The 57,671-nt window shown below is 34.8% G+C and carries 55 protein-coding genes, 1 pseudogene and 1 riboswitch (1 of these 57 only partly in view); of the genes and pseudogenes, 39 read left to right on the top strand and 17 right to left on the bottom strand.

Going from position 1 to position 57,671, the window contains the following annotated elements:
* The first annotated feature begins 246 nt into the window (after window positions 1-246).
* Window positions 247-387, top strand: a complete 141-nt coding sequence (locus MKX66_RS11700; protein WP_001228051.1) for an FbpB family small basic protein — start codon at window positions 247-249, stop codon at window positions 385-387.
* A gap of 67 nt (window positions 388-454) precedes the next feature.
* On the opposite strand, the gene MKX66_RS11695 is transcribed toward MKX66_RS11700, so the two are convergent.
* Window positions 455-15,487 (bottom strand): DUF11 domain-containing protein, encoded by a 15,033-nt coding sequence (locus MKX66_RS11695; protein WP_341086232.1) that lies wholly within the window; start codon window positions 15,485-15,487, stop codon window positions 455-457.
* A gap of 122 nt (window positions 15,488-15,609) precedes the next feature.
* On the opposite strand from MKX66_RS11695, the gene MKX66_RS11690 reads away from it, so the two are divergent.
* Window positions 15,610-16,470 carry a GNAT family N-acetyltransferase gene (locus MKX66_RS11690; RefSeq protein WP_002126512.1) on the top strand — a complete coding sequence of 287 codons (861 nt, stop codon included), beginning with the start codon at window positions 15,610-15,612 and terminating at the stop codon, window positions 16,468-16,470.
* 34 nt (window positions 16,471-16,504) lie between these two features.
* Here MKX66_RS11690 and MKX66_RS11685 read toward each other — a convergent pair whose 3' ends face one another.
* A complete protein-coding gene (locus tag MKX66_RS11685; RefSeq protein WP_137076495.1) occupies window positions 16,505-17,065 on the bottom strand; it encodes a cysteine hydrolase family protein in 561 nt (186 codons plus the stop codon).
* Between the two features lie 182 nt (window positions 17,066-17,247).
* Here MKX66_RS11685 and MKX66_RS11680 point away from each other — a divergent pair, with 182 nt between their 5' ends.
* Window positions 17,248-17,508 carry a DUF6123 family protein gene (locus tag MKX66_RS11680; protein WP_001195213.1) on the top strand — a complete coding sequence of 87 codons (261 nt, stop codon included), beginning with the start codon at window positions 17,248-17,250 and terminating at the stop codon, window positions 17,506-17,508.
* A 2-nt stretch (window positions 17,509-17,510) separates the two neighbouring features.
* Here the strand turns inward: MKX66_RS11680 and MKX66_RS11675 are convergent, their stop codons facing one another.
* The 3 genes from MKX66_RS11675 to MKX66_RS11665 all read right to left on the bottom strand — a co-directional run bounded on the left by MKX66_RS11675 (window position 17,511) and on the right by MKX66_RS11665 (window position 19,759).
* A complete protein-coding gene (locus MKX66_RS11675) occupies window positions 17,511-18,416 on the bottom strand; it encodes a DMT family transporter (protein WP_326996392.1) in 906 nt (301 codons plus the stop codon).
* Between the two features lie 13 nt (window positions 18,417-18,429).
* Entirely contained in the window at window positions 18,430-18,816 is a 387-nt protein-coding gene (locus MKX66_RS11670) for a reverse transcriptase-like protein (protein WP_000573873.1), read from the bottom strand.
* Window positions 18,817-18,886: 70 nt separating this feature from the next.
* Complete coding sequence (locus MKX66_RS11665) at window positions 18,887-19,759, bottom strand: aldose 1-epimerase family protein (protein WP_326996393.1); 873 nt, start codon at window positions 19,757-19,759, stop codon at window positions 18,887-18,889.
* Between the two features lie 132 nt (window positions 19,760-19,891).
* Window positions 19,892-19,936, top strand: a riboswitch (PreQ1 riboswitch).
* A 6-nt stretch (window positions 19,937-19,942) separates the two neighbouring features.
* Between MKX66_RS11665 and MKX66_RS11660 the strand changes: the two genes are divergently transcribed.
* The 3 genes from MKX66_RS11660 to MKX66_RS11650 all read left to right on the top strand — a co-directional run bounded on the left by MKX66_RS11660 (window position 19,943) and on the right by MKX66_RS11650 (window position 21,548).
* Complete coding sequence (locus MKX66_RS11660; RefSeq protein ID WP_002011909.1) at window positions 19,943-20,431, top strand: QueT transporter family protein; 489 nt, start codon at window positions 19,943-19,945, stop codon at window positions 20,429-20,431.
* A 268-nt stretch (window positions 20,432-20,699) separates the two neighbouring features.
* Window positions 20,700-21,359, top strand: coding sequence for a ribonuclease H family protein (locus MKX66_RS11655; RefSeq protein ID WP_326996394.1), 660 nt, complete (start codon window positions 20,700-20,702; stop codon window positions 21,357-21,359).
* 12 nt (window positions 21,360-21,371) lie between these two features.
* On the top strand, window positions 21,372-21,548 hold the full coding sequence (locus MKX66_RS11650) for a zinc-finger domain-containing protein (protein WP_002011906.1): 177 nt from the start codon (window positions 21,372-21,374) through the stop codon (window positions 21,546-21,548).
* Between the two features lie 33 nt (window positions 21,549-21,581).
* On the opposite strand, the gene MKX66_RS11645 is transcribed toward MKX66_RS11650, so the two are convergent.
* Both MKX66_RS11645 and cspB read right to left on the bottom strand, forming a co-directional pair.
* Window positions 21,582-21,830, bottom strand: a complete 249-nt coding sequence (locus tag MKX66_RS11645; RefSeq protein WP_002011905.1) for a DUF2564 family protein — start codon at window positions 21,828-21,830, stop codon at window positions 21,582-21,584.
* A gap of 119 nt (window positions 21,831-21,949) precedes the next feature.
* Entirely contained in the window at window positions 21,950-22,147 is a 198-nt protein-coding gene (gene cspB, locus MKX66_RS11640; RefSeq protein WP_002011904.1) for a cold shock-like protein CspB, read from the bottom strand.
* 259 nt (window positions 22,148-22,406) lie between these two features.
* Between cspB and MKX66_RS11635 the strand changes: the two genes are divergently transcribed.
* The 8 genes from MKX66_RS11635 (at window position 22,407) to MKX66_RS11600 (ending at window position 28,948) form a co-directional block, all read left to right on the top strand.
* Window positions 22,407-23,135, top strand: coding sequence for a YqcI/YcgG family protein (locus MKX66_RS11635; RefSeq protein WP_002030884.1), 729 nt, complete (start codon window positions 22,407-22,409; stop codon window positions 23,133-23,135).
* 139 nt (window positions 23,136-23,274) lie between these two features.
* Complete coding sequence (locus MKX66_RS11630) at window positions 23,275-23,907, top strand: LysE family transporter (protein ID WP_002030886.1); 633 nt, start codon at window positions 23,275-23,277, stop codon at window positions 23,905-23,907.
* A gap of 19 nt (window positions 23,908-23,926) precedes the next feature.
* Window positions 23,927-24,220, top strand: coding sequence for a hypothetical protein (locus MKX66_RS11625; protein ID WP_002011898.1), 294 nt, complete (start codon window positions 23,927-23,929; stop codon window positions 24,218-24,220).
* A gap of 82 nt (window positions 24,221-24,302) precedes the next feature.
* A complete protein-coding gene (locus tag MKX66_RS11620) occupies window positions 24,303-24,932 on the top strand; it encodes a sterol desaturase family protein (protein ID WP_002126527.1) in 630 nt (209 codons plus the stop codon).
* Window positions 24,933-25,169: 237 nt separating this feature from the next.
* Window positions 25,170-25,511, top strand: coding sequence for a DUF485 domain-containing protein (locus MKX66_RS11615; RefSeq protein WP_002141080.1), 342 nt, complete (start codon window positions 25,170-25,172; stop codon window positions 25,509-25,511).
* Between the two features lie 2 nt (window positions 25,512-25,513).
* The gene (locus MKX66_RS11610) at window positions 25,514-27,064 is read left to right on the top strand and encodes a solute symporter family protein (protein WP_002011892.1); all 1,551 of its coding nucleotides are present in this window, start codon (window positions 25,514-25,516) and stop codon (window positions 27,062-27,064) included.
* A 190-nt stretch (window positions 27,065-27,254) separates the two neighbouring features.
* Window positions 27,255-28,604, top strand: coding sequence for an aspartate aminotransferase family protein (locus MKX66_RS11605; protein ID WP_326996395.1), 1,350 nt, complete (start codon window positions 27,255-27,257; stop codon window positions 28,602-28,604).
* A 65-nt stretch (window positions 28,605-28,669) separates the two neighbouring features.
* Complete coding sequence (locus tag MKX66_RS11600) at window positions 28,670-28,948, top strand: DUF3986 family protein (RefSeq protein WP_326996396.1); 279 nt, start codon at window positions 28,670-28,672, stop codon at window positions 28,946-28,948.
* A 63-nt stretch (window positions 28,949-29,011) separates the two neighbouring features.
* Here the strand turns inward: MKX66_RS11600 and MKX66_RS11595 are convergent, their stop codons facing one another.
* Window positions 29,012-30,175, bottom strand: coding sequence for a cation:proton antiporter (locus MKX66_RS11595; RefSeq protein WP_002030896.1), 1,164 nt, complete (start codon window positions 30,173-30,175; stop codon window positions 29,012-29,014).
* Window positions 30,176-30,443: 268 nt separating this feature from the next.
* On the opposite strand from MKX66_RS11595, the gene MKX66_RS11590 reads away from it, so the two are divergent.
* Window positions 30,444-31,274: a MerR family transcriptional regulator gene (locus MKX66_RS11590; protein ID WP_326996397.1), complete on the top strand. Its 831-nt coding sequence runs from the start codon at window positions 30,444-30,446 to the stop codon at window positions 31,272-31,274.
* Between the two features lie 89 nt (window positions 31,275-31,363).
* Window positions 31,364-32,719 (top strand): MATE family efflux transporter, encoded by a 1,356-nt coding sequence (locus tag MKX66_RS11585; protein ID WP_326996545.1) that lies wholly within the window; start codon window positions 31,364-31,366, stop codon window positions 32,717-32,719.
* Between the two features lie 38 nt (window positions 32,720-32,757).
* On the opposite strand, the gene MKX66_RS11580 is transcribed toward MKX66_RS11585, so the two are convergent.
* On the bottom strand, window positions 32,758-33,423 hold the full coding sequence (locus MKX66_RS11580) for a DUF421 domain-containing protein (protein ID WP_002126540.1): 666 nt from the start codon (window positions 33,421-33,423) through the stop codon (window positions 32,758-32,760).
* 202 nt (window positions 33,424-33,625) lie between these two features.
* Here MKX66_RS11580 and MKX66_RS11575 point away from each other — a divergent pair, with 202 nt between their 5' ends.
* The 5 genes from MKX66_RS11575 to MKX66_RS11555 all read left to right on the top strand — a co-directional run bounded on the left by MKX66_RS11575 (window position 33,626) and on the right by MKX66_RS11555 (window position 36,859).
* On the top strand, window positions 33,626-34,162 hold the full coding sequence (locus tag MKX66_RS11575) for a YdcF family protein (RefSeq protein WP_306475273.1): 537 nt from the start codon (window positions 33,626-33,628) through the stop codon (window positions 34,160-34,162).
* A 146-nt stretch (window positions 34,163-34,308) separates the two neighbouring features.
* On the top strand, window positions 34,309-34,626 hold the full coding sequence (locus MKX66_RS11570) for a DUF4870 domain-containing protein (protein ID WP_002011879.1): 318 nt from the start codon (window positions 34,309-34,311) through the stop codon (window positions 34,624-34,626).
* A gap of 165 nt (window positions 34,627-34,791) precedes the next feature.
* Window positions 34,792-35,526 (top strand): oxygen-insensitive NADPH nitroreductase, encoded by a 735-nt coding sequence (gene nfsA / locus MKX66_RS11565; RefSeq protein ID WP_002141086.1) that lies wholly within the window; start codon window positions 34,792-34,794, stop codon window positions 35,524-35,526.
* A 174-nt stretch (window positions 35,527-35,700) separates the two neighbouring features.
* Complete coding sequence (locus tag MKX66_RS11560; RefSeq protein WP_141535250.1) at window positions 35,701-36,246, top strand: sigma-70 family RNA polymerase sigma factor; 546 nt, start codon at window positions 35,701-35,703, stop codon at window positions 36,244-36,246.
* 1 nt (window position 36,247) lies between these two features.
* Window positions 36,248-36,859: a PH domain-containing protein gene (locus MKX66_RS11555; protein WP_215591067.1), complete on the top strand. Its 612-nt coding sequence runs from the start codon at window positions 36,248-36,250 to the stop codon at window positions 36,857-36,859.
* A gap of 201 nt (window positions 36,860-37,060) precedes the next feature.
* On the opposite strand, the gene MKX66_RS11550 is transcribed toward MKX66_RS11555, so the two are convergent.
* The 5 genes and pseudogenes from MKX66_RS11550 to MKX66_RS11530 all read right to left on the bottom strand — a co-directional run bounded on the left by MKX66_RS11550 (window position 37,061) and on the right by MKX66_RS11530 (window position 40,139).
* Window positions 37,061-37,786: a sulfite exporter TauE/SafE family protein gene (locus tag MKX66_RS11550; RefSeq protein WP_215591068.1), complete on the bottom strand. Its 726-nt coding sequence runs from the start codon at window positions 37,784-37,786 to the stop codon at window positions 37,061-37,063.
* A gap of 149 nt (window positions 37,787-37,935) precedes the next feature.
* Window positions 37,936-39,156, bottom strand: a complete 1,221-nt coding sequence (locus tag MKX66_RS11545; protein ID WP_215591069.1) for an MFS transporter — start codon at window positions 39,154-39,156, stop codon at window positions 37,936-37,938.
* A 19-nt stretch (window positions 39,157-39,175) separates the two neighbouring features.
* Window positions 39,176-39,625 carry an ArsR/SmtB family transcription factor gene (locus MKX66_RS11540; RefSeq protein WP_000461279.1) on the bottom strand — a complete coding sequence of 150 codons (450 nt, stop codon included), beginning with the start codon at window positions 39,623-39,625 and terminating at the stop codon, window positions 39,176-39,178.
* A gap of 128 nt (window positions 39,626-39,753) precedes the next feature.
* Window positions 39,754-39,937, bottom strand: a pseudogene (locus tag MKX66_RS11535) (MFS transporter); the annotation flags it as partial.
* A gap of 85 nt (window positions 39,938-40,022) precedes the next feature.
* Window positions 40,023-40,139 carry a YjcZ family sporulation protein gene (locus tag MKX66_RS11530; RefSeq protein WP_000007805.1) on the bottom strand — a complete coding sequence of 39 codons (117 nt, stop codon included), beginning with the start codon at window positions 40,137-40,139 and terminating at the stop codon, window positions 40,023-40,025.
* A gap of 304 nt (window positions 40,140-40,443) precedes the next feature.
* Between MKX66_RS11530 and MKX66_RS11525 the strand changes: the two genes are divergently transcribed.
* Window positions 40,444-40,662 carry an aspartyl-phosphate phosphatase Spo0E family protein gene (locus MKX66_RS11525; protein ID WP_002086516.1) on the top strand — a complete coding sequence of 73 codons (219 nt, stop codon included), beginning with the start codon at window positions 40,444-40,446 and terminating at the stop codon, window positions 40,660-40,662.
* A gap of 54 nt (window positions 40,663-40,716) precedes the next feature.
* Complete coding sequence (gene hfq, locus MKX66_RS11520) at window positions 40,717-40,905, top strand: RNA chaperone Hfq (protein ID WP_002186245.1); 189 nt, start codon at window positions 40,717-40,719, stop codon at window positions 40,903-40,905.
* Window positions 40,906-40,943: 38 nt separating this feature from the next.
* Here hfq and MKX66_RS11515 read toward each other — a convergent pair whose 3' ends face one another.
* A complete protein-coding gene (locus MKX66_RS11515; RefSeq protein WP_326996398.1) occupies window positions 40,944-41,546 on the bottom strand; it encodes an HD domain-containing protein in 603 nt (200 codons plus the stop codon).
* 172 nt (window positions 41,547-41,718) lie between these two features.
* Here MKX66_RS11515 and MKX66_RS11510 point away from each other — a divergent pair, with 172 nt between their 5' ends.
* The 7 genes from MKX66_RS11510 to MKX66_RS11480 all read left to right on the top strand — a co-directional run bounded on the left by MKX66_RS11510 (window position 41,719) and on the right by MKX66_RS11480 (window position 49,864).
* Window positions 41,719-42,552, top strand: coding sequence for a flagellar motor protein MotP (locus tag MKX66_RS11510; protein WP_215591071.1), 834 nt, complete (start codon window positions 41,719-41,721; stop codon window positions 42,550-42,552).
* Window positions 42,553-42,574: 22 nt separating this feature from the next.
* Window positions 42,575-43,252, top strand: a complete 678-nt coding sequence (locus MKX66_RS11505; RefSeq protein ID WP_215591072.1) for an OmpA family protein — start codon at window positions 42,575-42,577, stop codon at window positions 43,250-43,252.
* A gap of 150 nt (window positions 43,253-43,402) precedes the next feature.
* Complete coding sequence (locus MKX66_RS11500; protein ID WP_000940577.1) at window positions 43,403-43,771, top strand: response regulator; 369 nt, start codon at window positions 43,403-43,405, stop codon at window positions 43,769-43,771.
* A gap of 129 nt (window positions 43,772-43,900) precedes the next feature.
* Window positions 43,901-45,871: a chemotaxis protein CheA gene (locus tag MKX66_RS11495; protein ID WP_215591073.1), complete on the top strand. Its 1,971-nt coding sequence runs from the start codon at window positions 43,901-43,903 to the stop codon at window positions 45,869-45,871.
* 208 nt (window positions 45,872-46,079) lie between these two features.
* Window positions 46,080-47,726, top strand: coding sequence for a flagellar motor switch protein (locus MKX66_RS11490; protein WP_341086211.1), 1,647 nt, complete (start codon window positions 46,080-46,082; stop codon window positions 47,724-47,726).
* A 29-nt stretch (window positions 47,727-47,755) separates the two neighbouring features.
* Window positions 47,756-49,120, top strand: coding sequence for a transglycosylase (locus MKX66_RS11485; RefSeq protein WP_215591075.1), 1,365 nt, complete (start codon window positions 47,756-47,758; stop codon window positions 49,118-49,120).
* Window positions 49,121-49,147: 27 nt separating this feature from the next.
* Entirely contained in the window at window positions 49,148-49,864 is a 717-nt protein-coding gene (locus MKX66_RS11480) for a hypothetical protein (RefSeq protein ID WP_002086506.1), read from the top strand.
* Window positions 49,865-49,902: 38 nt separating this feature from the next.
* On the opposite strand, the gene MKX66_RS11475 is transcribed toward MKX66_RS11480, so the two are convergent.
* Window positions 49,903-50,685 (bottom strand): CheR family methyltransferase, encoded by a 783-nt coding sequence (locus MKX66_RS11475; RefSeq protein ID WP_002086504.1) that lies wholly within the window; start codon window positions 50,683-50,685, stop codon window positions 49,903-49,905.
* Window positions 50,686-50,724: 39 nt separating this feature from the next.
* On the bottom strand, window positions 50,725-51,222 hold the full coding sequence (locus MKX66_RS11470) for a flagellar motor switch protein FliG (protein ID WP_002086503.1): 498 nt from the start codon (window positions 51,220-51,222) through the stop codon (window positions 50,725-50,727).
* Window positions 51,223-51,365: 143 nt separating this feature from the next.
* Between MKX66_RS11470 and MKX66_RS11465 the strand changes: the two genes are divergently transcribed.
* From MKX66_RS11465 to flgC, 9 genes are all read left to right on the top strand, one after another.
* On the top strand, window positions 51,366-51,830 hold the full coding sequence (locus MKX66_RS11465; RefSeq protein ID WP_002086502.1) for a YaaR family protein: 465 nt from the start codon (window positions 51,366-51,368) through the stop codon (window positions 51,828-51,830).
* A 15-nt stretch (window positions 51,831-51,845) separates the two neighbouring features.
* On the top strand, window positions 51,846-52,298 hold the full coding sequence (locus MKX66_RS11460; RefSeq protein WP_002064619.1) for a flagellar export chaperone FlgN: 453 nt from the start codon (window positions 51,846-51,848) through the stop codon (window positions 52,296-52,298).
* A gap of 17 nt (window positions 52,299-52,315) precedes the next feature.
* Window positions 52,316-53,614 (top strand): flagellar hook-associated protein FlgK, encoded by a 1,299-nt coding sequence (gene flgK, locus MKX66_RS11455; RefSeq protein ID WP_326996399.1) that lies wholly within the window; start codon window positions 52,316-52,318, stop codon window positions 53,612-53,614.
* Window positions 53,615-53,897: 283 nt separating this feature from the next.
* Entirely contained in the window at window positions 53,898-54,761 is an 864-nt protein-coding gene (locus MKX66_RS11450) for a flagellar hook-associated protein 3 (RefSeq protein WP_002030927.1), read from the top strand.
* A gap of 20 nt (window positions 54,762-54,781) precedes the next feature.
* A complete protein-coding gene (locus tag MKX66_RS11445; protein WP_002012051.1) occupies window positions 54,782-56,161 on the top strand; it encodes a flagellar hook-associated protein 2 in 1,380 nt (459 codons plus the stop codon).
* A gap of 22 nt (window positions 56,162-56,183) precedes the next feature.
* Window positions 56,184-56,552 (top strand): flagellar export chaperone FliS, encoded by a 369-nt coding sequence (locus MKX66_RS11440; protein ID WP_326996400.1) that lies wholly within the window; start codon window positions 56,184-56,186, stop codon window positions 56,550-56,552.
* Entirely contained in the window at window positions 56,542-56,814 is a 273-nt protein-coding gene (locus tag MKX66_RS11435) for a hypothetical protein (protein ID WP_002141115.1), read from the top strand. The genes MKX66_RS11440 and MKX66_RS11435 overlap by 11 nt, the downstream gene beginning before the upstream one ends.
* Window positions 56,815-57,158: 344 nt before the next feature.
* Window positions 57,159-57,644, top strand: a complete 486-nt coding sequence (gene flgB / locus MKX66_RS11430) for a flagellar basal body rod protein FlgB (RefSeq protein ID WP_002064629.1) — start codon at window positions 57,159-57,161, stop codon at window positions 57,642-57,644.
* A 21-nt stretch (window positions 57,645-57,665) separates the two neighbouring features.
* Window positions 57,666-57,671: the beginning of a flagellar basal body rod protein FlgC gene (flgC, locus tag MKX66_RS11425; RefSeq protein ID WP_002030933.1), read on the top strand. Its footprint extends 408 nt past the window's final position; 6 of the gene's 414 nt are visible here — the first part of the coding sequence; the start codon lies at window positions 57,666-57,668; its stop codon lies off the right edge, out of view.

The following is a 57,671-nucleotide window of genomic DNA, read 5'->3' as shown; positions in this document are numbered from 1 at the left end:
GAAGTTCAAATGGAATTCACAACAATCAATTATTATAAGGACACACAGATAAATCCTTATCCCACATTAACGGGAGATAGGACTTCTATCTCAGTATTATAGCTGAATAAAGAGTGATGATGGAAGAGTAACTCCCTGTAAAAGCCCGATTGATGTAGGCTAATAATTAGTGAGGGTAAATCCTCTCATTGATTAAAGTTTCAAGTTATCTTTTATATAAACCATCCCCCAAGGAGGAAAATAAACATGCGAAAAAAAGTGAGAAAATCCTTTAAACAATTATTAATAGAAAATAAACAATCCCTACTAACTAATAAAGAGAATATGAAAGAAATTGAAGAACGGATTGAGAAACGACATGTAGCATATAGTGCTGCTAGCAATTGATAATTTTGTTTATGAAAAAAGCTTGTAGTTTGGATATTATCCGAACTACAAGCTTTTTCTTTTTTGATTAACGCCACCAAATCCAAGTCCAAAAGTAATTTCGTATATTTCGAGGAGTAATGCGTATGAAACGTTCACCGTCAAAGAAACAATTTAAATTTGGAAGTGTTTCATCTGGATTTTCTGGAATGAAGGTGACGATGTTTTCGTTACTTGTAATGGTTACTGTGATTGGTGGATCGGTAGGAGAGACTTGAAGTTGTAAAGAAACGTTTGCCTTGTTTTTAAATTCATTATTAATAGGTGGACTTATCACTTGTACTGTGAATAACACGATAATTGTTTCGTTCGGTTCCAAATTAGTAGCGACTAGGAAACCGATATTCGGACTCGCTAGTGGAGAGCGTTCCCCATTAATGAAGACCGTACCGTTCATAAATTGTAAACCTGCTGGAATGGTGTCTTGTAATGAAATATTTGAAAGTGAAATCTCGGAAGTATTCGTAATACGCACTGTATAATCAAAATATTGGTTTAAATAAGCAGAGCTGACGGAAGCATTTTTTATCACTGCTGCCGTTATAAATTGAACTGGTATACGAACAATATTCGAATTGACAATGAAAATAATAATTGGATCCTGTGGTGTCAATTGGAAAGCAGCTGTAACTGTTGCGGAATTGATAATTGTACTGTTTGAAGGGATAGAAGTTACGAGAACTTTAAATGTTATAGTTGCTACTCCATCTGCCGATAAGGAACCAATGTTAATACCAGTGTCTGGTCGAATATTTGGAACCGGAGTACCGTTAATTGTTACACTGTTTTCTATAAATGTTGTACCAGCTGGAATCATATCTAAAACGGAAGTACTTACTGTAGGAATTGGGGAATGATTAAATACCTCTAATGTGAATGTAATAATATCTCCTATAACGACAGAAGATTTGTCAGCGTTTTTCTCAATGCGCACCATTGGATCAACGATCGTTGTTGTAACGGTATTTGTTTGCTTTGTAATTGTAATAGGTGGTTCATTCGGATCAATGGTAACAGTATAGGAAACAGAAGCGTCGTTATTGATAGCAGTTTGAAGAGTCGAAGAAGATATTGTTACTTGGAACGTAATGACAACAGATTCATTAGGAGCAAGGTTTCCTAATGGAATACCATTTTCAGGATTCGCATTAGGCTGATTGATCCCGTTAATCGTAACACTGCCAGTAATGAAAATTGTATCTACTGGTACGGTGTCTATGGCAAGAAGGTCTTCAATCGTTACATTACCGCTATTAGTAATTGTAATTGTATACGTTAAAGTTTGACTAGGTAATGCATTCGTGGCATTAACAGATTTTATGGCAACGACATTATCATTTTGGACAGTTGTTGTGACAGTATTTGTTGTAGTCGTATTTGTAACAGGTAAGTTATTTGGATTGACTATATAGTTAAAAGTAGTAATTGCTTTGTTGTTGAGTTCATTTGGTGTTGGAATAGAAGTTACAGTTACTTGGAATGAAGCGATGGCATCTCCACCTACAATTATAGTACCAATTGGTATGCCGCTTACTGGATTAACTCCCGGAACAGTTTCTCCGTTTACAATGACACTATTTTCTATAAACGTAGTACCTTGAGGAATAATATCTTGAATGACTACATCATCTGCTGAAACATTACCAGTTTGATTTAGTGTAATCGTATACGTTAACGTATCACCGACCGTTGCAAATGCAAGGTCAACAGTTTTATTGCTATTTAAATTCGCGTGATGAATTTCTGTTACGGCAGCTGATGAAATAATAGTTTCGGTAATAGGTGGCCTATCTGGTACCGTGTATTCATATTCAATTGTACTCGTGTTAGAGATTGGATTTGTTTGCGGAATGGAAATAACCCGGACTTGGAATAGAATAGTTGCTGTCGTATTAGGCGGAATGTTATCAATTTGTATACCGCTAAGTGGATTGTCATTTGGACGAGCGGTGCCATTCACAATAACACTGTTCTCTATAAAGCTCGTATTTGCTGGGATGATATCAGTAACGATAATGTTTTCTACTTGTATATTCCCATTGTTTGTGATGGAAATTGTGTAAGGGATGATAGTTTGTAGGTCAGCATATTGGATAGGCGTTGTTTTTGTTGCAATTACATTAGCAGAAATAACTTCAGTGAAGGTAATATTACTAGTCGATATTTGTTCTTCACCATTAATTGTATAACGAGAAGTGGATTGATTTTGAATACGACCGCTAGCTGGAAGAGCTAACACAGTAACGGAAAACGTGACTGGGATAGAAATGTTAGGAGCAATCGTTCCTACAAGTATACCAGTACTTGGATTCGCGTTAAGCTGAGGAATATTATTTACTAAAACGCTACCGTCTATAAAGGTTGTTCCATCAGGTATGTTGTCTGTAAATACAACAGCAGTAGCATCTGTATTTCCTATATTCGTTAAAGTTGTTGTATAAGTTAAAATGTCGCCAATCGTTACAGAAGTCGAATTAACAGTTTTCAGTGAAACGATATTGGCATCATTAATTTGGACGAAAGTAGTATTGGAAGTAGTAGATTTTTGAATTGGTGCAAAGTCAGGATTGAAAATAAAGTCGTAGACGATGTTTGCAGTATTAGGCGTTGGATTTAAAGCTGGTAAATTCGTAACGGAAACTTGGAACGTTATTGTAGTCGCTTGCCCTGACGCAATATTAGGAATGAAAAAGCCGATATTCGGATCTGCTGCAGGAAGTACAGTGTTGTTAACTGTTACACTTCCCGGAATAAATACTGTTCCATCTTCTATAGTATCTGTAAAAAAGATGGAGTTAGTTGTAGTAGATCCGTTATTTTGAATGAATACTGTATATTCAATGGTGTCATCAATATTAGCTAATACTTTATTAGCGGATTTTGTAGCGATAAGAATAGCATCAATAAATTGTATATTTGTAGTATTGGAAGAGGTCGTTTCTGAAATTGGTGGTGCGCTTGGTTCCGGTTGATATTCATAGTGTATAACAGCGATATTATTAATAGTATTTTGTGCAGGTATAGAGATTACATTTACTTGGAACGTAACAATAATCGTATTATTTGGAAGGATAATACCAAGATTGATACCGGTAATTGGATTTTCGTTAGGTCTTGGTATGCCATCTACAAGGATGCTATTTGGAACGAATGTGGTGCCAGCAGCAATTGCGTCAATTAGGAGAGTATTTGTAATAGGTACTGTACCAGCGTTTGTAACGGCGACTGTATATGTGATGATTTGACCGATGCGTGTAATGGATCTATTGGCGGATTTAATTGCACTAACATTTGCCGTCCGCACTTCCGTGTTTACTGCATTTGATAACGATCTACGCTGAATAATCGGAGAGCTAGGGTCAATTTGGTATTCGTACGAAGTGTCTGAAATATTAATGACTGTATTGCCGGACGGTATATTTGTAAGTTGTACTTGGAATGAAATAGTGACTGTTTCATTTGGTTGTATCGTGCTGAGAGTTACTCCGTTTTCAGGATTCGCGCCAGGCTGAATCACATTATTTATTGATAAGCTATCTTCAATGAATATAGTACCTTCTGGAATGTTATCAATAAACACGGTATTGTTAGCTGGAATGGTTCCTATATTTTGTAGTGTATTTGTGTAGGTAATAATTTGCCCAATTGATACGAAAGTTACATCCGCGCTTTTAACAGAAATAATATTTGCATTTTGAAGTGATGTTGTAACAATGTTAGAATTTGCAGAGCGATTCACCGGTGGAGCTGTAGGAATACTTATATATTGGTAATTTGCAGAAGATTGATTTACAATTTCGGTTTCAGTAGGTGGATTGTTTGTTTGCACTTGAAATAGTATCGTTTTGGAACTGTTTGCTGGAATTGTTCCAAGTGGTATTCCGTTTTCTGGATTTACACCTGGCTGCAGGACACCGTTAATTGTGACACTATCGGAAACGAATGTAGTCCCAGTTGGAATAGAATCTGTAAAAATAATATTTATTGCGTCAACATTGCCGATATTTTTCACTTCAGAAATATAAAGTATAGTTCCACCAATATCTACAGTTATTGGATTGGACGTTTTTGTAATTGTCAATTGTGCTTGCACGAAATTTGTAATGACAATATTACTTGTAGATGTTTCAGTAATAGGCGGCTGGCTTGGATCTGGTTGAATTGAATATGTTGTATTGGATTGATTTGTAATCGATTCTTGCGAGAATGAATCGTTAATAAGAATTTGGAACGAAATAAGGTGAGTAGCGTTTGCTACTAGGTTAGGCAAAGCAACCCCTACATTTGGATTTGCACCAAGTATAGCTGTTCCATTAAGTGTAAAACTATTTTCTACGAATGTAGTCCCTTCTGGAATAGTATCTGAAAATATGAGATTAGTAGCTGGAATATTTCCGGTATTTTCTAGCGTTATCGTATAAGTCAAAATATCACCTGTTGTTGCTTGTTGTGCATTGACAGCTTTTAAAGAAAGAACATTCGCATCCGAAATTTGTGTGAAAGCTGGATTAGACGTAATTGTTCGAGAGATGATAGGAGAGGTTGGATCGGCGATAAAAGTATAGTCAATACGGGCTATATTAGAAATTGGATTCACGCTTGGAATGGATTGAACGATAACTTGGAATGTGACGGTGACAATTTCTGACGGCGCAACGGAGTTTAATGGTATTCCTACGTTTGGATCGGCACCTGGAACTGAAACGCCATTAATGGTCACGCTATTCGGAATAAATGCAGTTCCTTCTGGGACCAAATCTGTTAAAGTAACTGTATTTGCAGTTGTATTTCCGTTATTTTGAACGACTACCGTGTAAGTGATTGTACCGTTAGTAGATTGTACGAGAGAATCTGTATTTTTAATTACGGATAACGATGCATCAACGACAGCTGTATTAACCGTATTAGATGAGGATGTTGCTGTAACTGGAGGTTGACTTGGATCGACAATATACGTGTAACTTGTAATGGCTTGATTTATAATCGCCCCTTGCGGTGGAATAGAACTTGCAAGAAATTGGAACGTAATAGTAGCAGAATCACCTGGTGCGATAATACCAACTGGAATACCGAGAGTTGGACTTGCATCTGGAAGTGAAATCCCGTTAAGCGTGACACTATTTGGAACAAATAATGCCCCTTCAGGAACTCCGTTAATGAGTAATACAGAATTTGCAGGGAAGTTTCCAGTATTCGTTAATGTTGCTGTATACGTAATTATATCTCCGATAGATACGATTGTACGATTTGCTTCTAAAACAGTTGTAACAGTCGCGTTATTAATTTGTGTGGAAGCACTATTAGAAGTTATTGTGCCTGTAACAGGAGGAGAGGCCGGATCAACAATGAATGCGTATTGAATAGACGCAACGTTTGTAATTGGGTTTGAAGGTGGAGTAGATGTAACTATGACTTGGAAAGTAATGGTTAAGGAACTGTTCGTACTAACGGTTCCGATATTAACTCCGTTATTTGGATTTGCACCTGGAATGGTACTTCCATTTACAGCGAAACTATTTTCAACAAAGGTCGTTCCAGCTGGAATAAGATCTGAGAAATTTAAATTCGTAGCGGTTGTATTGCCGCTGTTTTGAATCAAAACTGTATAAGTGATTGTGTCTCCGATATTCGCAAAGGCTGTATTAGCAGTTTTTACAGCTGAAAGTATTGCTGAATTAATAGAAGTAACGAAGACGTTCGTCTCCACATTGCCAGGCTGAGCCTGTAATGAATTGCCTACGTTATATTGGAAGTTAACAAATCCTAAGTTTTGGAGTTCAGGTGTGAAGGTTGTTGGATTGCTTATTATTTGGACTTGGAACATAATTGTTACGATTTGATTTGGAGTTATCGTATTTATGCCAACACCGTCAATGATAGAAGCGGATGGTAATGAAGTGCCATCAACAATGACTGATCCTGCAACAAATTGTGTCCATGTCGGTATAGGGTCTGAGAAAACAACGTTGTTAGCAGAGATATTTCCTGTATTCGTAATAGTGGTTGTATACGTAATCGTATCACCGATCGTTGCAAAAGCTTTATCTCCTATTTTAATAGTGTTTAAAATAGCACTTTCAATTTTTGTTGTAACGCTATTAGAAGTAATATTTTTTGAAACAGGTGGATTAGCCGGATTAACGATATGCTGGAAGCTAACGCTAGCTTGATTGGTAATTGGATTTATAGGTGGAATTTCATTGGCATTAATATGAAATGCTACGATGACAGATTCGTTTGGCGCGATATCACCAATTGGAACGCCTGTAATGATATCTGCATTTGGGATGCTAATTCCGTTAAGTGTAAAACTATTCGGTTCAAAGGAAGTTCCGGCTGGAATAAGGTCGGTAAAAATAACATTCGTCGCACTAACATTTCCGCTATTTGTAATCGTAACTGAGTAGACAATATCTTGCCCAATATCTACTGTTTCCACATTTGAATTTTTTTGTGCAGTAAGGATAGCGCTATTAACTTGTGTTGTCGTTGTATTAGATTGATTAGAGGTTGAAATGAACGGCTGATCTGGATCAACAATATAACGGTAAGTGGTAAGAGCCGAATTAGAAATAGGATTGTTGATTGGGAGGGTTGAAACGATGGCTTGGAATGTGACGATTGATGTGTTTCCACCATTAATTGAACCGATATTTACACCAGTAGATAAATCAGCGTTTGGAATGGTTTGCCCATTAACTGTGAAACTGTTTGGAACGAAACTTAAATTGCTATCAAGTATATCGATAACGGTAACATCAGTAGCAGCCACATTCCCGGTATTAGGAAGGTTAAGTGTAAATGTTATTGTATTACCAACATCCGCAAAAGTAAGATTTGCTGTTTTTGTGCTAATAATATTTGCGTTGTTTATTTGAAGAAGTGTAGTGTTGGAGCTAGCTGTATTCGATACCGGCGGATTACTTGGATCAACAGTAAACTCATATGTCGTTGATGCTGTATTCGGTGCTGGATTAATAGGTGGAATGCTGTTCACTGTAACTTGAAAGACGATACTATATATTTCATTTGGTGGAAGTGCTGCAAGTAATACACCTGTATTTGGATCCGCATTAGGTTGTAAAATGCCATCGACAGTTAATGTGTTAGGAACAAATGTGAGTCCACTTGGTAATACATCTGTGAATACAATATTAGTTGCATCCGTATTGCCTACATTGGCAATAGAAGTAGTGTAAAAAGCAGTTTGCCCGACATCTGCAAAGGATAGACTTTCATTTTTCGTCATAGATAATATAGCTTCTCTAATTTGTGTTGAAACAGGATTACTAATTGAAGTTTCTGCATCAGGCGGTGAGACTAATTGATACGATGTTGATGAGAAATTTACAATTGGGTTTTCGGTTGGTAATGACGCCATGTTTACTTGGAATGAAACAGTTACTGTAGACCCAGCTGTTATAGGCCCAATATTTACACCGTTCGATGGGTCCGCACCACTTTGAGAAACCCCGTTAATAGAAAATGAGTTTGCAATAAATGTAGTTCCGCTCGGCATTGTATCTGAGAAAATAACATTTTGTGCGGATGAGTTTCCATTGTTTGTTAAAGTAACAGTATAGGTGAGTGTGTCTCCAACACGACTAAAGGATTTATCGACTTGTTTTAATGAAAGAATGGTAGCTGTGTTAATTGTAGTGAACACTGTGTTTGAAGTAACATTCCTTGAAACAATAGGGGCATTAGGGTCAGCGATAAATGTGTAAGAAGCACTAGCCGAATTGGCAATAGGATTTTGAACGGGAGTAGAAGTAGCGGTAACTTGAAATGCTATTGATATTGAGTTGTTAGGAGCTATTGCTCCAATCGTTATACCTGTATTAGGATTAAGACCAATTTGCGTGATGCCATCTATTGTAACGCTATCAGTAATAAACGTTGTACCATCTGGTATAAGGTCAGTGAAAGTAATATTAGTTGCGTTTGTATTACCACTATTCGTTAAAATTGTCGTATAGGTAATGGTATCACCTAGCGTTACAAGTGTTTGATCGACTGATTTAATCATCGTAATCATAGCATCTAATACAGGGTTTGTAACGATATTCGTTGAAATAGAAGTTGTAACAGGAGCTCCGCTTGGATCAACAGTATAAGAATATAAAATTGTGTCATTATCCATAATCGAGCTTGAAGGGGGAATAGAAATAACATTTACTTGGAAAGTAACGGTTACTGTCGCGCCAGGAGCGATATTTGGTAAATTTACTCCAAGTGCTGGTTGCGCACCAGGTTGCTGAACTCCATTTACTGTAACTGAATTTGGTATGAATGTAGTGCTAGCTGGAATAGCGCTTGTGAATGTTATATTCGTTGCTGCTGTATTCCCTGTATTTGTAATAGTAGTGGTATACGTAATCGTATCTCCAACTGAAACTATAGATTTATCAGCACTTTTTTGGGTTGTTAAAATTGCACTATTAATAGTTGTCGAAACCGCATTAGATACATTCGTTTGTGATACGGCAGGTTGGCTAGGATCGACCACATGTGCAAATTGTACAGAACTAAAATTAGAAATTGGATTTATACTTGGAATGTTTGTAACAAGTACGTTGAGAGTAATAATGGCCGTTCCACCTGGATTTATATTTTCAATCTGTATCCCGCTAGCTGGATTTCCAATTTGCTGTGTACCAGAATCGCTTGTAAGAGTCCCGGAAATAAATGTCGTTCCGTCAGGTAAAATATCTGTGAAAATTATATTTTGTGAAGTGACATTTCCAGGGTTATTTAATGTAATTGTATAAGAAATTGTATCGCCGATCGTTGCGAAATTTTTATCCGCGGATTTAACCGCTACAATTTCCCCGGAATTTATTTGTGTCGAAACAGAATTGGATGTTGTACTTCGTGAAACGAGTGGTAAATTAGGTCCTGTCATAAATTGATAATTAATAGAAGCACCGTTTACAACCGGTGAGTTTGGTCCCCCAGGCCCAATTGTGAAAATTGGATTTGGAATACTAACTACTTGCACGCGGAAGGTGACGTTTATAAAATCTCCTGTAATAATATCTCCAATTGGTATCCCATTCGCTGGATTTACTCCAGGTAATAAAACCCCACCTACTCGAACGCTATCTTCTATAAATACTGTATTATTTGGAATCGGATCTGTAAAAATGATATTAGTAGCAGTCGTGTTCCCTATATTTTCTAATAAAACAGTATACGTTAAAAATGAATTTCCAGGTGCTACGTCAGAAAAGATACGATTCACACTTTTCGTTGCTTGAATGATTGCTTCATTTATTTGAACTAAGACCGGATTACTAGTAGCCGTTTCTGTAACAGGCGGCTCGGTAGGATCAATAATAATAGAGTATGTTGTGCTAGATTGGTTCATCGTAGGGTTTGAAGCTGGTATTGAACCGACAATGGCTTGGAAACTAATGGTTGTCGTTCCTCCAACTGGAATTGGGTCTAAAGGAACCCCGTTATCTGGCCTAAATCCAAGTTGTGGGATGGTATTAATTTGTACGCTATCAGGCACGAATGAAAGTTCAGGTGGTAATATATCTATAAAAACAGGTGTGTTTGCAGTTGTATTTCCACTATTGGTAAGGGTTGTTGTATACGTAATTGTATCTCCAACAGCAGCAAATGCACTACTCGCAGTTTTTGTTGCGATAACGGAAGCAGTATTTACTTGTGTAAAAGTTTTATTGGATTTAACTGTTCGTGAAACAGGTGGTTCATTAATATCTACAATAAAACTATATTGAACCGATGATTTATTAGGGATTGGATTAGGATTGGGAATCGTTGCAATGTTTACTTGAAAGCTGAGTATAACTGATGCATTTGAATTTATGTTACCGATATTGATACCATTTTGTGGATTTGCATTAGGAATGGTTGTTCCATTTACTGTAAAACTATTTGGAATAAACGTTGTACCATCTGGAATTAAATCTGTAAAAATAACATTGTTTGCGGTAGTGTTACCGGAATTAGTAATGGTGGAAGTGAAAGTAAGTGTATCTCCAATAGTAGCGAATGTTGAATTGACAGTTTTATTTATAGATAGAGTAGCATCAATAATTGGAGTAACCGTTGTGTTTGTAATTGTACTACCAACAGCAGGTGATTGGTTTGGATTCACTGTATATTCATAATTTACAAGGGCGTTATTTGTTAATGTGCCACTAGGCGGTATCGCTAAAATTTGTGCTTGAAAAGAAATAAATACAGTATTACCTGGTGGAATATCTGCTAAGTGAATACCAAGTGATGGATCTAATCCTGGTTGTGGAACATTATTGATAGTTACGGAGTTTTGGATAAATGAAGCTCCTGCGCCAAGTCCATCCGTTAAAACATTTGCACTAGCAGGGATATTTCCAGTGTTTGTAACTGCAATCGTATAGGTAACGATATCTCCAATTGCAGCTGTCGGTGTATTCACTGATTTAGTAGCGACGATCGTAGCGTTATTAATTTGAGTTGTTATTACGTTACTTAACGCATTGGCGGATGCTGGAGGTAAGTTAGGATTTACGAAATATTGGTACGTTGTATTACTTTGGTTCGGGATTGGATTTGGATTAGGGATGGAATTTACTATTACTTGAAATGAGATTGTTGTATTTGTATTGGGGTTTATTGGATCAATTGCTACGCCATTTACTGGATTTATATTAGGGAGTGTAGTACCATTTACTGTTACACTATTTGGAATAAATGAAGTCCCACTTGGAATGGCATCTGTAAATACTATATTTGATGCAAGTGTATTCCCGCTATTTGTTAAAGTAGTCGTGTACGTAATAATATCATTTACGTTAGCGAACTGTTTATCTGCAGATTTTGTAGCGGCAATTGAGGCGTTATTAATAGTTGTCTGTACCGTGTTAGAAGCCACCATCTGCATTACAGCTGGTTTGGATGGATCGTACGTATATTGGAATGTTGTGCCTGATTGATTCGTAATCGGATTTACAGCAGGGATAGTTGGTACAAGAACCTGGAATGCAACGGTTCGTGATGAATTCGCTCCTATCGTACCGATAAAAATACCGTTAGCAGGATTTGCATTTGCTATAGGGACATTGTTAATCGTTACAGTATTAGGAATGAACAGGGTACCCGCTGGAATGATATCTGTAAACGTTACATTAGAAGCAGGGATATTCCCGTTATTTGTTAAAATAGTCGCATATAATATGACATCACCAACATCAGCGAAATTTGTGCTCGTTAGTTTTGTAGCAACAATATTAGCAGTATTAATTTGTGTAGTTACTATATTACTAGTAGCGTTTTTCACAACAACAGGTAAATTTGGATCAGCGATAAAGTTATATTGAAGTGAAGCGCTATTTTGAATTGGATTTGGTGAAGGTAGCCCATTTGCACTTATTTGAAAAACAATCGTTGTAAAACCACCTGCAGGAATGGAGCCGACTTGAAGGCCGGTACTTGGGTCTGCACCTAGCTGTAAAGCGCCACCTATAAAAATACTATTTGGTACGATAGTGGTGCCGGGAGGGATTATATCGGTAACAACAACATTGTTTGCTGTAGTATTCCCAAGGTTAGCTAAGGAAATTGTATATGTGATTGGTTGCCCGACATCGGCAATAGTTAAACCTACCTCTTTGACAATAACTACATTTGCTAAATTAATTTGTGTACTTACAGTATTACTTAAAGATGTTTCTATAATTGGTGGATCACCTGGATTTAGAACGAAACTATACTGTGTACTCGATGAATTAGTTGTTGGATTTTGGGCTGGTAAAGCAGTGACAGTTACTTGATAAGAAACGGTAATTAATCCGCTAGCAGGAATAGAAGGTAACAGGACACCGATATTTGGATCTGCATTGTTTTGCAAAACGCCATTAATAAGAAAAGTATTTGGAATAAAGGTAGTACCATCTGGATTTATATCTATGAAAGTAGGATTATCAGCAGAAACGCTTCCTGCATTCGTTAAAATAACGGTATAAGTTAATATATCTCCAACAGTAGCGAACGCTCGATCCACTGATTTTGCCGAAATTACATTTGCATCATTAACTTGGATAAATGTAGTGTTTGTAGTTGTGTTTGTACTTACAGGAGAAGCGTTTGGATCAACGATAAAGTTATAGGAGATGGAAGCGCTATTCAAAATAGGATTAGGATTTGGAATACTAGTTATTAATATTTGGAATGAAGCTGTAATTGTAGTATTAGCATTGATGCTACCAATATTGATGCTAGCTGGTGTTGCGCCCAGCTGAGTAACACCGTTAACTATAACACTGTTCGGTACAAAGGAAGTGCCATTCGCAATGGAATCGGATAGTAATACATTGTTCGCTGTAACATTTCCATCGTTTGTAAGAGAAAAGGTGTAAGTTAATACATCTCCAACTTCCGCAAACGTTTGACTTACAGATTTATTAGCATGAAGATTTGCTAGTCTAATTGTTGATGTAACAGAATTAGAATTTGCAGTTTTTGAAGTTGGTGGCAGGCTTGGATTTACAGTGTAAATATAAGAGGCGAAAGCGTTATTAATGATAGGGTTTTGTGCAGTAATATTGATGACTGTTACTTGGAAGGATAAGGTGAAAGTAGCTCCGCCAGGAATTGTGCCGATAGGTAAAGCAACGAGAGAATCTACATTTTGCAAAACGCCGTTGAGCGTTACAGAACCTAATGTTAATATCGTTCCGTTTGGAAGTGGATCTGTTAGTTGAACGTTATTAGCGGGCGTATTTCCACTGTTTGTAATAAGGATTGTATAACTTATCGTTTCGCCAATTGTGGCAAATTGTTTATTTGTAGATTTTGTTAATGATAAATTCGCATTGTTAATTTGAGTAGAAACGAGATTAGAAGAAATGTTTTTCGTAACGGGCGATTGGCTAGGGTTGACGGTGTACTGATAAGAAGCGCTTGATCCGTTAGATACGACATTTGACGCGGGTATTGTATTAACTACTACTTGAAATGAAACGTTTTTGGTTGTGCCAGTTGCGATGGATCCTATATTCACACCGTTAGCCGGATTTGCTCCAACTTGTGTCGTACCATCTATTGTTAAACTGTTTAGGACAAAAGTTGTTCCTGTAGGAATGACATCTGTAAAAATAACATTGTTCGCATTCGTATTACCTGTTCCTGTAAAGGCAACAGTGTAAGTCAGTGTATCGCCAATATCTGCATAGTTTTTATCTACTGCTTTTGTCATTGTTACAGTAGCATTATTCACTTGCGTGGAGACAATATTCGTCGTGTCAGTCCCGCTTACTGCCGGCTGGTTTGGTACAGGAATGTATTGATATGTTGTTGTACCACTATTTAATATTGGATTTGTTTGTGGGATAGAAGGAACAAATACTTGAAAGGAAATAGTAGTAGTAGAATTTGCAGCAATAGATCCAATTGATATACCATTAGCGGGATTTGCTCCCCCTTGAGTAACTCCGTTAACAGTTACACTCCCTGGAATGAAAGTAGTCCCGCTAGGAATCGGATCTGTATATATAACATTAGTTGCAGCGATATTTCCTATATTAGCTAAGGCAATACTGTAAGTTAACGTTTCACCAATATCGGTAAAAAGTTTGTTAACTGATTTTGTGCCATTAATATCTGCGAGGTTAATTTGTGTTCCTGCAGAGTTACTTGTTGCAAGACCGTTAAAAGTCGTTCCTCCGGCAATCGGTGTATATTGAAATGTAATATTAGCAGTGTTAGAGATAGGATTTTGACTTGGAAGAGAAACGACAGTCGCTTGGAAAGCTACTGTACGAGAAGAGCCATTATTAATTGTCCCCAGAGATATACCGGCGACCGGATTTGCGTTTGTTTGTGGTACGTTATCTATCGTTACGCTTCCAGGTATAAAGGAAGTACCGTTAGGGAGAACATCTGTAAAAGTAACGTTATTTGCAGGAAGAAGCCCGGTGTTAGGAACAGTAACTGTATAGGTTAGAATATCTCCAATTGTAGCGACACTTTTATTCACGCTTTTAGTTGCTTGTATATTAGGTGAGTTTATATTGATTTGTAAACCGACTGTATTTAACATATATGCATCCCCGTTAGTAGTTAAACGAATTGCGGCAGATACTTGGGAATTTGTTAAATAAGGAGAAATATCAATGGAAGTAATGTCCCATCCTTGTCTTCCAGCGGAGATATTTGTACTTGTAGAGGCACTCTGGTTTCGCGTTCCAAATGTACCAGTTGTATCTAAGCTCCCTGCAGCATTATTAATTTGAGAACCGAAGAAATTATTAACAGCATTATTTGGCCCAGATAATGCATTTAATGAACTGAAATTTGGTCCAAATAAAGCTTGATCCCCAGTTAAATCAGCATCCCCTTCAGTAGAACTTAAAAATAATCTCCCGCTTACAGGTCCCCCGGCAGGTGTTAAAAACCCTGAGACAGATACATCTGCACTACCGGTTTCTACAGAAACACGGTTACCAGCTACGTAAATTGTTAAATTTCTTGCGGGTAATGAGCCGTTTTGATAAGCGACAATAAGCGTCCATCCTGCAGAATTAATGGCTCCATTAGAAGCGTCTAAAGGATCTACAAGTCCAGGAACAGAACCTGTTGTATAAGATCCAGATCCAGCAGCTTGAACGAGTGATGTTACATCCGCTGATCGTGTATAAAATCCAAATGTGACAGATCCAGAAACGAATGTTTGATTTGAAGCTGTAACAGCTGAAGGGGTAATCGAGTATGTTGACACAGGTGTTGTAAAAGAAACTGGGTTTCCTAATACACTCGTAATGTTTTGATCACGAGATAAATAGTTTCCACCCCAAACAAGTTCTGCGTAAAGAATAGTGCTACCAGCAGGGATATTTAAAAGAGCGGTAGAACTATTTTGTGTATAGTTTAACGTTGTACCAGCAGGAAAAGTAGGTACTTGTAAAGCAGTATTCGTAGTTACGAATGCACCAATTGCCCCGATTGTACCAGCACGGTTTAGATTACTAATTTTACTTAAGCCTAGTGTATTTCCTGTAATAGCGAGTGCGCCGTTAGTGGTGGTAGAAAATCGATTCGTAATGGGCATGTTGTCACCTCATTTACAATATAGTCTTGGTCAAAATAGGATATGTGTGTGTGTGATAAAGGGAAACATGTACAAGTTGATTCATGCAGAATGGTTCAAACGTCTAAAGAAGGAGATGGGGAATGATTGAAGTGGAGATTAGGGTGGAGCGTCTTAGGAAAGGGAAAATAGAGGATATTGTAGCATTATCTTCTCATATTGGCTGGGATTACAACAGAGAGGAAATTGAGATGATTTTGAATACGGGTATAGTATATGGTGTAGTAAATGAGAGAGAAGAGCTTATTGCTAGCGCAGCAATTATACTATACGGGGAGACATTAGCCTCAATTGGAATGGTAATTGTACATCCAGATTATAAAGGAAGAGGGATTGGAAAGATAATAACGGATTTATGTGTTAAAAGCGTATTAACTCAAACCCCCATTATGCTTATTGCCACGGATGAGGGAAAAATTTTATATGAAAAACTAGGATTCAGGGCTGTTAGTTATGTTTCTAAATACATATGTAACTCGTACAATGCGAACTACCATTGTGTAGGAAATGAAGAGTATATTGTGAATTATGAAGAACGTGATTTAGAAGAAATAATACAAATAGATAAAGATGCATTTGGAACAAATAGAGAAGAGTTTTTAAAGTATCGAATTATTCAAAGTGAACAATGTATTGTTACAAAGGATGCACAACAAAATGTATTAGGTTACGGTTTAAGTATACAAACGCCAGAAAATAAAATAATAGGACCGGTCGTTGCTAAAAATGATGCGATGGCAATGAGAATGGTACATTATTTAGCAAGAGAGCATCATGGTAAATTAAGAATTGATGTACCAGAAGGAAAGAAAGGTTTCATGAAAGAATTAGAGATTACTGGTTTTCAAAAGGTTAATACCCCACCAATTATGATAAAAAATAGTGATCAATTTTTGAAAAGAAATGGAGAACTATACAGTATTGCAGCGCAAATTTTTGGATAAAAAAGAATCCTTTTGTGAAAAGGATTCTTTTTCGTTAATCACGATATTGGTCGTGAGTTGGCTGAAAGAGGTCTTCCTCGACATCTCTCACCATAGAAAAATGATCAACATTATAATGACCGTGTAGAGTTTTATTATGATGACCAATAATTTGCTCTGCAGACAATACGTCAGAATCAGTTGTGGAATGACCATTTTTAATTAATGTAACGTCAAATCCTTGTACAGTAGCTGTTCTAACTGCGGTGTCAATGCAATGTTCTGTTTTACATCCACCTATAACAATATGATTAATTTTTTCTTCTTTTAAAAGTTCAAGTAAAGAAGTGCCATAGAATGAGTTTGTTGCTGCTTTATTAATAAGGATTGCAGACTGAGGTACTTTAATTTGATTATGTACTTCAAATCCTTCTCCGCTACCAGAAGCAACATCGATATCTCTTACGAAAACAGTAAGGGCATTTGCATCTATTGCTTTCTGTACGGCTGTATTTAGTGTAGATAATAGCTCGGTTTTACGAAAAACTTCATTTTCTTGTTCATTTCCATCCATTAATTCTTGCTGAGCATCGATAATTAATAGTGCTTGTTTCATTCGATATCCCCTTTAATATAAAATAAATTCCACTTTACATATTCTTTTATATTGTAAGGAACTCCTTTTTTTTCTAAGAAGTAGACGATAGATTTACAAAGTTGTCAAATAAATTTCATTCTCATAGAGTATAAAAACATGTATGATAGGAAGTGGAGAATTTTTGAGTAGGTGGGAATATCATGCAAACAGTAGAAGATTATCTTTCATTCTTACATACGAAAGGATTTAAATTATCAGAGGAAGCACAAGGATTTATTATGTTCGGACAAGGATATACTGGTGCATCTGATGGGATTGTGAACGTAGCAATAGAAGCGACGATTAAACATCAATTACAGTTTGATGGCAGTTATTTTGTTGCGTTATTAGAACGATTGAAAGAAGAAGAAATTACAGATAAAAAAAGCGCTAAGGCTTTTATGCGGAAGTTACAAGCATAACTTCACGCAGCCTGCGCTTCTTTTTTTGTTTTGGAAGGTAATTCAACAAAAACCATACCTAGGAAAATACATAGACATCCAATAATAGCAGAAATAGAAAGCTGTTCATTTGCAACTAGAACGCCTGTTAATGCAGCAAAAACGGGCTCCATTGCGAAAATAATTGCTACTCTTGTTGGAGAAGTATGTTTTTGTGCCGATGTTTGAATGAAAAAAGCAATGGATGTCGCAAATAGGGAAGTTAGAAATAGAGCGAATAAAAAGGATTGATTCGTCCATAGTGAAACTGAAAATAATTTTTCCCAATCTTCAAACAAAAAAGCGCAAATAGAAGAAAATATACCGACAGCTAATACTTGAGAGGTGCTTAGTAATAAAGGTGATATTTTCTTAGAAAAGAAACCGTTAACAAGAATATGGGCAGCAAAAGCAACTGCACAACCGAGAACGAGTATATCTCCAATGTTTAATTGAAAAGAATCACCAGCCGTTAATAAGTATAAACCTGCTGTTGCTACAGCAATGCCAAGTACGATGAAAATGGTAGCTTTTTGTTTTAAAAAGATAAAAGACAAAATTGGTACCATAACGATACTAAGCCCTGTTAAGAAACCAGCTTTTGAAGAAGTTGTATAAAGTAAGCCGAATGTTTGTAATACATAGCCAACACATAAAAAGAATCCAACAATCAATCCAGCGAGACTACTCTGTTTTATATCTTGTTTTGAAGCTTTTTTTGAGAAAATCATTTGAACGAATAATAAAATAATTCCAGCGAATAAAAAGCGAATCCCATTAAAAGTAAATGGATCAACGAAAGACATAGCATTTTGGACGACAACAAACGTAGCTCCCCAAATAAAAGAGACAAATAATAAAGCAAGAGGAGCAATCCAATCTTTTTTCACACTCATACCCCCGTTAATTTTGTAAGATAGCTTTTCTAGCTAATTCATCAGCAACTTTATTTTGACTACTTGGAATCCACTTAATAAAAAAGAGATCGAAACTTTTTATGTACTGCAATGCTTCCTCTAATAGTGGTGCAAACATTTTATTTTTTGCGTATTCTTTTTCGACAGCTCGCTCGACAAGCTGCGAATCGGTACGAAAAGAGACAATGTTATAATTATGCTCCGTGCAATATTTTAATGCCGCAAGTAAAGCGTGGTATTCTGCTTCATGATTGGACATTGTCCCAAGGGGCAATGATAACTGTACAGCTGGTTGCACCCCTTTAATAAACACTCCTGCACCAGAAGGACCAGGATTTCCTTTTGATGCACCATCAATATATACTTCAATCAAAATGAGAAACCTCCAAATTATAAGATGATCCCCTACTTATATGTTTCTTTGAAGTAGGGGATAGAGTAACTTAGCCGATTGTAATACTATAACGACATGTAAATGTTTCATTCGTTTGTAAAGATTGAATTCCTTTTTTTTCCTTGAAATCTTTTGCCGGATTTACTTCATCAGCAATCCCGTACCAAGGTTCAATACATAAGAAAGGTGCGTTCTCGCCTGGTGTCCATACACCGACAAATGGGAATCCGTCAAATTCTACTTTTACAAATTTATTATGTTTATGAGAACGAATAGAGATTTCATCCGTATTCATATTTTCAAAAATAAGTGCATCATTTTTGAATAAATCGTATGTAAGTGGTAATTCATTCGTATTTTCAGCGATTAATTGCTTTTTACTTGAAAGATAAGGTCCTTCTAGTACGCTTGTTTCTAAGCGTTCAGAACCATTAAATGATAAATGATAATCTGTAAATGATTCGCCCTCTAATAAGGGGAAGTTGAAACCAGGATGTGCTCCGATTGAGAAGAATATCTCTTTTGAAGTAGGGTTATTTACTTCATATGTTACATGAACGATTTGTCCATCTAGCTCATAAGAAACGAGTAATTCGAATTCGTATGGGTATTTTTTTAATGTTTCTTCATTACTAGTAACAATATAAGTAATATTCGTTTCACTTTGTTCTTTTACAGAGAATGTAAGATCACGAGCAAAGCCGTGTTGTGTTAAAGAATATGGTTTACCATCTACGTAGTATGTATTATCTACTAATCGGCCGACAATTGGGAATAAAATTGGTGCGCGGCGCCCCCAATAAGTAGAATCGCCTTGCCATAAGTATTCAGTGTTATCTTCTTTTAAGCGAACGCTTTGTAATTCTGCACCTTTGTCAGAAATGGAAACGATCACTTTTTCATTTTGAATTGTTGCTGTCATGAAGTGAAACCTCCTAAAACTTTCATATGTTTTATTATACGTTTTCTAAAAGAAAAAAGGTAGTTAATGATAGGAATCTATTGACGAGAGAGTGTCTATTGCGTAGAATATATTCTTGTTGCTTAAAAAACGAATAACGTGGTTCGAAACCATCCCACGTAAAAAAACTAAGGAGATTTTGTCATGAATATAAGGACATTAGTCGGTAATGGTATTTTAGCGGCATTATATATTGCTGTTTCTATGCTTATTCAGCCATTTGGCTTTACCAGTGTACAGTTTCGTATTTCAGAGATGTTTAATCATCTTGTTGTATTCAATAAGAAAGCAATTTACGGGATTGTATTAGGTGTATTTTTAACGAATCTCTTTTTCTCACCTATGATCGCTTATGATTTAGTATTTGGAGTAGGGCAATCCATTCTTGCATTACTTGCAACTATTATTTCTATGCGCTTCATTAAAGGTGTTTGGGCTCGTATGATTTTTAATACAGTTATTTTTACAGTCACAATGTTTATGATTGCAATTGAACTTCATCTTGCGTTTGATCTGCCATTTTTATTGACATGGCTAACTTGTGCAGTTGGTGAATTTGTTGTAATGGCAATTGGTATGCCTGTAATGTACTGGATTAATAAGCGAGTGCAATTTGAAAGATTTATGCAATAGATGAAAGAGCTGTCCTTACTTAGGATGGCTCTTTTTGTATGTGATTAAATTGTATATAATACTGTGACTTTTGATAAAATATAATAAAATAAAGTGAAACTTTAATCAGTGGGGGGACCCCACTGATTATTAGCCCGCACCAATCGGGCATTTACGGACAGTTGATCTTCCGCCTAACTTCTTTGCTTTCGTTAAATTTTAAGGTGGGAGTCTTACTGACCGTTCATGGGGGATAAATATAAGAAGTCTTATAAAAGGGGAATCTAGTATGAAATATAAAATACATTGGTTGTATAAAACGAAGCGTGGTTTACAGGCTGAATTAACAACAGATTATATGAACATAGAAGAAGTACTTCAATTTGCGGAGGATTTTGAGAAAACAGGTAGGGTGAAAGAACTTTTATTTTTCGATGAAATGGACGCGGAATGGTCATTAAAAGAAATGAAAAAACTGAGTAAGCAAGTGGAGGAAGATCCGCAAGAAATTCAAGTTTATTTTGATGGTGGTTATGATGTACAGACGAAAGAAGCTGGGGTTGGTATATGTGTATACTATAAAAAAGGAAATACAAATTATCGAATTCGTCGCAATGCATACATAGAAGGCATATATGATAATAACGAAGCGGAGTATGCAGCATTATTATACGGGATGAATACACTCGGGGAATTAGGAATTAAATATGAAGCAGTTACACTTCGTGGAGATTCTCAAGTTGTACTGCAGCAATTAGCTGGTGAATGGCCTTGCTATGATGAACATTTAAATCATTACTTAGATCAAATTGAACAAAAAGCGAAGCAAATGAAATTAAAGCTTATTTGTGAACCGATATCTAGAAAACAAAATAAAGAGGCACATCAATTAGCAGCGCAAGCATTAGAAGGGACGACAATTGATAGTCATAAAGAAATAACCGAATAGAGAGGTGCACACGTGAAGAAGAAGCAACTCATTACAGAGGTAAATGACTTATTAGAAACGTATTGCGGAGGGTGTTTCCTGCAGGAACATAATCGGAAAAATCATAGTAAATACTATGCCCATTCTTTTTGTATACGGCAATGTACGGTTGGAGAGAAGTTGAAAAAGTATGGGGAGCAATTGTCATAAAAAAACATCCAGAGAATTTTCTCTGGATGTTTTTTAGTGCTTCGCTTCATGTAATTGATGCTCGCATTTACTTAATTTTTTTTCTTCATTCATTAGAAATGGCTCATCTAAATCCGTTGCAACGGATTTCATGATTTCAAGCTGAGAACGAGCCGATTCTACTGCAGTAGTGGCATGCTCTAATGTGTCTGGATCCATTGAAATTGTTGCAGAACCTACCATTTTTTGTGCAGTTTCTACACGGAATTTTACCTCTTCAAAATCATTTACATGTGACCCCATTGTTATTGCCTCCTTTGTATTTTGCGCATTTCACATAGTTTTTGCTCTGGAAAACGGAAATATACAAAGGAATAACAAAGGAGGTTACCAAGTAAGGTAACCTCCTGTCATATGTGGGATTAAAGTTTTGCTACGTTAGCAGCTTGAGGTCCACGGTTTCCTTCAGTAATGTCGAAAGATACTTCTTGACCTTCCTCTAAAGCTTTGTAGCCGTCGCTTTGAATAGCAGAGAAATGTACGAATACATCTTCAGAGCCTTCCATTTCGATAAATCCAAAACCTTTTTCATTGTTAAACCATTTTACTTTTCCTTGCATGTCACAATTCCTCCTAAAAACGATTCCTTTTTTCATTTAGTGAAATTCATTGAAAAATAATAAAAATAAAAAATGCTATATTATCGAATATTCTGCTAAATGATTAATTTAAATATACATGAATTGGTAGAATTTAGTCAAGTAAGCGTTTTTAAAATTTTGTATTTTTAATTAATTTTTCTCGGATTTTTAAAAAGGTATAGGACAAGCCGAGTATGTAATATTCTTAAGTGAATGCTGTACATAATGAGGTGAAAGAATGGATGAGTCTTATTTATTAGATAATGAAGGGATGAAAAATAGAGTCGACATACCGAATTGGGTTGCAAAAGAATTTCATGATTTTTCGAGTGTCGTGTTAGAACCAACCTTCCCGTGTTATTTCGGTTTAACAGCTTTGAAGAAGAATGAACTTCGTTATTCATTTCTCTCTCATAATGATTGGAGTCATTTGCCCAATACAATGTTAACTTTTTTGGAGCTAATGAAAGAGCGGCCGATTGTAAGAAGAGGATTTTTTCTTTTTGTGGAACCGGAATGTGAAGAAAAATCAATCGAATATTATCGAGATTATTTTTGGAAAGTACTACAATATTTGCATGAACAAGATAATCAATTATGGCCAAAGCAAATCCCGAAAAATCCAGACCATCATTTATGGGAATTTTCATTTGGTGGTGAACCAATATTTGCATTTGGGAATGCGCCAGCTTATAAACAGCGAAAGACTAGGCATTTAGGAAATTCTCTCGTTATTGGATTCCAGCCACGAACTATTTTCGATGGATTAGAAGGAGATCGTCCTAAAGGGTCGTATTCAAGACAAATGGTCCGTGAACGAGTTGAAAAGTGGGATCAGTTGCCGAAGCACCCTAACATTAGTCACTACGGCGATCCTAATCATCGTGAATGGAAACAATATTTCATAGGGGATGATATTGAGCCGATTAAAGGTAAATGTCCTTTTCATCATAGAGTAGAGAAATAAGAGCCATCAACTGGATGGCTCTTTTGCATATTTTGGATAAAAAAGGGTATTGTATTAGTGAATAATTTTTATGAAAGCTAGTCTATTTTCTTTATTTGCATCATTACTTAATAGTAAAAGAAGTAGAAAGGATAGAGTGATGTTTGGAGCAATTATACAACAAATAGTATTAGGTATTTCATTAGCTGCACCTGTAGGTCCGATTAATATTGAAATGTTAAAACGAGGAATTGAACGTGGATTTTGGCATGCGTGGATTGTTGGAATCGGAGGAATGACTGCTGATATTTTGTTTATGCTGCTTATTTATTTTGGTTTATCTTCTGTGTTTATGTATACATATGTACAAGCTTTTATGTATTGCGCTGGTTTTTTCTTATTGTTTTATTTAGGGTTTCAAAGTGTAAAACAAGGAATTTCTCACTCTAATATGGAATATAAACAAGAAGAGATAGGTGGACTTAAACAATCTTTTATGGCAGGATTTCTAATTGCGATATCCAATCCATTAAATCTCGTTTTTTGGTTTGGTATATATGGAAGTACACTTAGCTCGTTGCTTACAAAGGTAACGAAACAAGAAGCTTTTTTGTACAGCCTTTGTATTATTGTTGGTATTATTTTGTGGAATTTAAATATTGCTTTTTCTGTACATTTTGGAAGAACTTTATTAAAGAAAAAAGCACTTGGTTATATTACAGCCGGAGCAGGTATTATTTTAGTAGGATATTCTATCCATTTTGCATACAAAGCTTTACAGTTGTTCATATAAGATTGAAGGGGAGATTTTTATGTATCGAACCACTATTGACGGAAAAGAAATTATCATCACTTTAGCACCAAAAATCCGAAAAGAAATTACTGATAGGAATCCACTATATGAAGCGGTATTTAAAAATGCAGCAAGGTTACTGCAAACGAAACAACCAACGTTTGCGGTAAATCATGAAGTATTTGGTCTCATTATTGGAGAAGTACAAAGAGGAGAAGTAACAGTGTTTGCAGTAGAACACATTATCCCAAAGCAAAATATATTTGGTCCGAACACTTTTTTCTCGACAATAGAACAGCAGGCAAATTTGTAAAGTGAATAGAATAAGAATAAAATAGAAAAAAATGGTCGTAACGATATGTTGCGGCTGTTTTTGTGGAAAAGGGGGAAGTAAGATGAAGAGAGTGGTGAAAGAGTTTTTTTTACAACATGATATTGTTATTATGTATAGTGTTCTATTAATTTTTATTATTATTTTAAAAATGCAATTTTTTACATGGATTGGTATGTTAGCGTGTATGTTTGGGATTGTTTTTTATACGTTTAACGAATATATGACACACCGTTTTTTATTCCATTTAAAGCCGCCTAAAAACGCATTTTTATTAAAAATGTTAAGAAGATTACATTATGATCATCACGTATATCCAGATGATTTAAAACTTTTATTTTTGCCTGTATGGTTTAGTATACCTAGCTTTACTATATATTTACTTATAACGTATGGTATTACAAAAAGTGTTACTGTTACACTTTCATTCGGAATCGGAATGATTATCATGCTCCTCGTTTATGAATGGAAACATTATATTGCACATAAACCGATTCGTCCCTTCACTAAGTTTGGAAGATGGCTAAAAAAACAGCACATATTACACCATTATAAAAATGAAAAGTTTTGGTTCGGAGTTTCAAATCCAGTATTCGATTTTATATTTAGAACACTTAAAGATGGAAAAGACGTTGAATTAAGTGAAACAGCTCGTAATTTAGAAAAGGAGACAAAGAAAGAAGTAGTGCGATAAGCACTACTTCTTTCTTCTATTTTAATGGGAATAAAAGTTTAATCGAATCAATCAAATTTTATGTTAAAAAAGTATATTGAAAATTTAGGAGAAAATGACGAAAAATGTCTATCGAAAAATCTTTGCAGGAATGTATGGATTGTCTAAAATGGAAATAAGTTTCTGAATATTTATAAAATTTAGTCTTTAGGTATGCAAGGAGGAATTGTATTTTAAGTTAAGAGAGGGGACCAGAGAATGAAACGAGATGATACGTCAGCACGTAAGTTACAAAATGAGGTGAACTATACAGAAGTTGTTCAGTCTGAAGAGTTTCAATTGTTATTAAATACGAAAAAGAAGTTTATCATTCCGATGAGTATTTTCTTTTTAAGTTTTTTTATAGCACTACCTATTTTAACATCGTATTCAAAGGTGCTTAATACACCGGCGTTTGGTGATGTGACATGGGCATGGGTATTTGCTTTTGCTCAATTTATTATGACATGGTCATTATGTATGATTTACAGTAAGAAAGCCGAATCCTTTGATGAAATTTCGCAAAAAATTCTGCAAGATATGCAAAAAGGGAGGGGCTGAATTTGAATACTACCGCGTTTGCACTATTTTTAATTATTGTCCTTGGTACGCTCGTCATAACCTATTTTGCATCAAAAAAAACGAAAAATGCGAGTGAATTTTATACGGCTGGAGGGGGATTAACTGGCTGGCAAAATGGCCTGGCTATTGCTGGGGATTACATGTCTGCTGCGTCATTTCTTGGTATAGCCGGAGCGATAGCGTTAACTGGGTTTGATGGGTTCTTTTATAGTATCGGCTTTTTAGTTGCTTATTTAGTTGTTCTATATCTTGTCGCAGAACCGCTTAGAAATTTAGGGAAGTACACGTTAGCGGATATGATTGCGGCACGTTTTGATGCGAAAAAAGTTCGTGGTATAGCAGCGCTTAATACGATGACGATTTCAATTTTTTATATGATTGCACAATTAGTTGGTGCGGGTGCACTTATTAAACTATTATTAGGTATTGAATATACAACATCTGTATTAATCGTAGGTACACTTATGACTGTGTATGTTATTTTTGGAGGAATGACAGCTACGAGCTGGGTTCAAATTGTAAAGGCTGTACTACTTATGGCAGGGACATTTATTATTTCTGTTATCGTTTTCTCCAAATTTAATTTCAGTGTGACTGAAATGTTCGCTCACATGAAAACAGCTACTCCATTAAAAGATTCGTTTTTAAATCCAGGAGTAAAGTATAAGGATGGTCTTGATACACTTTCTTTAAATTTAGGACTAGTCCTTGGTACAGCGGGATTACCACATATTCTTGTCCGCTTTTTTACAGTACGTGATGCAAAAACTGCACGTCAATCTGTTGTATATGCGACGTGGTTAATTGGCGCGTTTTATATTATGACAATTTTCTTAGGGTTTGGGGCAGCAGCGTTTGTAGGAAATGAGGCGATTATTAAAGCAAACCCTGCTGGTAATATGGCAGCACCTTTATTAGCAAAAGCATTAGGCGGAGATTTCTTATTTGCTTTCGTATCAGCAATTGCTTTTGCAACTATTTTAGCTGTAGTAGCAGGACTTGTGTTAACAGCAGCATCAGCATTCGCGCATGATTTTTATAATGAGATTATCCGTAAAGGAAAATCAACGGAAAAAGAGCAAGTGTCAATGGCTCGTTATGCGTCTATTGGAGTAGCGATAGTATCTATTATACTTGCTTTATTTGCTCAGACATTAAACGTAGCATTTTTAGTATCACTAGCATTTGCGGTTGCAGCGAGTGCAAATTTACCGGTTATATTATTTACAATCTATTGGAAGCGTTTTAATACAACAGGAGCAATTTCTGGTATGATTGTTGGTCTTGTATCAGCGATTGTTCTTGTAGCGTTAAGTCCAAATGTTTGGAACCCAGTAGCTGGAAAAGCTATTTTTGTTGGAGAAGCGATATTCCCATATACGACACCTGGAATTATTTCGATCCCGCTCGGGTTTCTTGCAGCATATTTAGGAACTGTTTTCTCTAGTAAGAAAGAAGATGCAGCGAAATTTGATGAAATTCTTGTGAAATCTAATACTGGTCATGGTATTAGTGATGCATCTTCGCATTAAAAAAAGAGGAGCTTTTCGAAATATAAGAAAAGCTCCTCTTTCTTTTGACATTTTCTTATAAATATTACTTTAATTTTGGTAGGATTTGTCTTGTATTTGTGGAATGAAAATAGGCAGGGAGAAATTTAACTCATCATGGCACCAGCGCAGCTTTGTGAAAAATAAGTTGTTATGGAAGGTGGAAGAAATGATGAAGACAAAACAAACCGATGAATTATTAGCAAAAGATGAGCAATATGTGTGGCACGGAATGCGTCCCTTTAGTCCAAGTAGTACAATGGTAGGGGCAAAAGCAGAAGGGTGCTGGGTTGAAGATATACAAGGAAAAAGATACTTAGATGGTATGAGTGGTCTTTGGTGTGTAAATAGCGGATATGGAAGAAAAGAGCTTGCAGAGGCAGCTTATAAGCAATTGCAAACATTATCATATTTTCCGATGTCACAATCACATGAACCAGCAATTAAGCTCGCTGAAAAGTTAAACGAGTGGCTTGGTGGAGAGTATGTTATTTTCTTCTCTAATAGTGGATCAGAAGCGAATGAAACCGCTTTTAAAATAGCAAGACAATATTATGCTCAAAAAGGTGAACCGCATCGTTACAAATTTATGTCACGTTATCGTGGTTATCACGGAAACACAATGGCAACGATGGCGGCAACTGGCCAAGCACAACGTAGATACCAATATGAGCCATTTTCTTCAGGTTTTTTACATGTAACGCCTCCAGATTGTTACCGCATGCCAGAAATGGAATCACAAAATATTTATGATGTAGAATGCGTAAAAGAAGTAGATCGTGTTATGACATGGGAATTAAGTGAAACGATAGCAGCATTTATTATGGAGCCAATTATTACAGGCGGAGGTATTTTAATGCCGCCACAAGACTATATGAAAGCTGTTCATGAAACGTGTCAAAAACACGGAGCACTACTTATAAGTGATGAAGTTATTTGTGGTTTCGGGCGTACAGGAAAAGCATTTGGGTTTATGAACTATGACGTTAAGCCTGATATCGTTACGATGGCAAAAGGTATTACGAGCGCATATTTACCATTATCAGCAACAGCTGTAAAAAAAGAAATTTATGAGGCATTTAAAGGAACAGGAGAATATGAATTCTTCCGCCATATTAATACATTTGGTGGAAATCCAGCGGCTTGTGCATTAGCGCTTAAAAACTTAGAGATTATGGAAAATGAAAATTTAATTGAGCGCTCTGCACAAATGGGTTCGCTTTTATTAAATCAATTAAAAGAAGAAATCGGAGAACATCCACTTGTTGGTAATATTAGAGGGAAAGGGCTATTAGTTGGAATCGAACTAGTAAATGATAAAGCGATGAAAGAACCAATTGATAACGACAAAATTGCAAGTGTTGTAAATGCTTGTAAAGAAAAAGGGCTTATTATTGGGCGTAACGGTATGACAACAGCAGGTTATAATAACGTTTTAACATTAGCACCGCCGCTTGTTATTTCAGGTGAAGAAATTGCTTTTATTGTCGGAACGTTGAAGACAGCGATGGAACGTATTTAATAAATAGAACGAGAGGAGCGAGCTGTAATATAAGGCTCGCTTTTGTTTACAAGGAGGAGCTTTTAATGGAGAAATATGATCCTAACAAACATTATCACATTGGTTATTATGAAGACGGATATGATTTAGAAGCGACAGCGTACAAAAGAATAAATGATGCAGTTTGGGATGCATATATTCCAGAATATGAAGCAGGGAGTCTTTATGAGAAAGTAAGTAAAATGAAGCTAGGTGAATATATAGATGATTACGGCATTAAAGTCTATTCATTTCGTGATGATATCGATGATGAAGAAGCAAGCTCCATTTTTGAAAAATGGTTAAAAACGAATGGAATTGTTTAAAGAGAAAATGAAAAAGGAGATTGCTATCTTTTAAGATAGCAATCTCCTTTTATTATAGTAAACTTATTTACTTGCTTTCATTGCTTTATCTTTTGCACCAAAAGTGTATTTTAACATTGGTGGTGTAATCATTGTAGTTAAAATAACGACAATAACGATAGCTGTAAAGTAATCTTGTGCTAATAGGCCAGAAGAAAGTCCTGTTCCTGCGATGATAAGTGCAACTTCACCACGAGAAACCATACCAGCACCGATAATTGCAGAAGACTTTGCATCAAATCCAGTCATTCGTGCACCGAATCCACAACCAATTAGTTTTGTGAATACAGCGATAACTGTTAATGCTAAGATGAACCAAATTTGATCGCCAATACCGTCAAATGTAATATTCATACCGATACTAACAAAGAATACTGGAACGAACATAGCGTAAGCAATTGGTTCTACTTTCTTTTCTACTTCATGTTTGTAGTTCGTTTGAGAAATAGCGATACCAGCTGCGAAAGCACCGATAATACCAGCAATTCCTAATAGTTCGCCGAAGTATGCGAATGAGAAACAGATGATAAGCGCAGCACTAACGATAGACTCAGATACGCGAAGCGGTGATAACCAACGCATGATTGCTGGAACACCTTTCCAACCAATTAAAATGATAGAAGCAAAGAATACTACTTTCTTCAAGATAATCATTGTTAAGTTAACGTCATCTGTGCCTAAGAAGCTCATTGCAAATGCTAATAAAATAACAACAAGAATGTCATCAAATACAGCGGCTCCAAGCATCGTCGTACTTTCACGTGTTTTCATTTTACCTAAATCACGAAGTGTTTGAACGGAAATACTAACACTTGTTGCACATAGAAGTAATCCTAAAAAGACAGCATTCCCTTGTTCCATACCGACAACAAGACCGGCAACGTAACCACCTACGAATGGAAGAACGATACCTCCAAGTGCAACAGCTAAAGAAGAATTACGATTTGCGTTTAATTCTTCTAAGTCTGTTTCAAGTCCTGCCATAAACATTAAAAGAATAACTCCGACATTACTTAATTGTGTTAGAAGCTCTGAATTTTCAATCCATCCGAATATAGCTGGACCGATAACGATACCAACAATTAATTTACCGAGTACAGAAGGTTGACCTAATCTAACACTAAGGTCACCAGCGAGCTTTGTACTTAATAAAATAAGTGCAATCTGAAAGAAAAATTCGAATTCCATTTGATCCTCTCCTCATCATTTTTTATTTTTATCATACGATTTCTCGGAATTTGCCTAATGATAATATGTAAAGATCCATTAAACAAAGGGTCTGATTACGAGTTCTTTTGAACTTGTAATTTGAACCTGTAATTAATATATAATAAAATTTATTAAAAATCAATGAAAAAATAGCAGATTTTCATGAGAGGATTCGTTTTAGAAACGGGGGATATAGATATATAATAGGAAGTAATAAAGTTTACATATAATGAATGGAGAAAGAAAAATGTTATTAAATCAACGTTTTACAATTGGAGAAATGGCGAAAATGCATAATATAGCGGAATCTACATTACGTTATTATGATGAAAAAGGGATTTTTCATCCGTCAATTGTTGACCCTCAAACCAATTATCGTTATTACACAATTGATCAGTTTTCACTATTAGATACGATTAAATTTTTACGCCAATTGAACATCCCGTTAAAGGAAATAAAGAAATATATTGATGAACGAAATCCATCTTATGCACTGAATTTACTTGAAAAACAACAAGAAATGATGCTGAAAAAACAAAGAGAAATCGAGTATGCTTTGGCAAAAATGGAACATAAAATCCATTTAATGAAGAAAGCGACGAAATCTGAAGCAAATCAAATTATTTATAAAAAGATACCGAAACGAAGAATTACAGCAATTGCAGTTGCACCAAATACAACGGATGATATGTTTGAATATTATATCCATTCGTTGCAAAAAAATATGAAGCAAATTGATAATAGTTTATTTTCAGGTGATATCGGTGTAACAGTTTCAAAAAAAGCATTAATGCAAAATGAGTTTCAAGCATATAACAGTGTGTTTATTTTATTGGATTACATGCCTTTTGAAGCGCATACTTCAGATGAAATAAAAGAAGGGATATTTGCCTGTTCTTATCACCATGGACCATATGAAGAAACAGACGCAACGTATACGGAATTATTAAAGCACATTGATAACGTAGGATATGAAGTGTGCGGAGATGCACTGGAACTTGCATTAATTGATTGGTCCGTAACAGAAAATCCGAAGGAGCAAGTAACGGAAATTCAAATACCTGTTGTTAAAAAATAGGCTTATATATTTTTCGATTCTCTATTGACCTTCAAGTAACTTGAAGGTTTAAACTGTGAACAGAGCATTGAAAAAGGAGCATTTATATGATGGAAACAACAGAAAAATTAAGAGAAAAACCAATTAAAAGTTTATTTATTACGTATTTAATACCAGCTGTTCTTGGGATGGTATTAATGTCGGTTAATATTGTGATTGATGCAGTCATGATTAGTAGAGGAGTTGGAGCGAACGGTTTAGCCGGAGTAAACGTAGCTATTCCAGCATTTTCAATTTTCTTCTCTATTTCATTATGGATTGGAATGGGCGGAGCAACGCTATATTCCATTGCACTAGGTGAAAATAAACTGGAAAGAGCAAGGTCTATCTTTACTCAATCTATGACAGTAGCAGTTGTTATCGTTGGCGTTTTAGCGGCTATTTGCTTATGGAGAATAGAAGATTTAGCATATTTATTTGGTGCGAATGAAGTGATTTTACCATACGCATTAGACTATTTACAGGTGTTATTAACATTTGGAATGATATACGTTTTAGAAAATATTTTAAGTACATTTATACGAAATGACGGAAATCCTAATTTAGCAATGGCAGGTCTTGTTGTAACGGCTGTATTAAATATAGTGTTCGACTATATTTTTATTTTCATCTTTGGATGGGGTGTAACTGGTGCTGCTTCAGCTACTATTCTTTCAGCGGCAATTGGTTTCCTTGTATTATTAACTCACTTCTTTAGAAAAAGTAGTATTTTAAAATGGACGAAATTCCATTTTGAATGGGATACGGTTAAACAAATTATGGTGATCGGTTTCCCAAGCTTTACAGCAGAAAGTACAGTTGCAATCGTAACGATCGGTTTTAACATTGCATTCGTTCAATATGCAGGAGAACTAGGTGTAGCTTCTTATGCGATGGTGAATAGTATTCATGCAATGACATTACTATTATTCTTCGGTGTTGGTGCAGCATTACAACCAATTGCTAGTTTCCATTACGGTGCAAACTTATCAGAAAGATTGCGTGAAGGATTACAGTTTGCTGTGAAAATTGCGCTTGTACTCGGAGGCATTGCGATTGTTGTCGGTTTATTCTTCGGGAAATATATTATAGGTTTATTTAATGTTCAATCGCCAGAACTATTGGAGTTAACGTTAACAGGTATTAGTTTATTCTTTATTCAATATGTATTTTTAGGCTATAACATTGTGTATGGAGAGTATTTCCAATCAGTGCGACAAACGAAAAAATCAGTACTTATAATAATGAGCCGAGGTTTACTATTTGTTATCCCATTGTTATGGATTATGCCAAAAGTATTTGGTATAAACGGAATTTGGCTCGTTATGCCAGTAGCGGAAGTATTGACAGCAATTATCGTATTTACGATGAATCGTATGAAACATCCTGTTCCGTTAAACATGGCGAGAGAGAAAAAAGTAATATAGTGAAGAAAATCCCCTTGAACAAGTAAGGGGATTTTTTTTCATTCTTTTAAACTAATTGCAAAAGATCCATCTGTCTCCTGCACAGAAGCGAAAGCCACATTTTTAATATTTGTAACGCCTTTCTCCATTAACTCTGCATGTAACCACTTTTCATTTTTATGGATTAATTTTAAATTATCGTATTGAATTTGTGAATCAACGATAAGAGCAATTGGTAAGCCTGCATACTTAACATTTATATTCAAATCTTTTGGAGTCAGAGGCACAAGTTCTCTTTTTGGTAAAATACTAATAGCTCCATTCGCTTCTAATATCGCATACTCAATTTCATGAACACTTGGATATCCTGCGACGCGAAGGTTAGAAAGCAATTCAGGGATCGGATATCTACTTTTTTGTAAGTTCTCAAAAATAATATCACCATGTTTAATTAAAATAATGGGGTGTCCGAGAATAAAACGATTTAGTTTGTTGAGTAGGCTTAATTTTGTAAGAAGCAAATGCAAACATGTAATAACGACCATACCGAGAAATGCTTGTAAAGCACCAGCGACTGGTATGGCTTGAAAAGCTAAATAAGATAAAAAGATAATAGCCCCAAAATCATGAGGAGTTAGTTGTGCTAATGCAGATTTACCAAGTAGCTTAAGTGATAGTAAAAATAAGATGAAAAAGAATGATACGTTACATAAAAAGAGAAGCAATAGGGACACTCCTTCGTGCGAAGTTGTACTTACTATTCCCGAAATTAATAGAAATATTACCTTTTGGAGGATAAATTAGGCTTAATTGGAATTTGTCTGTATACAAACGAATAAATGGATATTATGATGAAGGAAGTAAAGGGAATAGGGGTATATGGATATGAGAAAGAAGAAAATAATCAAGTATATTTTAGTTGTTATAATGATTTGCGCCGTATATGCGGGGTTTTTACAATATAACATTTATAAGCATGGGCATATGAATGCAATTGATGATGCGGATTATATAATTGTACTAGGATCGAAAGTAAATGGAACAAAACCTTCGTATTCATTGCAATATCGTATTGATAAAGCAGCTGAGTATTTAAAATTACATGATAAAACAATTGCTATTGTATCTGGAGGCCAAGGAAAAGGTGAAGATATTACAGAAGCATTAGCGATGAAACAAGGATTAATGAAACAAAATATTGCAGAAGACCGCATTATAATGGAAGATAAGTCGACGAGCACAGATGAAAATATTAAATTCTCAAAACCGTTAATTCCAGCCAATATGAAAAAAGGTATGATCGTAACAAACGATTTCCATATGTTTAGAGCGAAAAAAATAGCTGCAAAACAAGGTTTGCAATTAGAAGGGCTTCCGGCCAAAACACCGAAGCCAATTATCATTCCATCGAATGTACGAGAATATTTAGCGATTACGCAATATTGGTTTATGAATCGAATATAGTCAAAGTAATCCCGCCCGAAATTTGAGGCGGGATTTATTTCGAGGAAAATCTTACAAAAATGTCATGTTCATGAAAGGTAAAGCGATAGTTTCTGGAAAGGTTTCCTGACATAATGAAGGTAACAAAAACTTTAGAGGTGATTCGGTTGAAAGGAAATAATATTTTATCTTCGCTTTGTTACTTTAGTATCTTTTTTGCACCATTTTTACTACCAATTATCGTGTACTTCGTTGCGGAAGATGAAGTGAAATATCATGCGAAAAAAGCATTTTGGTCACATGTTTTCCCATATGCAATTTTATTTGGAGGGTTAGCTTTATCAGGAGTATACGGTTTAAGTTTCAATCAGTCTGAGAGCGTTGGAATTGGGATGGTTATAACGTATGCAGTGTTTATTCTTGTAGGAATTTACTACTTCATTTGGAATATTGTTAAAGGTATTAAAGTATTGAAAGCAGCTTAACATTGTCGTTATGTGTGTAAAGTCGATATAATTTCATTTACCATATTAATATGTATTTAAAAAAGAGCAACTCACAAAGGAGTGCTCTTTTTTTGCTTATAAGTTGTGAATAATGAAAAAGATATGTTAATTTTTTATTATGAAGAGAAAAAAGGAGTGGTTTTTATGAATGAGATGATACATAAAATGGAGCAACACGTTTCAGTTCGTAAATATAAAGAAGAACCAATTTCAAAAGAGATAGTAGAAAGACTGGTGCAAGCTGCGCAGCATGCAGCTTCCTCACATTTTGTACAGGCGTATTCTCTTATATATGTAACAGATCAGGAACTAAAGGCTAAACTAGCTGAATTATCCGGGAATCGTCATGTGAAAGACTGCGCAGCATTCTTTGTATGCTGTGCGGATTTAAAACGTCTAGAAACTGCATGTGAGAAACATGGAACAGAAATTAAACATGAGGGAGTAGAGGACTTTATTGTAGCAACAGTAGATGCCTCATTATTTGCACAAAACTTAGCACTTGCAGCTGAATCATTAGGATACGGCATTTGTTATATTGGCGGAATTCGTAATAACCCGAAAGAAGTGAGTGAATTGCTTCATTTACCGGATAAAGTATATCCGGTATTCGGAATGACAGTGGGCGTACCAAATGAAGATCATGGAGTTAAGCCACGTTTACCGGTAGCGGCCATTCTTCATGAAAATGGATACGATGAAAAGAAATATGATGAATTATTAAACGAATATGATGAAACGATGAGTGCGTATTACAAAGAAAGATCGTCAAATCAAAAAAACGTAACATGGACGGAATCAATGAGCTCATTTATGTCCAAAGAGAAAAGAATGCATATGAAAGAGTTTTTAAATGAAAAAGGATTAAATAAGAAATAAGTAAAAAGGCAAACCTGGAATGCGGGTTTGTCTTTTTTGGAGGAGAAATGTATTTTTTTTGCTATCATATACATAGAAATAAAAATTAATAAATTTTTACAAAAGTGATAGAAAATGAGAATAAAATGCCAATAGTAAGTAAAAGCAGCTGCTAAAGGGGAACTGAGGAAGGTGATGTTTATGATTTTCGATTCTGAAGAGGATTTAATTATAGCTATGAAAAAACGCGATCAAGATGCTTTGAAAGAAGTGATTGATCAATATGGAAAATTAATTTTGTACATTATTCATAAATCATTAAGTACCCCTATTGAAAAACAATATGTGGATGATTGTTATAATGATGTATTTACTATCATTTGGTTTAATATCGAACAATTTGATATAGAAAAGGGAAACTTAAAATCTTGGATGATTGGTATTACTAAATTAAAGGCATTGGAATATAAAAAGAAAGTATATAAAGAGAATAAAATCGATAAAGATGTAGAAGTAGATACAGGTATCCATGATAGGTATGAAATAGAACAAGAAGAAGAGATTATGGAACTCGTACAAGATTTAAATACAAAGGATCGGTATATCTTTTTAAAGAGGTATATTGATGGGTATTCCATTGACGATATTGCAAAAGAATTAAAAGTAACGGCTGACTATATATACAATCGAATTTCTCGTGGAAAGAAGAAACTTCAAAAACTGTGGAAAGGGAGTGTGTAATATGGATAAAAGATTATTATCGATGTTAAATGAGCTCCAATATTCAGAAGAAGAAATTACACGTTTAGAGAAAGAAGCGAATGATTCTATAAATATAGATAAGTATTATGTAAGAAATGGAGAACTATTAAAAAAATTAACTGTACGAATGTTAGAAGAATCAATTCGCAACGAATTACAAGCTGATGAAGAAATCGAGAAGGAACTGTTAGTAGATGAAGGATATATGACAAATAATAAAGTAATACCAAATATATATTACGTAGGAGCTACTTTTTATTATTATATCGTTTTAACAAATAAAAGAGTAATCATGAAAGGATTAGATTGCTATTTTAAAAAAACAAATGAACATAGCATGCCAATAGAGGATATACAATCCATTTCGCAACATAAAAAAATGAAAAATGTCTTTGAGATTAAATATAATAACACTCATATACAATTTGGAAGTATTGCGTATGCACGTGAAGTTGCAATGATAGTTATGGAGTTAAAAAAATGCGGAGTAAAAGTAGAAAAGTATACAGATTTTGAAAAAGGGTTTTTCTTATTTTTTAATATATTCGTGATAGTAAGTGCAGGTCTTTGCTTTATAAAATATTTAATGTAAAAAGCGGCATAATAGCCGCTTTTTATCGTTTTATTTAGTATTCGATTTAAAATATTTGTCTTATGAAAGAACGATTATTGCTAATTGTAAACTGCCAATAAAGTTATTTAAGTTTTGATATAGAATGCCCCATCGCACTTGAAAATGCAGCAATAATTTCGTTTGAACCTATCTATTATTGTGCACTATCTAAAGCACCCTCTATAACAAGTTCAAACTTTCAATAAGAAGATAAACCCCCGTACAACTTAAAAGGATGTACGTAAATATTTTAAAAATCCGTTGATTAAGCCATTTGAAAATAATTTGACCTATATACAAACCTAAAAATACGATTGGAATAGCATAAAAACTTGATTCCCAAATTGTTTTGTTTGTGCCAGTAAAGAGTATTTGAGTTAGTAGACTAATGAAATATATAAATAGATAAAAAGCTAAAGTAGTTGCTCTCAACTTCTCTTTTTTCGTATCAGTTCCTGTAAAGTAAAGTAACAGGGGTGGTCCTGGCATACCGATACTTGTCGTTAAAAGGCCTGATAATCCACCAACTATAAAATCTCTAAATGGTGTTGATTTGACCTTAAAGTTGCATATTAGCATCAATGTTAATAGTAAGAGCAGGATGCTAATTGCTAATTTAAAAGCGTTTATATTAATGGAAATGAAGAGTAAAATACCAAAAGGTACACCAACTATACTTCCAATAGTTAACCTTTTCAGTAGAATAAAGTGAATGTCCATTCTTATTTTCCAAATGAGTGATATTGAAATAACTAATGATAAAATAATATTAATTTGTATAGCTTCTTGTGGTAGAAATAGCATGAGTAAGAAAGGTGTTGCCATAATAGAAAAGCCAAAACCTGTACTTGTTTGTAAAATAGAAGCTACTAATATAATACATATGAAAATGAATATAATCTCCAAAATAGCCCTCCTATTTAATCAAATACAATAAATATTTTAACATAAAGTGAAATTTTAATCAGTGGGGGTTTTGTTCATCCCTCACTGATTATTAGCCCACACCAATTGGGATCTTGCTGCCCGGCAAATAGCCGCTTTTTATGTTGCGGTTAATATTCCAAAGATGATCCTGTAGCTTTAAAATATTTTTCTCGTGAAGGCGTCATTACCCGGATTGCTAATAAACAGGAAAGGAAAAGAATGAGTAATGAACTACTGATTACAGTAATTTGAACGGAAAGAAATTGTGCGGATGCTCCAATTGCTAAAATGAAAAAGATTTGGATGAAATTTTTTATTGAATCAAACACGCTATCGATACGTCCTATCATATGTACAGGGATGTTACTTTGATAAAATGTTATAAAGCCAGTACCAGCAAATGATGAAGAAATGCCAAGTAAAATGAAACCGCTCGCTGCGACTATAAATGAATTTGAAAAGGCAAAAATCACATAACCTATTGCTGTGAAAATCATACCTAATCCGATACAATGTTGAATTGCTAATCGTTTGGCAAAGAGAGAGACGAGAAATGAACCGCAAACGTAAGCAGCACCAGTTATACTAACAAGCATGCTATATTCTATATCGGATAAAAACAGTACTTGATTTGTGAAAACAACTTCTTGTGAATCGAGTGCCATAGAAACAAGCATAGTGGATTGAAATAAAACGAATATGAGAATAATGTAAGTTTCCGTTCGAGCGAATGAAAAAACTTGTTTCCAATCACTTCGTAATGTTTGTAAGAAAGTATTTGAAACCTCTTCGTTTTGCTTTGTTTGTAATGTAATGTTTGGCAAGAAGTAAATGAGAATGGTAGAAAGTAGAAATGAAAGTGAGTTGCAGTAAATAACAAAGGATGCTGAGTACGTGGTGAGAAGTATTCCAGCAAGGGCTGGACCGATAATAAAAGCCCCGCTTGTACAAAAGTTATTCCAAGCGTTGAATTGAGCGCGCTCTTCAGCTCGTATGAGCATTGTTTTATAAGTAAATGAAGCTGGATCGAAAAATGATGTAGCAATGCGAGTTAAAAAGATAAAAATATAAATGACCCAAATAGAATCAAATAGTGGAATACAGCCAATGAGAGCTGCTCGAATTATATCTGTGATGAGCATAATTGATCGTTTATTTAATCGATCTACAATACTACCAGACCATATTTTTGTAACAACGGTGGCAATTGGACCGACAATCCATAGGCCTGCTACAGCAGCGGGAGAGTTTGTACTATTTAACACCATTAAGTTTAGAGCTATGAGGTACATAAAATCACCTAAACGAGAAATGCCTGTGCCCGACAATAATAATAATTTATTTTTCATGGGTATATGGACCTTTCTTTCATTGTTTTTTTATCCGGCAGGAAATAGCGTATTCTTCTTCTGAGGCTGATTGACGAGCGGTTTTGCTTTCCCAGCGTAATAAAACTTGTGAGATCTCCCAAGTGAGTTGTTGTAATTCCTCTGGAGTTAAAAATAAATGAGATACAATATGGCTCCCTGTATTTGTTCCTTCCGTTCCTGCTTCTTCAATATAGAAGTGAGCAGATTTTGCTTTATAGTACTTTTCAATAATCCCTCGTTTTTCCTTTGTATCTACTAATTCAAGTAAGCCTCCGTCAAATAAAATTTGGATGTGATAGTGAACGCTACCAGCAGATTTATTTAGTTTAGTAGATACTTGTTTTGCAGTGAGTGTTTCGTCTTTTAAAAGGTGAAGAATTTGAATGCGAGTTGCATTGGAAATTAGCTTTTGTTGTTCTGCTGAAATGGTAAGTCGATCCTCAAACATTATGTTAGCCCCTTTCTTATAATCTAAATTTATTGTACATTCTAAAAAATTAGAACGTAAGAGAAATAAATCGCCTTTTTCTTGTGAATTTCGACAAAAATAAAAATGGCATGTACATATACATGCCATTAAGTGATAGTAGATTCTTCACTAAGTTCCCCGCCATAAAACAAGAAAAGCCATATAAAACTAACAAAAATACAGCATATAGCTAACAAGATACCAATCACTTGCGGAGAAAGAATTTCTAAAAGCCATCCTGTAATAAACATAGATAACAGATCCATAGATGGAATAATGAAATGAAAAAACAGCTCAAATATGAGCTGTTTTCGTATAGTTTTTAGTTAACATATTTCATTCATTTAGAGTTTAGCGAAAAGGATACGTATTATATTTAAAACCCTCCGCCGCCACCCCAACAGCTACATCCGATAATGATTAGAAGGATGAATAGCACGATGAGTAAAGCAAATCCACCGCCGAAACCAGCGCAACTACCACCAAAGCTCATGTTTTTTCCTCCTTTTTAGGAAATTAATCTATATAACTAATGGATTACTTTATAAGATATGTTTTTATTTAGAAAAGGAGCAAGTCTTACTTCTAATTAGACAAGAGCCTGTGATCGGATTTAAATGTGATATTTACTTCGTTTCATAGCGCTTTTTTTAAAATGGTAAAACAATATGGAAGTGTATACTAGGTGAATGTATTGCAAATGAAAGGGGTATGTAACTTACAATTACATTAAAATTTCTTTTCATAAATATAAAATTTGTAAAAAAAGCCATTTTTTTATTTTTTTATGAGTGGAAATGTACTATAATTTTACAAGTAATATTATGGGAAAAGGGAGTTTTAGTATAGAGATGGAGATGGGACAATTACACAATAAAATAGAACACAAAAAGAAAGAGTTAATTCAACTTGTTGCTAGGCATGGATTAGATCATAATAAAGTTTTGTTATTTAGTCGAGATTTAGATATACTAATTAATAAGTTTATGAATATAAAAGACAAAGTATATAAGTGATTAATCTTTATTTTTTTATATTAGGATTATTTATTTGTAAAGGGGAAAACAGTTATGGAACACTTACAAGAAGAGTTGTATAAACAAATAAAAGAAGAAAAAGATGCAGTTACTATATTTTTAAAGAGTGGAGTAAGAATAGTAGGGGAAGTAGTTGGAGTAGATAGATTTACAGTATTAATATTAGTAGATGGAAAACAACAACTTATTTATAAGCAGGCAATATCAACAATTATGAAATAAGACACTCATTTTGAGTGTCTTATTTCATAATTAAATGGTTATTGTTTACATGCTTCAACGTCAATGCCGGCAGCGAGTAATTTTTTTTCTCCGTCTTGTTCAATGATTTTTTGTAATCTAGATAAGAAAGAGTCAAAATCTGTATGTTTACCAACTTGGAAAGTCATTTTATGCTCAATTGGTAACCAAGTATCAATATTAGCTTCGTTATGCTGAATTTTCACTTCAAGTTTATCAAGTGCGTTAGCAACTTTTGCTTCATACGTTTCTTTCGCTTCGAACTCCATCCATAAATCGTATAATTCCACGCCGAGAGGACCTTCTAGTGTACGTTTAATATTTAAAATGGCCTCTAGCTCATTTTTCTGTTTTTGTAATTGTAATTCACGGCTATTCATCGTATCAAAGGCAGGAATATCACCAGCTTCTGCTTCGACAAGGTCATGAATAATAACCATTTTAAGTAATTTTTCTATATTTACTTTTTGATCCAAATAAGGCTCAACTAAGATAGCCATTAGGGACATACGCCACGTATGTTCAGCAACACTTTCTTGACGTCCGTTAGAAAGCCAACTATGTCGCATTTCATATTTTAGTTTTTCTGCTAATGCAATGACTTGTAAAATGTTATGTTCCATCGTGATCCTCCTCATATTTCCATACTATAATTCTAATATAGAAATGAAATGTGTCAATTTAATGAGTATATTGCGATAAATAGATGATACGCGTATAATGATTGTTATATGTGAAAACGCATTATTAAAATAAAAAAATGTTTTACGAAAACGAAAAAGGAAGGGCAGGAATATGGGAGACGAAAATCAAGGATTAGCTAGACCGCAAAGGAAAAAAAGGAAGCTTGATATTTCTAGCCCCTTTGGCATTGTAGTAGGTTTCGTTATTTTAATTGCAGCGATCATGCTTGGCGGTGGTGGAATAAAAGCTTTTAAAAATTTCTTAGATGTTTCATCTATTTTGATCGTTATAGGGGGAACAACAGCGACAATTATTGTGGCATATAGATTTGGAGAAATAAAAAAATATACGAAAAGTATTTTTACTGTTTTACATAGAAGAGAGGAAAATCTAGAACAGTTAACGGATTTGTTCGTTGATTTTTCAAAGAAGTCTAAAAAACATGGTTTACTCTCGTTAGAAGTTGATGGAGAGCAAGTAGACAATCCTTTTATTCAAAAGGGGATTCGTTTAATGTTAAGTGGATATGATGAAGCAGAATTAAAAGAAGTATTAATGAGAGATGTTGAAACAGAAGTATATGAGTTAAGAAAAGGAGCAACATTATTAGATAAGATTGGTGATTTCGCTCCAGCGTGGGGTATGATAGGAACTTTAATTGGTCTTATTATTATGCTTCAAAACTTGCAAGATACATCGCAAATTGGTACAGGAATGGCAGTTGCTATGTTGACGACATTGTATGGATCTGTTATTGCAAACATGATTGCAATACCGTTATCTGAAAAAGTGTATCGTGGCATTGAAGATTTGTATACAGAGAAGAAGTTTGTAATAGAAGCAATCACAGAGCTTTACCGAGGACAAATTCCTTCTAAGTTAAAGTTAAAACTTGATACATACGTATATGAAACGAAGATAAAAAAAGAAAAACGAGCAGCCTAATATTTCAAGGAGTGGTATGGTGATGATAAAACGACCGCAAAAAGGATCGCCTCGTTGGATGACGACTTTTACTGATTTAACGATGTTGTTATTGACTTTTTTTGTACTATTAGTTGCTACATCAAAACAAGATACAGTAAAATTATCGAAGATGCTTGAAAAGTTTAGTGATGCAGAACAAGTGGATGCGAAAGTAATGGAAGGTACAATACCAGATATTTCACATGAAAAAAATGATGAAAAAGCAGTTTCAAAAAAACGAATGGATGAATTGTATAAAAAGTTAAAAGCATATGTAGATAATAATGGTGTTAGTCAAGTGAATGTATATCGAGAAGATACAGGTGTTAGCATCGTTATAGTAGATAACTTAATATTCGATACAGGCGATGCAAATGTTAAGCCGGAAGCAAAAGAAGTAATTAGTCAATTAGTAGGGTTCTTTCAATCGGTACCAAACCCAATTGTTGTAGAAGGACATACAGATAGTAGACCGATTCATAATGAAAGATTTCCTTCCAACTGGGAATTATCTTCAGCACGAGCAGCTAATATGATTCACCACTTAATTGAAGTGTATAATGTAGATGATAAACGATTAGCAGCGGTAGGATATGCGGACACAAAACCAGTAGCATCAAATGATTCACCGCAAAATTGGGAGAAAAACCGGCGCGTTGTAATATATATTAAAGAATAATATATTTCCATTTTATTAATAAAATAATAAAAATACAGAAATTCTTTTAAAAAAATATTAAATTTTCTCGTTTTATTTTGTATAATGAGTGAGAATGATAAGGTGAAATATTAAGATATATTTATACATAGAGGGAGAGAACCAAAAAGAATGGCACATAAAATTTTAGTTGTAGACGATGCAATGTTTATGCGAACAATGATTAAAAACTTATTAAAAAGTAATTCAGAATTTGAAGTTATCGGTGAAGCAGAGAATGGGGTAGAAGCGATTCAAAAGTATAAAGAACTTCAACCTGATATTGTAACACTAGATATTACTATGCCAGAAATGGACGGACTTGAAGCATTAAAAGAAATTATGAAAATTGATTCGAGTGCAAAGGTTGTTATTTGTTCTGCAATGGGACAACAAGGTATGGTATTAGATGCAATTAAAGGCGGGGCAAAAGACTTTATTGTAAAGCCATTCCAAGCCGATCGTGTTATCGAAGCTTTAACAAAAGTAGCAAATAGCTAATATAGAAGGGGTGCCACAAAGAATCAAATCAATGATAGCGGATAGACGTGTGGCCCCCTTTTTTCTCGTTATAAAACACTAAATTGTTATACATAAATGAAATGTTTGTTAGACAGGTAGGGGATTAAAATGCAAACAGATCTATTAAATATATTTTTTGAAGAAGCAGAAGAACATTTACAGTCGCTAAATGAAAATGTGCTAAATTTAGAACAGAATCCTGCCGATATGGGGGTTGTAGGGGAAATATTCCGCTCAGCTCATACATTTAAAGGTATGTCTGCGAGTATGGAATTTGCGGAAATGGCAGATTTAACTCATAAGATGGAAAATGTTTTAGACGAAATCCGTCACGGAAATATGATGGTGAATGCTAATATTATTGATGTTATTTTTGAGTGCATTGATAATTTAGAAAAGATGGTTACAGATGTGCAGCAGGGCGGAATGGGTAATATTGATGTTGTATCTACAAAGCATAAATTAGAAGCATTATTAAATGGGAATGTAGAAGCTTCTATGGAACAAGTAGAGCAAAGTAGTATAAACAATGATGATACAGTTTCACATGAAGTATATATAACCGTCGAACAACAAGCCATTTTAAAAGCAGTACGTGCCATTATGTGTATTGAAGCATTACAAAATGTAGGGGATATACAAAAAACGGTTCCAAGCATTGAAGAAATCGAAGCGGATGCTTTTGGATTTGAGTTTACAGTATATATGGATACTGATCGTAGTGTTGAAGAATTGAAACAGGTGGTGCTTCACGTTTCTGAAATTGAGAAAGTAGAAGTGAAGCAAGGAAATATAGCTGAAGAAGGAATCGTACAATCTATTGCAGCAACGCAGCTGGATCCACCTCTAGAGGCACGAACTCCAACAGCTAGTACTACACCGGCTAAAAGTACTACAAAAACGAAAAATGCTAAAGTAGAGAATCGCTCTATTCGTGTTCAGTTAGAAAAAATCGAAAGATTAATGAATATGTTTGAAGAAAGTGTAATTGAGCGTGGACGAATTGATGAATTAGCAGAAACGATTCAAAATAAAGAGTTAATCGAGCATTTAAATCGATTAGGGGATATTTCAAAAGATATCCAAAATGTATTATTAAATATGCGTATGGTACCGATTGAAACGGTCTTCAATCGTTTTCCGCGTATGGTACGTATGTTAGCGAAAGATTTAGGTAAAAAAATCGATTTACAAATTAAAGGTGAAGATACTGAAGTTGATAAAATTGTTATTGACGAAATTGGTGATCCACTCGTTCATTTAATTCGTAATGCAATTGATCATGGTATTGAAACTGTCGAAAACCGACGTGATGCCGGGAAAAATGAGACAGGTACTATTAAATTAGAGGCGTTTCATAGTGGAAATCATGTCGTAATTCAAATTACTGATGATGGAAATGGTATTCATAAAGGAAAAGTATTAGAAAAAGCGATAAAAAATGGTGTTGTAACGGAATCAGAGGCAAATAAATTAACGGATCGTGAAGTGTTTGATCTTATCTTCCAACCGGGATTTAGTACAGCGGAAGTTGTATCTGACCTTTCTGGACGTGGGGTTGGATTAGATGTTGTTAAACATACGATTCATAGTTTAGGTGGGCATTTAATTATTGATTCTGAAGAAGGAAAAGGAAGTACATTCAGAATTGAACTTCCTTTAACATTGTCTATTATTCAATCAATGCTTGTTCAAACAAATGATAAGCGTTATGCCTTGCCTCTTGGCAATATTGCTGAAGCCATTCGAATTAAGAAAGAAGACATACAATCGTTACAAGGGAAAGACGTTTTAAACTATCGCAATCAAATTATTGAAGTGAAACATTTAAGTACTGTATTTGGTGAAAAAACAGTAGATGAGGCGTTCGCATCATATGATAGTCAAATGGTTCCTGTGTTAATTGTTCGTAATACACATCGTAGCTATGGACTTATCGTAAACACAATTATCGGTCAAAGAGAAATAGTTTTAAAGTCATTAGGAGATTTCTTTGCAGAGAGCTCTAACTATTTCTCTGGTGCGACAATTCTCGGTGATGGACGAGTGGTCCTCATTTTAAACCCAGAAGGTTTATAATAGGAATGAAGGAAGCTCCCCACTTGTATACAATTGGGGAGCTTTTTGGGTAGAACTAATAATATAAGTATATGAAAACCGTCGTTTACACATATTGTGGAAATAAATACATGTTCACAATTCAGATGATAAGTTTGGTAAAATATAACGAGTGTAATAGAGAGTTTAAATCATTTGATAGAAAAACAAAAATGAGGAGGCAGGAAAAATGCCTGAGCAACACACAAAAGGGGATACTGGCACAATTGTGCTAGAAAAAGAAAATGAACATTTAACGCCTCAAGAATGCGATATTCTTGGTGAGATTGCTAATATATCATTTGGTTCAGCTTCGACTGTATTATCAACAATTTTAAATAGGCAAGTAAGTATTACTGCTCCTCAAGTAGAATTGGTAGATTTATATGATACAAGTGATGTTGAAATTCCACATGTTGTATTAAATATCCATTTCACAAAAGGATTAGATATGGAAAATCTTCTTGTTCTTCAACAAGATGTTGCTTTATCTATTGCTGATTTAATGATGATGGGAACAGGTGAAGTTGAAGAGGGAAAAGAGCTTGGTGAATTAGAGCTAAGTGCAGTACAAGAAGCTATGAATCAAATGATGGGATTCGCAGCAACATCTATGTCAGAATTCTTCCAAGATACGGTAGACATGTCTCCGCCAACAATTAAAGTTGTGCAACTTACAGAAGAGATGGAGAAGATTTCTGGTATTAATGGGAATAATATGGTTGTTAAAGTATCGTTTGAATTAAAAATAGATAATCTTGTGAATTCTAAGCTTGTACAGGTTGTTTCAGTTGAACATGCGAAGCGAATGATAAATAAATTGTTACAATTATCTGGTGGTGTGGAAGAAGAAATAGATGAGCCGGCGGAAGTGCAGGAAACTGAGATTGTAGAAGAGCATGTAGAAAAAGAGCAATTAACACAAGAAGAGAAAGATGTGCTTGGTGAAATTGCGAATATTTCAATCGGTTCGGCTTCAACAGTACTATCGACGCTTTTAAATCAGCCTGTCACTATTAGTACACCAAATGTAGAGGCGATTAATGTTCGTCATTATGAAGGAGTACCGGTTCCGTTTGTTATTTTAAATGTCGATTTTGTTGAAGGACTAAAAAATGAGAATGTATTCGTATTTACGAAAGATGTTGCTTTAACAATGGTAGATTTAATGATGATGGGAACGGGTGAAATTGATCCGGAGAAAGAGCTAAGTGAATTAGAGTTAAGTGGCATTAAAGAAATTATGAACCAAATGATGGGGCATGCTGCAACAGCGATGTCAGAAATGTTTAAAGAAAAAATGGATATGACACCACCAGACGTTAAATTTGTTTCTTTAAAAGAAGAAATGGAGTATTTGGGAGAGTCGATGGCAGTTGACGAACTCGTTCAAATTACTTTTAATCTTGAAATTGGTGATCTCCTTCAATCAAAGATGTATCAAATACTACCGATATCAGAAGCGAAAGAAATGGTTAGAAGACTTCTATATCCGATGGTGGAAGAGCAAGAAGAAATAGTTGAGGAAGTTGTTGAAGAGGAAGAAATTCCTGCACCAGTCGTACAGCCAATTGAATATAAAGAAGTCAAGCAAGTTGAGCCAGTATATATGGATACATCTATTCTACAAAATGTAGAAATGAATGTTAAATTTGTATTTGGAAGTACAGTGAGAACAATTCAAGATATTTTAAGTCTACAAGAAAATGAAGCGGTCGTACTTGATGAAGATATTGATGAACCGATTCAAATTTATGTGAACGATGTATTAGTGGCGTATGGAGAACTTGTAAATGTAGATGGGTTTTTCGGAGTAAAAGTGACGAAATCGCTATAAGGCGTCAAAATAGGAGTTTGAACAAATAGATGAAAAAAGTAAAGTTTTTTCTAGTTAGTTGGCTATTCTTACATATATGCATATTTTCACCATCACAAGGGCAGGCAGAAGAAAAAAGTGTACAAGATCAAAATATAAGCGAAATGAATGACCAAGAGGGAAAAAATAAAGAAGTTCAGGAACAGCCGGAACAAGTGGAAATGCCCTCGGTTGAAGATGAAAAAAAAGTAGTAGAAAATGAGCAAGGGAAAGAACAAAAAGAAGAAAGAACGATAGAAACAGACCGAGGGGTTATTACAGTTAATAAGCAGGAGCTAAAGGTTGGCGAAGAAGTGTGGATTGCTGTAGAACCAAATGAAAAAAACATTCAAAGTGTAAAAGGTATATTACAATTACAAAAAAATGGTGAGCAGTACAGACAAGAGAGAATAATATCTTTTGAGTATGAAGAAGAAACGAAGCGATGGATCGCTAATTATAAGGCCGGAATATATGATTTACAAGGTGATTGGAACCTTAGGCTCGTTGAAAGCTATAAAGAAGATGAGAAGGAAGAAGTAATAGAGAACGAATTAAATGTCCCGCTCATTCGTATAAACAATGAAGCACCAACTATAGATAAAGAATTGCCAAAGTTAGAGAAAGTTAGTATTGATGAGGCAAAAGGGAACTTAATTGAACGGAAAAAGGGAGAATCCGTTCATATACGAGTACAAACGGTAGATATAGAATCGGTTGTTAAAGAAGTGCGCGTTATATTAAAAGGAAAAGAAGACGGTAACGATATTACTTTTTTATTAGACTATAATAAACGCGACATGGATTGGCAGAAAATATTTGAAATAACAGAAGCTTTACCTGTTGGGCCGCATCAACTTATTGTGGAAGTAACAGATGGGGCAGGTAACAAACTTGTGACAGAGAGTGAATATATCGTTTCTATCATCGAACAAAAAGTGAAAGATGATGAAAAGATAGAAGAGCAAGAGAATCAAAATGAAGTAGAAGATAAGAAAGAAATTGAGAAGCAGGAAGATCCGAAAATAGAGATGCCACTTCCAGAAGAAAAACTTCCAGTTGTTCAAATTCCAAAGCAAGAAGAGAAAGTGAACTCTTATATAAAAGAGCCGTTGAAAGAAAAAGAGGAAATCAACTACGTTATAAAAGAGTCGTTAACAGACAACAAGGAAGTAAATAATGTGAAGGTTCATAAAGAGAAAAAAAGCGGAAATGACAATCAAGTCGTTTCTAAAAAGAAAGAGAAAATAGAAGAACAACAAGAAAAGAAAGAGGAAAAAAGTGAGCAGGGAGTACAGGCTTCTAATGTGTTTGCTGTTATGTCAGGATTATTTGTACTATTTTTAGTTTTAAAGAGTAATAAAGAGTGGGGCTAATAATTTGATAGTAGTGGAGGCGCTTAGATGGAAATTAAACGTACTACAATTGAAAATAAGACGCTACACCCATTAAAACAGCCTGCAGCTATTTCAGAACATGAAATTCAAAAAGAGCGAAAACGGAGTAATCTTGTGTTTACCGGGCGGTCCCAAATCATTTCGAAAAATAATGAAATAGGGATTCTACTTGCGAGTTTAGGTGATGGAAAGATTGTAAAAGATATGCTTTCTAAGGAAATGGATACGGTGTTGCAGTTGTTTTCAAAGCTACATATGTTGTCTGAGGAAGGAAAGCAATCGGAAAAAATATATGAACAAATTGTTAAAAGTTTGCAGGGGCTTATTAAACAAGCTCATATAAAGGGAGTTCCGTTATTAGACGGAACATATGATTTCGCTGAAGTGCAGCTTTCGTTTGGAAGAAAAGTGCATATTCCGTTACTTGATGTAAGTGCGCTCATTTCTAGAGTGGAACAAGATACATCAGAAGGAAATACGAATTTAATGATAACAGTTATTACAGCTTACATGACAAAATTGTCTAACGAAACAATTTTAATTAGCGGTACGGATCGTATTTCTAAAGAACGTGATGTGAGCGTGTGGAGAGCACTTGCAGAAATGAATATGACGCAATTATCTCATGCGTTGAAACATACGATTCAAGAGCATAAATGGTCTGTTACGGCTCTATTTCTCTTCATGTGGGTTATAGGTATCATATTGATTCGTATTATATAATAAAAAAAGGTCGTCATTTTAATTATGACGACCTTCTTTTATACTTTTTCGTAAAAGAATGTATCAAAGCGCTGAAGATTGTAGCGTTCGGGTGTTAAAATTTGTTCTGTGCTACCAACGAATAGTACGCCGCCTTTTCGTAAAGAACGACTAAACTTTTCATAAAGCTTTATTCTTGCTTCTTCTGTAAAGTAAATCATTACATTTCGACAAATGATTAAATCGTAGTTCGTATCAAATGTCTGCATTAATAAATCATGTTGTTTAAATGTAACTTGCTGTTTAATATTTTGATGCAATATATATGTATCATCTTCTTTTGTGAAATGACGTTGTTTTAAATCATTAGGTAATTCTTTCAAAGAGCGTTCTGTATATTGACCACGTTTTGCAGTTGCTAAAACATGAAAATCAAGATCCGTTGCTTGAATGTCATAACGAAACGGAGCTAGATGCTTCGATAATATTAAAGAAAGTGTATATGGTTCTTCACCGGCAGCGCAAGCAGCACTCCAAATTTTTAATTTACCGTTATTTTGTTCAAGTAGCTTTGGTAGAGCTTTCGTCTCTAACGTTTGCCAGCGCTCTTTATTTCTGAAAAACTCTGATACGTTAATTGTAATATAGTCAATAAAACTTAAAAATAACGTTTGATCGGTGCGTAAATTATTTAAAAAATTTGTGTAATTTTCAAAACCTTTTCTCGAAATGAAAGCATCGATTCTTCGGCGCATTCTATCTTGCTTATAGGAAGCGATATCCATATTAAAGTGCTGTTTAAAACTTACGACAAATTGATTATAATCTTGTTCAGTTATCATATTTACAATAGGCACAATAACGATATTGTGCCTCCCCCTTTACATCATACGAATTTTTTGTTCAAAGCTTTTTTTCAGCTGCTTTTCATGTAAGCCTGGTAAATCATAAATAACAGCATCAATTCCTGCTTCTTTTGCAACGTCAACGGGAATGACAGACGTATGTTTATCTCCGTTATAAAAACAGAGAACTAAATCGGTATCTTCGATAATTTGCTTTACAAAAAACATATAATCTGATCGATAAATGGAGTCGGAAGGATGATCAAAAGCAATATACTCTGCTCCGTGTTTTTTTAAATAATCAACGACTTCTTGAAATTCGTCTGTTAATACATGTAACGGTTGCAGTGTGTAAAGGCATAAATTTTGAGCGAGCCTTTCATTTTCAATGAAAAAACGAAGAACTTCATTTTCAATAGATTTATAACATAATATGTAAATTTTATGTTTGTGAGCATAGTCAATTAAAAATTTTTTTATTTCTTCCTGATCTAATGCTGTTAATTGATTTGAACCACAAAGAAAAATATTCATAGATTTGTGCCACCTCATGCTAAATTGTAACATATCTTCTATAAAAAATAACTGCAAAATATCATTGTACAGAGTATAATTATAAATAACTGGATTTTACGATTAAGTTTGGAAGGAAATAAAAAAATAAATAGGTGATATATATGCTGCGTTCTATCTCGCATAATCCAATTTTATCGCATATACCGCCTGCTACTCAAATGCCGAAAGAAGCAAATGTCAGGACAGGACTTGCTTTTTCGGATAATTTGCATGCAGATCCGAAAAAAGATAAATTGTTAGAACAAATGGAAGCACTTGTTGATAACATTGGAGAAATTAAAGAGAAAATCGAATTAGAGTTAACGCTCGATAATGTAATGGAATACAAAAATACTGTAAAATCATTTTTGAATTTTTACGTTGATAACGTATTGCAGTATAAAGATGTTATGTCTCGTCATCCGCGTTACGGATATTCGCAGAAAATGACGATCGTAAAACAAGCTGAAATGGGATTAACTGAGTTAGAAGATGTTATGAATTTAATTAATACGAAAACAGGGCATTTAGAAATGTTAAATCAAATTGGAGAAATTCATGGTTTGATTGTAAATTTAGTCTTGTAAAGGAAAGGAAGCTATATGTACATACAATTATATGAAAAGCTCGTTATTATTCAAAAGGCATATGAAAATATTCAAACGCTTGGGGAACAAATATATGAGAATTTAAAAAATAAAAATGTAAATGCAGTTCAAAAGTTGCAAGTAGAGCAATTGCAGTACATAGAAGGTGTTAAAGGATTATCGCGATCTTTTGAGGAAATGGTTGTTCAGCTTTGTAAAGAAAAACAAGTTGAACCGCTGCGTATGCGTTCGCTATTTTCGTATTTTTCACAGGAAGAAAATGAAAAAATGGAAGAATTACAAAAAAGTTTAAATGAATTAGAAGAAAATGTAAAAATGATTCTTTTGAAAAATCAATATTACTTAAACGTACTATTAAAAACTACAGAAAGTATTGTGGATTCCGTTTCTGAATACAATTTGGAGAAAAACAATAATTCGCAAATCTTTATGAATGAACTATTGTAAAGGAGAAGTGAAGCATTATGAGATTATCTGATTATAATACGCCGTTATCTGGTATGCTAGCGGCCCAAATGGGATTACAAACGACAAAACAAAACTTATCTAACATTCATACGCCGGGTTATGTTCGTCAAATGGTAAATTACGGATCTGTTGGAGCAAGTAACGGTCATACGCCTGAACAGAGAATCGGTTATGGTGTACAAACATTAGGAGTTGACCGTATTACAGATGAAGTGAAAACGAAGCAATTTAATGATCAGTTGTCACAGTTCTCTTACTACGCATATATGAATTCTACTTTATCACGAGTAGAGTCTATGGTAGGAACGACAGGGAAAAATTCATTATCTAGTTTAATGGATGGATTCTTCAATGCTTTTCGTGAAGTTGCAAAAAATCCAGAACAACCAAACTACTACGATACATTAGTTTCTGAAACTGGGAAGTTCACAAGTCAGATAAATCGTCTTGCGAAAAACTTAGATACAGCAGAAGCACAGACGACAGAAGATATTGAAGCACATGTGAATGAATTTAATCGTCTTGGTGCTAGTTTAGCAGAGGCGAATAAAAAAATTGGACAAGCAGGGACACAAGTACCTAATCAACTATTAGACGAACGTGATCGCATCGTTACAGAGATGTCTAAGTATGCCAATATTGAAGTATCTTATGAATCTATGAATCCTAATATCGCGAGTGTTAGAATGAATGGTGTTTTAACAGTAAATGGACAAGATACATATCCACTTCAATTAAATAAAGAAAAAGAACCAATGTCTGTTGCGATTTATGGATCGGATATTCCTTTAAATGGTGGAGCAATTCAATCAGCGATAGATACGAAAGCGAAGATTGCTAGTTATAAGAAAAACCTTGAAGAATTAATGAGTTCTGTAAAAGGTCAAGTGAATACAGTGATGGGAAAAGATTTCTTCGTTGGAGATCATGCGAAAGATATTCAGTTAAACCCTGAATTCGCAAAAGATGTTTCGAAAATGAAAATCTCCGCTGAAACAGCAAATAAACTAGCAGGAATTACAGATGGAGATTATAAAGAAGGTCTTTCTTATAAACAAGCATTAGACCAATTTATAGTTGGTGTAGTTTCTGATAAAAGTGCAGTGAATGCTTATCAAAATATTCATAAAGATTTATTAGAAGGTATTCAACAAGAAAAAATGAGTATTGAAGGCGTAAATATGGAAGAAGAAATGGTTAATTTAATGGCTTTCCAAAAATATTTTGTCGCAAACTCTAAAGCTATTACGACGATGAATGAAGTGTTTGATAGTTTGTTTTCGATTATTAGATAACATGTAGAAGGATCGAAAAAGCTTTTTTTGTGATGGAAGAGAGGGTCCGGCGCAGGGTAGAAGCGGACAGAGCCTTTTAGTGGACCAAGCCATGTTAGACCAGAGATATGAGATGGTTGAATGGGAAGTTAAGGGGGAGAATAGCCATGTTTAGCAAGCGTCCTCCCCCATGTAAATTAAATGAAAACGAAAAAGTCTTTTTTTATGAGGGAAGAGGATAGCTGTATATAGGTGCGGTTTCTTCTTCGCGCCAATTCAAATATAGATAAAGGAGAAGGTAAAGATGAGAGTATCTACATTTCAAAATGCAAACTGGGCAAAGAATCAGATGATGGATTTGAATGTGCAACAACAATATCATCGAAATCAAGTAACTTCAGGTAAGAAAAATCTTTTTATGAGCGAAGACCCACTTGCGGCAAGTAAATCATTTGCGATTCAGCATTCGTTAGCAAATATTGAACAAATGCAAAAAGATTTAGCGGATTCGAAAAATGTATTAACACAAACTGAAAATACATTACAAGGTGTTTTTAAATCTTTAACAAGAGCGGATCAATTAACAGTACAAGCGCTAAATGGGACGAATAGTGAAAAAGAATTGAAGGCAATCGGTGCAGAGATTGATCAAATTTTAAAACAAGTTGTATATTTAGCGAATACGAAAGAGCAAGGCCGTTATATTTTCGGTGGGGATAGTGCTGAACAAGCTCCATTTACAGAAGATGGTACGTATCAAGGTGGAAAAAATGATGTGAACTGGCAACTAAATGACGGTTATCAATTAAAAGCATTTCGTAACGGAGAAGAATTATTATCCCCAGTTATAAAAACGTTAAAACAGATGAGTGAAGCACTGAATAACGGTGATCAAAAAGCTTTGCAACCGTTATTAGGAGAAAATAAGAAAAACTTAGATAGCGTCATTAACCGTACAACTGAAGTTGGTTCAACAATGAACACAATGGAGACGTTTAAAACAATTTTAAGCGAGCAAAATTTAGCGCTTCAAGAAAACCGTAAAGAAATTGAAGATGTCGATTTGGCGGTAGCAATTTCTGACCTAGCATATATCAATGCAACGTATGAAGCGACGCTTAAAGCGGTTAGTACGATGAGTAAAACGAGTATTTTAGACTACATGTAAACAATAAGGAGTGAGACAATATGGCAGGAACATTAACAGGTATCGGTGGTAGACAACAGATTTGGAATCTCGGAAATAATATGATCGACACTTCTAACTTTGTAGAGTTAGAAATGCAAGCGTTAGATATGAGAAAAGCACCGTATACGAAAGAAAAGAGTGATCTTTCAAACGATAAACTATTATATACAAGTTTAAAATCAGAATTTAGTTCTTTTACACAGACTTTTAAAAACTTAGCAGCTTTTAAAGGAAATGAGAAAAAGGTAACAACATCACAAGACGGTTATATTAATGTAAAAGCTGATGGTGGAGCGATTGCAGGAACTTTTAATATGACGATTACACAGCTTGCACAACGTCATCAAATAGCCTCTAATAAGATTGCTGATATAAATGCGAAGCTTCCTAAAGATGAAACATTACAACTAGGCGGTAAAGAACTAAAAGTAACAACTGATATGACATATAAAGATTTAATTAACAAAATTAATGACGGAGATTATGGTGTATCGGCTTATACACTTGGAGATAAAATCTTTATGTCCTCGAAAAAAGAAGGAACAGATGGAGAAATTAATTTTAAGGGGAACACATCTACACTGTTTCAAGATATTGGTTTAGCTAAGGCGGATGGGACAGCAGTCAATACAATTAATGAAGCGCAAAATGCCAAATATAGTATTAATGGTATTGAAACTGAAAGTTTTACCAATACAATTGAAGCTCTTCCGGGCGTGAAAATTGAATTGTTAAAAGTAACTGAGCCGAAAGCAGAAGGAACACCAGATGCAGGTACAACAACAGATCCAAAAGCAAAAGGTATAGATCTGAAGTTTACAGTAAGTGACTCAAACGTAACAGATGCATCGAATGTTATTAAAAAGATGGTGGCGGATTATAATAAAGCTGTTTCTACAGTAGATATCTTTGCTGGGAAAGGTGGAGCTTTCCAAGGTCAAGCCATTATGCAAAGTGTACGTCAAGCGATGAATAATGTCGTGACATTTTCTCAAGACGGTAATTATTTATTCTCATTTGGTATCCAATTAAAGCAAGACGGGACGATGGAAGTTAATGATGAACAATTAACAAAAGCGTTAAAAGACAAGCCGGATGCAGCGAAGCAATTTTTCTTTGGTTCTAACGGTTTAGGGAAGATGATGGAAGAACCACTTGATAAACTATTTGGTGATAAAGGTGTAGTCGGAGAGCGTGTAAAAAACATCGATTCACGTGTAAGTGATTTAGATAAAAAGATTAAAGATATTGAAACACAAAATCTGCAAAAACAAGATGAGATTGTGAAGAAGTATCAAAAGCTAGAAAGTACATTAGCGGCGCTAGATAGCCAACTAAAAACAATTAAAGCAATGACAAAACAAAAAAGTGATGATTAATGAAAGTTAAGGAAGTGATTGTATGCAAGCATGGCAACGTTATATGCAAAATGATATTATGACGAGTAATCCAATTAAAAATACAATTTTTATTTATGAAAGATGTATCGTTGAGTTTCGTAATTTAGAAGAACTTTTAAATACTTTTAAACTACAAGAAGGAGATGCGCTTCTTGAAAAATTAGAACGTATTTTTGAAGAGTTAAAGCTTCAATTAAATCCTGAGATTACTAAAGATTTATATGATAGTCTATTCGGTTTATACGATTGGATTAGCATTCAAATTCAGACGATGAAAGTAACGCGTGAAGCAAAAAACATGGATGCGATTGTACAAGTGTTACAAGATTTAATAGACGGTTACCGCGGAGCACTCGAAAATGAACAATGATATTTATCGAGCGTTTGTCGGCTGTTTTAATGAAATCGGTGAATTGCAAGTATCAGATGGGGAATTTGCTGAGAAGAGTGCAATGTTAAATCGCTGGATGATGACATTGGATGAAGAGACGCGCGCAGATGTTGCAGCGGAAGTGAGTCCATTAATAATTAAGGCAGCACAGCATATTCGAGATAAGCAAAAATTTTTGGAAGAAATGATTATGACAAATGATGGACGAATGAAAGCGAATTCGTTTTACGGTAAATTTTAATGGTAAATTACGGAAATGGATACCCCTTTTAAAAGGGGATCCATTCCATTGTTTGAATAAGGCGTTCCGCTGATTGAGGTTTCACTTTATGACTGTAATAAAAAGAATGGTAATAATCCAAACAATGAAAAATAAGATGTCTTTATTTTATAGAGAGAAGTGTATGGAAGCTCTTTTTTTATTGTTTATATATCAAAATGTTACATGGATTACTACGCGTATACAGTTTTTTATATTCTTTTTTATATTTTTGTATTTTTCTAAAGACAACAATGGAAAAATGGAATAAAATATGTAAGGGTACATAATAGATAATATTTTAATAAATAAATACATATAGGAAAATGAATAATAAAGTGAAACTTCCATCAGTGGATGATCATGCGCTAAACGAGCATGATGGAAAAGGAAGGGTGTGGAATATGCCAGATTTAGTTAGTGATGTAAGTCATTATATGAACTATTTAGTAACGAAGCGAAATACCGTTTCTAGTAATATTGCAAATGCGAATACACCTGGCTATAAAGCACAAGATGTAACATTTGCTGAGAAAATGAATATGAGCAGTGCATTATACAAAAAAAATGCTGCGGATTTAAAGAGTAATCCAGATTTATATCAAACGAATGTAATGCACTTACCGACAGCAAATACGAAAAATACATACGCAAAGATTCAAACGAAATCAATGCAAACGAATAAAGATGGAAACAGTGTTGATGTAACGACAGAAATGCTAGATTTAATGAAAACAAACCAATTATACGGTGTTTCAATTAATGCAATTAATACGCAATACGCTATTAACCAAGCAGCACGTGGACGTTAATAGTTAAAAGGAGAGACAAAGATGTTT

The organism is Bacillus sp. FSL R9-9530, assembly GCF_038008145.1.
Classification (GTDB): Bacteria; Bacillota; Bacilli; order Bacillales; family Bacillaceae_G; genus Bacillus_A; species Bacillus_A mycoides.
This window is presented reverse-complemented; position numbering and strand designations above follow the sequence as displayed.

Coding starts and splice junctions, on each gene's coding strand:
- MKX66_RS11575 (WP_306475273.1), top strand. CDS start 33,626: ATGATTTGCGCCGTATATGCGGGGTTTTTACAATATAACATTTATAAG.
- MKX66_RS11700 (WP_001228051.1), top strand. CDS start 247: ATGCGAAAAAAAGTGAGAAAATCCTTTAAACAATTATTAATAGAAAAT.
- MKX66_RS11485 (WP_215591075.1), top strand. CDS start 47,756: ATGAAAAAAGTAAAGTTTTTTCTAGTTAGTTGGCTATTCTTACATATA.
- MKX66_RS11500 (WP_000940577.1), top strand. CDS start 43,403: ATGGCACATAAAATTTTAGTTGTAGACGATGCAATGTTTATGCGAACA.
- MKX66_RS11555 (WP_215591067.1), top strand. CDS start 36,248: ATGGATAAAAGATTATTATCGATGTTAAATGAGCTCCAATATTCAGAA.
- MKX66_RS11480 (WP_002086506.1), top strand. CDS start 49,148: ATGGAAATTAAACGTACTACAATTGAAAATAAGACGCTACACCCATTA.
- MKX66_RS11665 (WP_326996393.1), bottom strand. CDS start 19,759: ATGACAGCAACAATTCAAAATGAAAAAGTGATCGTTTCCATTTCTGAC.
- MKX66_RS11515 (WP_326996398.1), bottom strand. CDS start 41,546: ATGGAACATAACATTTTACAAGTCATTGCATTAGCAGAAAAACTAAAA.
- MKX66_RS11680 (WP_001195213.1), top strand. CDS start 17,248: ATGCAAACAGTAGAAGATTATCTTTCATTCTTACATACGAAAGGATTT.
- MKX66_RS11495 (WP_215591073.1), top strand. CDS start 43,901: ATGCAAACAGATCTATTAAATATATTTTTTGAAGAAGCAGAAGAACAT.
- flgK (WP_326996399.1), top strand. CDS start 52,316: ATGAGATTATCTGATTATAATACGCCGTTATCTGGTATGCTAGCGGCC.
- MKX66_RS11685 (WP_137076495.1), bottom strand. CDS start 17,065: ATGAAACAAGCACTATTAATTATCGATGCTCAGCAAGAATTAATGGAT.
- MKX66_RS11630 (WP_002030886.1), top strand. CDS start 23,275: ATGTTTGGAGCAATTATACAACAAATAGTATTAGGTATTTCATTAGCT.
- MKX66_RS11695 (WP_341086232.1), bottom strand. CDS start 15,487: ATGCCCATTACGAATCGATTTTCTACCACCACTAACGGCGCACTCGCT.
- MKX66_RS11475 (WP_002086504.1), bottom strand. CDS start 50,685: ATGATAACTGAACAAGATTATAATCAATTTGTCGTAAGTTTTAAACAG.
- MKX66_RS11615 (WP_002141080.1), top strand. CDS start 25,170: ATGAAACGAGATGATACGTCAGCACGTAAGTTACAAAATGAGGTGAAC.
- MKX66_RS11660 (WP_002011909.1), top strand. CDS start 19,943: ATGAATATAAGGACATTAGTCGGTAATGGTATTTTAGCGGCATTATAT.
- MKX66_RS11505 (WP_215591072.1), top strand. CDS start 42,575: ATGATAAAACGACCGCAAAAAGGATCGCCTCGTTGGATGACGACTTTT.
- MKX66_RS11435 (WP_002141115.1), top strand. CDS start 56,542: ATGAACAATGATATTTATCGAGCGTTTGTCGGCTGTTTTAATGAAATC.
- MKX66_RS11440 (WP_326996400.1), top strand. CDS start 56,184: ATGCAAGCATGGCAACGTTATATGCAAAATGATATTATGACGAGTAAT.
- MKX66_RS11625 (WP_002011898.1), top strand. CDS start 23,927: ATGTATCGAACCACTATTGACGGAAAAGAAATTATCATCACTTTAGCA.
- MKX66_RS11450 (WP_002030927.1), top strand. CDS start 53,898: ATGAGAGTATCTACATTTCAAAATGCAAACTGGGCAAAGAATCAGATG.
- MKX66_RS11635 (WP_002030884.1), top strand. CDS start 22,407: ATGGATGAGTCTTATTTATTAGATAATGAAGGGATGAAAAATAGAGTC.
- MKX66_RS11465 (WP_002086502.1), top strand. CDS start 51,366: ATGCTGCGTTCTATCTCGCATAATCCAATTTTATCGCATATACCGCCT.
- MKX66_RS11445 (WP_002012051.1), top strand. CDS start 54,782: ATGGCAGGAACATTAACAGGTATCGGTGGTAGACAACAGATTTGGAAT.
- cspB (WP_002011904.1), bottom strand. CDS start 22,147: ATGCAAGGAAAAGTAAAATGGTTTAACAATGAAAAAGGTTTTGGATTT.
- MKX66_RS11525 (WP_002086516.1), top strand. CDS start 40,444: ATGTACTATAATTTTACAAGTAATATTATGGGAAAAGGGAGTTTTAGT.
- MKX66_RS11645 (WP_002011905.1), bottom strand. CDS start 21,830: ATGGGGTCACATGTAAATGATTTTGAAGAGGTAAAATTCCGTGTAGAA.
- MKX66_RS11590 (WP_326996397.1), top strand. CDS start 30,444: ATGTTATTAAATCAACGTTTTACAATTGGAGAAATGGCGAAAATGCAT.
- flgB (WP_002064629.1), top strand. CDS start 57,159: ATGAATAATAAAGTGAAACTTCCATCAGTGGATGATCATGCGCTAAAC.
- MKX66_RS11595 (WP_002030896.1), bottom strand. CDS start 30,175: ATGGAATTCGAATTTTTCTTTCAGATTGCACTTATTTTATTAAGTACA.
- MKX66_RS11560 (WP_141535250.1), top strand. CDS start 35,701: ATGTTTATGATTTTCGATTCTGAAGAGGATTTAATTATAGCTATGAAA.
- MKX66_RS11545 (WP_215591069.1), bottom strand. CDS start 39,156: ATGAAAAATAAATTATTATTATTGTCGGGCACAGGCATTTCTCGTTTA.
- MKX66_RS11540 (WP_000461279.1), bottom strand. CDS start 39,625: ATGTTTGAGGATCGACTTACCATTTCAGCAGAACAACAAAAGCTAATT.
- MKX66_RS11470 (WP_002086503.1), bottom strand. CDS start 51,222: ATGAATATTTTTCTTTGTGGTTCAAATCAATTAACAGCATTAGATCAG.
- MKX66_RS11585 (WP_326996545.1), top strand. CDS start 31,364: ATGGAAACAACAGAAAAATTAAGAGAAAAACCAATTAAAAGTTTATTT.
- MKX66_RS11490 (WP_341086211.1), top strand. CDS start 46,080: ATGCCTGAGCAACACACAAAAGGGGATACTGGCACAATTGTGCTAGAA.
- MKX66_RS11510 (WP_215591071.1), top strand. CDS start 41,719: ATGGGAGACGAAAATCAAGGATTAGCTAGACCGCAAAGGAAAAAAAGG.
- MKX66_RS11600 (WP_326996396.1), top strand. CDS start 28,670: ATGGAGAAATATGATCCTAACAAACATTATCACATTGGTTATTATGAA.
- MKX66_RS11690 (WP_002126512.1), top strand. CDS start 15,610: ATGATTGAAGTGGAGATTAGGGTGGAGCGTCTTAGGAAAGGGAAAATA.
- nfsA (WP_002141086.1), top strand. CDS start 34,792: ATGAATGAGATGATACATAAAATGGAGCAACACGTTTCAGTTCGTAAA.
- MKX66_RS11620 (WP_002126527.1), top strand. CDS start 24,303: ATGAAGAGAGTGGTGAAAGAGTTTTTTTTACAACATGATATTGTTATT.
- MKX66_RS11530 (WP_000007805.1), bottom strand. CDS start 40,139: ATGAGCTTTGGTGGTAGTTGCGCTGGTTTCGGCGGTGGATTTGCTTTA.
- hfq (WP_002186245.1), top strand. CDS start 40,717: ATGGAACACTTACAAGAAGAGTTGTATAAACAAATAAAAGAAGAAAAA.
- MKX66_RS11460 (WP_002064619.1), top strand. CDS start 51,846: ATGTACATACAATTATATGAAAAGCTCGTTATTATTCAAAAGGCATAT.
- MKX66_RS11605 (WP_326996395.1), top strand. CDS start 27,255: ATGAAGACAAAACAAACCGATGAATTATTAGCAAAAGATGAGCAATAT.
- MKX66_RS11655 (WP_326996394.1), top strand. CDS start 20,700: ATGAAATATAAAATACATTGGTTGTATAAAACGAAGCGTGGTTTACAG.